This window comes from Methylophilus sp. (assembly GCF_035460085.1).
Taxonomy (GTDB): Bacteria; Pseudomonadota; Gammaproteobacteria; order Burkholderiales; family Methylophilaceae; genus Methylophilus.
Window position 1 is genome coordinate 1 of sequence record NZ_DATHWZ010000061.1, and the last position, 57,671, is coordinate 57,671.

Below are 57,671 nucleotides of genomic sequence, written 5' to 3' on the forward strand. Positions count from 1 at the left end.
TTTCAATCTGGGCGAAACAGCCCCATCCCCGATTCTTGGAATATATGGTATCTCCGAGTTTAAGGCACCTGTTAAAGGGTGCCTTTTCTTTTTATCTCGTAGCAAATCTCCCAGAGCCTCCAGATTGCATAGCAACTTGCAAACTTAATATTTTCTAAACTCACCCCTCTTAACATCCATCCATAGCCTAAACCTTAAAAGACTAGTTCAAATTGTCCTACGTTGTTTAACGTATTAATAAACAACAGCTTAGGTGCGAGCATAGTGCCATGAACGAGCACAATTAATACGCTTGGCAGATGGTCAACCTATGCAGTTAAAACAAGCATATAACCCGCCATACGCCCACGACTATCCATTCAAAATCGGCAGGGATTTTGAATAAAGTTTTTATGTATTTTTAACTCAGTGGAGTCTTTCAAAATGGCGGAACATACTTGCAGTCCCGGTTGTAATCATGGCGTCACCCCGGAAAACGAGGGGTTGATCAAAGAAGAATTTCATGAGGCCAGGCGATCATTCCTGAAAGATGCATTTGCTGTCGGCGGCAGTACCGCAGCCCTGGGCGCATTGGGAATTACGATGTCTCAAAGTGCATTTGCGCAAAGCCCCAAGGTAGGTGCTGGCGCCGGTCGGGCCAGTCATTACTATGTGCCAGCCAACGATAAAACCGTGCATTGGGGATTTTTCAGCAAATCACTCAAACCGTTGATCGAAGTTGAATCCGGCGACTATGTCACGCTGGAAACCCTCACCCATCACGCCAATGATGACGCCGAACGTATGGTGCGCGGTGATCCTGGTGCTGAAAGTGTGTTTTACTGGGACAGCAAGCGCAAGGGCGTTGACCGTCGTGGGATTGGCGCCATGAATGCCAAGGTGGGCGCCGGTGGTGGTTTGGGCGTGCATATCTGCACGGGGCCTGTTGCCATCAAGGGCGCTGAGCCAGGCGATATACTGGAAGTGCGGATTGTAGATGTCACACCAAGAGCCAGCGCTAATCCATTATACAAAGGGAAGGCATTTGGCAGTAATGCGGCCGCCTGGTGGGGCTTTCACTATGGCGACACGGTTGAAGAGCCGAAAAAACGCGAAGTCATCACGATTTATGAAGTCGATGCGACCGGCGAAAGAAACTACGCCAGTGCAGTTTATAACTTCCGCTGGACACCGCAAACAGACCCTTTTGGCGTGGTACACCCAATCATTGATTACCCAGGCGTACCGGTGGACCACAAGACCATCCAGGAAAACCACAATGTCCTGAAAAATGTGCGGGTGCCTATCCGCCCACACTTTGGCACCATGGGCGTCGCCCCTGCCGAAGCGGATATGGTGAACTCTATTCCGCCTAGCTACACCGGCGGCAATATAGACAACTGGCGCATTGGTAAAGGGGCTACCTTGTATTACCCCGTCTCGGTAAGCGGAGGCTTGTTCTCGGTAGGTGATCCGCATGCTTCGCAAGGAGATTCAGAACTGTGTGGTACCGCCATCGAATGCTCACTCACAGGCACCTTCCAGCTGATTCTGCACAAGAAAGCCAGCTTGCCCGGCACACCGCTGGAGAGCCTGAAATATCCATTGCTGGAAACGCAGGATGAATGGTTGTTGCATGGCTTCAGCTACCCTAACTACCTGGCTGACCTGGGTGCAGATGCGCAAAACAGTATTTTTGCGAAGTCCTCAGTGGATTTAGCCTTGCGTGATGCCTATCGCAAGATGCGCGATTTCCTGATGAGCACGCAAGGATTAAGCGAAGATGAGGCTATTTCACTGATGTCGATTGCAGTCGATTTTGGCATCACCCAAGTGGTAGACGGCAACTGGGGTGTGCATGCGTTAGTGAAAAAAAGTATTTTCCCCCCACGCAAAACCTGATTGAAGGACTGGTCAATCACGGGAGCAGAATATCAGCCCGGTTACTTGACCAGGAAACACAAAGAGGTCGATTGTTTTGCAAATAGCTTAACCATCGACCTCTTTGTTAATCAGCATTAATGCTAGCTGTCTTGTTTTAATGCACGGATTTCAGGCAGGTTTCGCCACCATCCATACACATCCATGCCACAACCAAACACATAGCGGTTCGGCACAGTCAGGCCAACCACATCTGCCTGCAGTGGTTTGGCAATGCCATTGTCTTTGTCAGTCAGCACAACCGTCAGCACTTGTTTGGCACCGGCCTGTTGGCAGTGACGCACGACTTCAGCCAAAGTGATGCCTTCATCCAGGATATCGTCCAGCACCACGACGGTTTGCCCGCTCAGGTCGAACTCTGGGGCCTTGGCCCACACAATCTCACTGCCAGACGTGCCATGGTATCGATTCGCCTGCAGGTAATCCAGACGCACGGGTAGTTGCAACCTTTGCATTAACTGCCCGGCAAGGTAAAGTCCGCCGCGCATCACGCACAAGAGCAGCACTGATTGCCCGGCCAATTTCTCATGCAATGTTTGCGCTATGTGATCGAGCGCCTGTGTGACGTCAGCTTCAGTAAAAATGACGTCAGAATGCGTGAGCCAATAGTCTGGCGGCTGGGTAGTCGGGTCTTGCATTGACTTAATGCTGGATTAAAAATCCAGTGTTTTCAGGTATTCCCTGAAGCTGCCGGAAATCTCATCGTGCTGTAATGCCAGTTCAACGTTAGCCTGCATAAAGCCAAGTTTGCTGCCGCAGTCATAGCGTTTGCCTTTGTAGCGGTAGGCTTTCACTTTTTCGAACTCCATCAAAGCCGAGATACCATCAGTCAGCTGGATCTCGCCACCCTTTCCTGGTTTTACCTTTTCCAGGCATTCAAAAATACGTGGGGTTAATACATAACGCCCCACCACTGCCAGATTGGAAGGCGCTTCTTCCGGTTTCGGTTTTTCAACCATGCCTTTCACTAACAGCAGATCATCGGTTTCTGCTACTGCATCTACCACGCCGTAGCTACTGGTTTCTTCTGGGGCCACGGTTTCAATACCGAGGATTGAACACTGGTGTTGCTCATAAACATCGACCATTTGTTTGGTGATGGAAACATCACCACACAACAAGTCGTCAGCTAGCAACACGGTAAAAGGCTCATTGCCGACGACCGGTTTGGCACATAGCACCGCATGGCCCAGACCCAAGGCTTGTGACTGGCGTATAAAGACGCAGCTGACGCCTTTAGGCAGAATACTGTGCACGATATCCAGCAATTTCTGTTTACCCGCTGCTTCCAGCTCGGCTTCAAGCTCATAGGCTTTATCAAAGTGGTCGGCAATCGAACGTTTGTTACGCCCGGTAATAAAAATGAGCTCAGTGGCACCAGCAGCAATCGCTTCTTCAGCCGCATATTGAATCAATGGTTTATCAACCACAGGCAGCATTTCCTTCGGGCTGGCTTTGGTGGCCGGTAAAAACCGGGTGCCTAACCCGGCAACAGGAAATACTGCTTTTGTAATTTTTTTCATGGTCGTATCCTAACAATTTCTAGTTTTAAATAATCGAAAAAGAGTTGCAAATGAAGCAAAAAAATAATCTGACATCCAAGCGGTGCAATTGATTTCAATTTCAGAATGATTTCAATTTGAGAGGTTTCCATCTAAGAGACCTCAATTTTAACAAAAGAACCAGCCCTGCCAATAATGCGGTAACCGCGTTGGCAATAATCACCGGCCAATCGCGTATCAATATTCCATAAACCAGCCACAAAACCACACCCAGCGTGAAAATCGTATACATAGGCAACGATATCCCGCTTAAATCACGCGTACGCCAGGATTTGATGACCTGCGGCACAAATGCTACCGTAGTGCATACGGCGGCGATCGAACCAATACAAGTGTTAAGCACACTCACTTCAAATCCTCTACTTCGGCACCAAATGCCTGTACCTTGAGTTTCTTCAGCTGGTCACGGAACTGGGCTGCTTTCTCGAATTCCAGATTTTTGGCCGCGTCATGCATGGCTTTCTCTACACGCTTAAGTTCTTTAGTCAGCGTTTTCTCACTCATATTCTCGTAGCTGGCCTGCTCTTGCGCGGCTTTACGTTCCCGGTGTGCCTCATCTTTATCGTACACGCCTTCAATAAGGTCTTTAATGCGTTTGGTGACACCTTTAGGAATGATGCCATGCTTTTTATTGAAAGCTTCTTGAATCGTCCGCCGCCGATCAGATTCATCCATCGCCAGTTTCATACTACGCGTAATTTTGTTGGCGTAAAAAATTACCTTACCATTCAAGTTACGAGCTGCACGGCCTGCGGTCTGTATCAGCGAGCGTTCTGAGCGCAGAAAACCTTCCTTGTCCGCATCCAGCACCGCTACCAGCGATACCTCAGGGATATCCAGGCCTTCACGCAACAGGTTGATACCCACCAGCACATCAAACTCTCCGAGACGCAAATCGCGGATAATTTCCACGCGTTCCACCGTTTCAATATCACTATGCAGGTAGCGCACTTTAACGCCATGCTCAGACAGGTAATCAGTCAGGTCTTCTGCCATGCGTTTGGTCAGCGTGGTAGTGAGCACACGTTCGCCTATGGCCACGCGTTCCCTGATCTCGCCCAGTAAATCATCGACTTGCGTATCCGCCGGTTTGACAATGATCTTCGGGTCAATCAGGCCGGTGGGGCGTGCGATCATTTCCACCACTTGCTGCTGGTGATTTTTTTCATAATCGGCCGGGGTGGCTGAAACAAACACGCACTGCCGCATGATGCGTTCAAACTCTTCAAACTTGAGCGGACGGTTATCCATCGCCGAAGGCAAGCGCCAGCCGTAATCCACCAGGTTTGCCTTGCGTGAGCGGTCACCCAGGTACATGCCGCCGATTTGCGGCACCGTCACATGGCTTTCGTCTATGATCATCAACGCATGTTCCGGCAGGTAATCAATCAATGTGGGTGGAGGATCGCCAGGTTTGCGGCCGGTCAGATGGCGGCTGTAGTTTTCAATGCCTTTGCAGAAGCCGATCTCATTCAGCATTTCCAGGTCAAACCGGGTGCGCTGCTCGATCCGCTGCGCTTCTACCAGTTTATTTTCTCCCAGGTAGACCTTTACCCTGTCCCGTAATTCAGCTTTAATGGTTTCCATCGCACGCACCGTCGCTTCCCGCGCCGTCACATAATGGCTGGATGGGAAAATACGGAAATTATGGATTTTATTGAATACCTGGCCGGTCAGTGGATCAAACAGCTGGATGCTGTCGATTTCGTCATCAAACATGCTGATGCGCACCGCAGTTTCACTGTTCTCGGACGGGAACACATCCACAATGTCACCGCGCACACGGAAATTACCGCGTCCAAAGTCAAAATCGTTGCGATCGTATTGCATCGCAATCAAGTGCGCCACAATGTCTTTTTGCTCGATTTTGAGGCCCTGGTGCACATGCAACACCATGCCATGGTACTCGCCCGGGTCGCCGATACCGTAAATCGCCGACACCGTGGCAACGATCACCGCATCTTCACGCTCGAGCAACGCCTTGGTTGCTGCCAGGCGTAATTGTTCGATGTGTTCGTTAATACTGGAGTCTTTTTCAATAAACAGGTCGCGTGACGGCACATACGCTTCCGGCTGGTAATAGTCGTAGTAGCTGACAAAATACTCCACCGCATTATTTGGGAAGAATTCCTTGAATTCGCTGTAGAGCTGGGCAGCCAGGGTTTTGTTTGGTGCCATCACGATGGCAGGTCTACCAGTGCGCGCAATGACGTTGGCCATGGTATAAGTTTTACCGGAGCCGGTCACGCCGAGCAGGGTCTGGAACTTCAACCCGTCTTCAATGCCTTTAGTCAGTTTTTCTATGGCCTGAGGCTGATCCCCGGCCGGTGGAAACGGCTGATGCAACTCAAACTTGCTACCTGGAAAGGTGACGATCACGAAAACAATCTGATGAAATAAATAATAGTGTCATTTTAACCTTTTTTAGTTCACCAGGCGCGTGATTTACATTTTGCAGTGCCAGGAAAAAACAGAACTTTACGGCTGAAACAAGGTCTTGTTCACGATGCCTGAAAAACCCATTGGAGAATCGCTTGAAGCTTTTGTTAACGGTATTTATCGCCCTACTCTCCACAACTGCTCAGGCTTATAACCAGCAGGCACTCATGGATGCCTATTTCGGCGTGGTCATGATCCGTGGCTACAATGAAGATGGTGGCATGGCCTATGGATCGGGCGTGGTAGTCGCTGACCATACTGTGGTCACCAATTGCCACGTGCTCCGGGCCACCAAACAACCCTGGGTTTCCCGGGGAGAAGACACTTACCCGATCACCACAGTGCGCGCCGATGTCTGGCATGACCTGTGCCTGGTCACCGCGCCAAGCCTGCCTTTAAAACCCGTGGTACGCGGCAATAGTTATGCATTGATGCGTGGGCAGGAGATCAGCGCCATTGGCCACTCCAACGGTGTACCCGCTCCCATTACCTCCATCGGTGAGATCCAGGGGCTTTATTCGACTCCTTCCGGCAATATGATACGCAGCAGCGCTAAATTCCTGATGGGTGCCAGCGGTAGCGGCTTATTTGATATGGATGGCAAACTGGTGGGCATCAACACTTTCAAAACAGCGGGTTATGGCCGCAGCATCCATTTTGCATTGCCAGTGGAATGGCTGGAAACCCTGGAAAAAATGCCCGCCAGCACCGAGTTTCCCGTGCGTGGCAAAGCGTTATGGGAAGAAGACGAAGATAAAAAGCCTTATTACATGCAGGCAGCGGTGCCCGAATCACGCCAGGATTGGGCAAATATGGAGAAAATCAGTGCGCAATGGACCCAACATGAAACCAGCAATGCCGATGCCTGGTTCAGTCTTGGTCTGGCTGAGCAATCATTGAAACAGTTCGATGCTGCCGCAACCGCCTACCAGAAAGCAGTCAGTCTGGATGGTCAGTTTGTCGAGGCCTGGTTCAGGCGCGGTGAAGTGGCCCAGCAATTGGGTGATAGCAAAACGGTGAAAGATATTGAATCAGAACTGCAGAAAATCGACCCATTGCTGGTGTCGGTTTACCAGAATTACCTTAGCTGCGAGAAAAACTGCCAGAAACAGTGAATCACAACTGCTACTAGCGATTTAATTAACCTAAAAATCCGTTCAAAAACTTGACATACTGCCTTCCAGGCCAAGTCGTTTTTGCGTAAAATGTTGCGTTTTTCATTTTTTTGCAGGCACCGCATGCCTGCTTGTGCACATACCGATCAACAAGGAAGCCATTTTGAGCAAACCTGCCGCCAACGTGCTGTCTGCACGTGTTTTATCCATCAAAGAATCCCCTACTTTGGCGATCACTGCCAAAGCCGCCAGGTATAAATCTGAAGGCCGTCCTATCATTGGCCTGGCCGCAGGCGAGCCGGATTTTGATACGCCGCAGCATATCAAAGATGCAGCCAAAGCAGCGATTGATGCAGGCTACACAAAATACACGCCCGTCAGCGGCATCCCGACGCTGAAAAAAGCCATCGTCAACAAATTTAAAAACGAAAACGGTTTTGAGTATGCGGTGAATGAAGTGATTGTCGGTGTTGGCGGCAAACAAACGATCTTCAACCTATGCCTGGCAGTGCTGAACCCTGGTGATGAAGTCGTGATTCCAGCCCCTTACTGGGTGAGCTATGCTGATATCGCCATGGTGGCCGAAGCCAAACCGGTGATCCTCGAATGCGGCATTGAACAAGGCTTTAAATTATTGCCGGCACAACTGGAAGCAGCCATTAACAGCAACACCAAACTGGTGATGTTCAACTCGCCTTCCAACCCGACCGGCGCAGTCTACTCATTAGAAGAACTAAAGGCGTTGGGCGAAGTGTTGCTCAAGCACCCGCATGTGCTGGTTGCTACGGATGACATGTACGAACATGTCAACCTGACCGGCGAGAAATTCCATAACATCCTGAATGCAGCGCCAGGCCTGAAAGACCGTTGTATCGTATTGAACGGTGTTTCCAAAGCTTATTCCATGACTGGCTGGCGTATCGGTTATGCGGCTGGCCCGGCTTATATTATTAAAGCAATGGAAATCCTGCAAAGCCAGTCCACCAGCAACCCGACTTCGATTTCCCAGTATGCAGCAGAAGCCGCCCTGAGTGGTTCACAGGACTGTATCAAGCCGATGGTCGCTGCCTTTAAAGAGCGCCACAAATATGTGGTTGACCGCTTCAACGCCATGTCTGGCTTAAGCTGCCTGATGGCCGGTGGTGCTTTCTATGCATTCCCTGATGCGCGTCAGGCAATCACCAACTTGCATCAAGCTGGCAAAATCAAAGAAACGACCGATATGGCACTGGCTGAGTATTTGCTGGAAGAACACAACGTCGCCGTGGTGCCTGGCTCTGCTTTCGGCGCCGAAGGTTACTTCCGCATCTCGTTTGCCACCAGCATGGAAAACCTGCGCGAAGCATTGGATAGAATCGAGAAAGCATTGCAGGTTTAATATTGATAAGCCGCACTAAATAAAAAAGCGCCTGACGGCGCTTTTTTATTATCCACTCTCATCTTAATCGTTCAGGTTAATCGCTCAGGAAGTCTTTTAGCGGGCTGCCGGGCAAGCCAATATCGCCAGCGCTTTGCGTCATCAAATCAGCAAGCTCGGTGATAGGCAACACGGTAGAAGCTGCAATCACCTGCGTTTCCCCCGTGATCAATACATCGTGGATATTCAATGCATCATCACGTTGCAATGTTGATTCGGTAATGGAATTGTGCGCGATGGAGACAAACGCTGTGCCCTCTTCCTGCAGCATGGATGCCAGTGGTGGCGATAGCTCAATCGCATCATTCAACTGCAATGCAGCCAGTACATGCTGGATCACCGCCGGGTTGACGGCATGCTCACTGATATCCACCACATCCGAGGTCGCTGATAAGGCTTCAGTCAGCTTGATGGCCTGTTGCTCGGCAAATTGCACCTGCTCACCATTCGCCGCCTGCATCTCAACCTGTGTGCCGGCCAACGTGACTAACTGGTCACCTTCATGCAAGGTATCGCCCGCTTTCAGTAAACGATGCTGACCATGCTGATCAACAACTTCTGCCACACCGGTCAGACCGGTCACTTTTCCCAATACAGTACGCATAGTAATCTCCCGTTGCCGTCATTATAAACGACCTTGGCCTAATAAAAAATTGACCCGTTCGGGTAACAAAACATCCATTCATCCACGCAAGCCCCTTGACTTTTATCACCGCCTGACGGGCAAAACAGGCATTTAAACTACACATCGAAAAATATAGAGAAATTCGCAAAAAGTGGTTGACCAAGGGGCACGGTCTCAGTAATATAGCGCCTTCAAACGACGTACCGATTCCTCAATAGCTCAGTCGGTAGAGCGCCGGACTGTTAATCCGTAGGTCCCTGGTTCGAGCCCAGGTTGAGGAGCCAAATAAATAAGGCCTTGCAGAGATGCAAGGCCTTTTGCTTTGTTCCGCAATATATCAATAATTCCGCAAAGAGCTCTTCATAAGATAGAATCTAAAAATTAACTAGCTTTTTTCTCCCTGTTGCACAATAAACAGAAAACGAACCTCGGGGTTGACTTATATGTCAATATCAGATGAAATAACAAATAGAGTTAGTGAACAAAGATTATTTAAACTTGCTCCACTGATGCCCCCAAGCTTTGGCTCTATTCTGAGACAAGTCTATGTTTCTGAAGAAATTAACAATATATTGACAGGCCCATGGGAAGATCCATTGTGGGGGGAGAGATGTGGTTATCTACATGCAGATTTAGATCGATTCATTAATGGAGAGATAATCGCTGTCGCTGAAAGACCATTCCGAAAAGGAGCAACTGCCTATATAAAACAATTATATAAGCGCTCTGAAGAGGTATGGGAAATTAGAAGTAGGGACCCAAAGCCAGGCATTAGAGTATTTGGTAGATTCGCTGAAAAGGATACTTTTGTTGCACTTACTTTGTGGAATAGAACTGATTTAGGAGGTCCAGAATCACGAGCTTGGAGAGATGCAATTGTAGGATGTAAAACCGAATGGAGAAACCTATTTCCCGCTCATGAACCAATCACGGATGAAAATATCAATGACTATCCCAATTACTACCTCACTAATACCTACCTCGTCTGACATTCAACAGGAAGCTGAATGCTCTCCCATGATGCTCGCTTATTTTCGTGGACGCCTGAGTAATAAGATTCATGCCTTAGTACTTTCCGAATTTGCAAGGCAGGAAAAATTAGGGAAAATCTCAAAAGCTTCTTTATCGAGAAGAGTCGGGAAAAAACCTGAACAAATTACTAGATGGTTAGGTTCGTCAGGAAATTGGACGATTGAAACATTAAGCGACCTTTTGCTTGGCATGGGACTTGAACCGTCTATTTCATTAAAAGTCATACATGAACAACAACCTGCCCACTCTAAAGCAGAGTATAAGATATATGAGAAAACTGTTTACTCTATCTCTTCGGACGTCTCAGCAGATAGTCTTTTAAGTATAGACATGAATATAAAAGACGTCGTTTTTAATTCAAATATTAATCAAAAACATGCGTTCGAAATCTCAGATAAAAAGATACTCGGGAAAAAAACGGATAACTTTTTCTTTGTTTCTACCACTGCCGAACACGAACATGGAGATCAAAAATGACGAAAGCAAAAAAATCACCATCTTCTGAAGATGGTATTGATTTAAGCAATATTGAAACTTTATTCGTGGATAAAATTGTAAATATTGGAATTGGATTTAATGTTTCAAGATTAACTTTAACTCAAGAAGTTGCTGACGATAAAGAAATTGCTTTTGCAAATTTAATAATTCCGACGACAAGATTATTTGAATTCATTAAATTCATGTCTGAACATATTTTAGAAAATGAAGAATTAAAAAAAGGTCTTATTACCTCAATTGATGAATTCAAGAAAGAGTTAACTGAATCGGAGAAATAAGAACTCTGTTCCGCAAAAGAAATGACAATCTAGGAAAACCGCGGCTTTAAACAGTACATAAATAAGAGTCTTGCGGAACAGGAATAGCCCGCAAACCCTTACAGAACCTATATTTCACAGATGGACTGTTAATCCGTAGGTCCCTGGTTCGAGCCCAGGTTGAGGAGCCAAATAAAAGAAGCCTTGTAGAGATACAAGGCTTTTTGCTTTTCAAGTTTTCAACTTTCGGAACACGCCTACTGCGGCAGTTTTTCTGATGCCAGCATCTCGCAGGCAATCACACCTACATCCCGCACGGCTTGTTCTATGGTTAAAGTCCATAAATGGCTGAAGTTAAGCCGAATATAATGCGTCAGTTCTTTTCTGAGTGAGAAGATGGTACCCGGTGCCACGGTGATGCCGTTGTCGATGGTGGCGCGATAGAGTGCCAGCGCGTCGAGCGCTTCCGGCAGTTTGACCCAGATCACATACCCTCCTTTCGGCACTGAAAGCGTTGTGCCTGCCGGAAAGCTCTGCTCTATCACGTTGCGCATCAATACATAATTTGAACGCAGGGTGTGGCGTAACTGCTTGAGATGCTGCTCAAAGCTGTCGCGCTGCATGAACTTGGCGATTGCGATCTGTGGCGCGGAGGTCAGGGAAAGGCTGTTGAGGAACATCAGCTGTTCCACTTGCTGTCGGTAACGGCCGGCAGCGGTCCAGCCTACGCGATAGCCGGGCGCCAGCGATTTGGAGAATGACGCGCAATGCAGCACCATGCCGTGACGATCAAAGGCCTTGGCTGGCAAAGGCGCCTGCTCGCTGAAATACAGTTCACCATACACATCATCCTCAATCAGCGGAATCTGCGCCTCTGCCAGAAACTCCACCAAGGCTTGCTTTTTGGCATCTGGCATCACAAAACCCAGCGGGTTCTGGAAGTTGCTGGTGAGGATAACTGCGGCGATGCGCACATTATCGGTGGCAGCGCGCAACGCATCCAGTTCAATACCGGATTCAGGGTCAGTGCGGATTTCTGCCACGCGCATGCCCAGCCGCTCCACAGTATGGGCCAGCGCATAGTAACCCGGAGATTCAAGCGCAATGGTATCCCCTGCTTTGGCCACCGCTTGCAGGCACAGGGTGATGGCTTCGGTAGCCCCATGCGTGATCACAATGTCATCCGGGGAGACATCCATGCCATTGGCAAGGTAGCGCCTGGCAATCTGCTGGCGTAGCATCTCGTTGCCTGGCGGCAGGTCACTTAGCACGCCCCACTCACCCTGGTCATCAGTCAGGGCTTTTTCATACTGGTGAATTTTCTTGAGGGGAAACAGTTGCGGATCAGGGAATGGCGAGCCTAAAGGCACCGTTCCGAATTCGCGTATGGATTTGAGCGTAGTGAGGACCAGTTTGCTGGCATCGACTTCGGATAAGTTGATATCTTTTGCCAGCGGGGAGGTTTGTTTCTGCTGCAGGCGTTTGCGAGGGGTGACGTAGTAGCCTGACTGCGGATGGCTACTGATGACCCCTTCCTGTTCCAGTAACAGATAACCGCGTAGCACGGTGCTGATACTGAGACTATATTTCTGGCTGGCCTGGCGCACCGAAGGGACTCTGTCTCCCGGTCGCAAAACGCCTTCATCGATCATTGCGCGTATGCGTGCGGCAAACGAGACATAAAGCTTCATGGTGGCAAGGCTGGAGGGACGCTGATGCCAGCCATTATACGTCAGCGATACATGGTGCGGCTGACCTGGCCGACCAGTTGCTGAAATTTAGGCGGATTGCAAAGCCAGGGTGATTTCTTCGCCTGCAGGGGTCAGGGCTGCGACCAGGCGCTCTTTTTGGGTCACGACATCAACCAGTTGCTGCTCGCTTAATGCTGTCATCAGGCGTTGTAGCGTACTCATGCGTAATTCAAGCCGTTTGCAAATGACTGCCAGTGAGACTTGCGTGCGGCCTTGTGCATGCTCTGCATGCAGTAAAGCCAGGATGCCCAGCATACGCACTGCACTGGCATCTAACGGTGAAGGGTCGATCCGGTCAGGATGATCAACACTGATGCCATCCTGCACTGAGACATCATATTGGTCGTGATCAAGCAGCATTGGCCACCTCAGATGCTTTTTCTATGATCACCGGAATAGATTTTGACGTCGGTGTACGCGAATCATCAGCCACACTTTCCAGCGGCACCAGGTTATTGGTCTCCGGGTAATAGCCACTCAGGCAACCTTGCGGAATGTCGTATGAAACGACCATGAAGTTATCTGCGCGGCGGGTGATGCCATCCTGCCAGACACTGACCAGGTTGATCCAATCCCCTGCCTTGAGGCCAAGTCGCTCAATATCACCAGGGTTCATGAAAATGACGCGACGCTGGCCGAAGACGCCACGGTAACGGTCATCCATGCCATAGATAGTGGTGTTGTACTGGTCATGTGAACGGGTGGTCATCAACACAAACAACTGGTCACCATATTGCTCGCGTGCCTGGTGGATAGGTGAGTTTTCCGGAATGGCCTGCACCGTGAATTCAGCCCTGCCAGAAGCCGTATTCCAGATGCGCTGGCTGGAAGGCACCGGCATGCGGAAACCACCTGGTGTTTTAATGCGTTCGTTGTAATCCCTGAAGGCTACCGGCATCGTCTGTTCGATGATGTCACGGATCTTGCTGTAGTCTTTTATATATTCCAGCCATGGCATTTTGCTGTTTTTCAACGTGGCATGTGCCAGACGGGCGACAATGGCAGGCTCGGATAGCAGTTGTGGTGAAGCTGGCTTGTTCATACCGTAGGAGATATGCACCATGCTCATGGAATCTTCAACAGTGACGCCCTGCGGACCGGTTTCCTGAGTATCGATCTCTGTTCGTCCCAGGCATGGAAGTATCAGCGCTTCTTTACCATGCACCAGGTGGCTGCGGTTCAGCTTGGTGGTCACATGTGCGGTCAGTTCGCAATTGCGCATGCCTTCCCAGGTGCGATCGGTATCGGGTGTGGAAATCGAAAAATTACCGCCCAGGCCGAAGAAGAATTTCACCTTGCCGTCTATCATCGCTTCAATTGAGGCGACTGCATCATAACCTGGCGTTTTCGGTACATTCAGATCAAATACACGATCCAGGCTTTGCAGGAATTCCAGCGGCATTTTTTCGTAAATGCCAACAGTACGGTTACCTTGCACATTGCTGTGGCCGCGCACCGGACACAGGCCAGCGCCTTCCTTACCCACATTACCGCGCAGCAACATTAAATTCACTAACGTCTTAATCGTCGCCACACCATGTTTGTGCTGGGTGATACCCATGCCCCAGGTGGAAATTACACGGTCACCGGTGGCATAGATACGCGCGATTTCTTCGATCTGTGCTAATGACACACCGGATTCTTCAACAATCACGTCCCAGCTTTCCTGGCGCGCGTCAGCGGCAATCGCTTCAAAATTATTGGTGTGCTGGGCGATGAAATCCACATCTACCACGCGCTCTGTACCTTTGACTATCGCTACATCATCCCACTGGATGACAAACTTGATCATGCCCTTGATCAGCGCCAGGTCCCCCCCCAGTTTCGGCTGGATAAACAGGCTACTGATCTGGCTGCCTTTGAAAGACAGCATATCGAACGGGCTTTGCGGGTCGGCAAAACGCTCAAGGCCACGCTCTTTTAATGGGTTAATAGCGACAATCCGCGCACCACGTTTGGCGGCTTCACGCAGTTCACCCAACATACGCGGATGATTGGTAGCCGGGTTCTGGCCAAAGATCAGCAAGGTGTCGGCATGCTCAAAATCCTGCAGGGTCACGGAGCCTTTACCAACACCGACGGTGAGCGGCAAAGCAATACTGGTGGATTCATGGCAAAGATTAGAACAATCCGGGAAGTTATTAGTACCGAATTCACGTACGAACAGCTGGTATAGAAAAGCGGCTTCATTGCTGGCACGTCCAGAGGTATAAAATACCGCTTCATCCGGGTCTGCCAGGGCATTCAAATGCTCAGCCATCAAGGCAAAAGCATCATCCCATAACACAACTTCGTATTTATCTGTGACCGGGTTGTAGCGCATCGGGTGGGTTAAACGGCCTTCATTTTCAAGGTCGAAATCGCTCCACTGCATTAACTCGGTCACCGTGTGTTTGGCAAAAAACTCGGGGTGAACCCGTTTGTTGGTGGCCTCAGCAGCTACCGCTTTCACACCGTTTTCGCAGAACTCAAAAGTCGAGGTATGTTCTTTATCCGGCCAGGCACAACCAGGACAATCAAAGCCATCCGGCTGGTTTTGCGCCAGCAGGGTCAGTACGCCTTTCACAGGAATCTTCTGCAAGGCGAGTTGCGCGGCTACTTGCTTGAGTGCTCCCCAACCTGCGGCAGGGTGATGGTATGGCTTGATTGTGGCTTTTGGTTGAGACATAGTTCCTGCTGTTCGGCAAATTTTTCTGGTGAAAAACCTTAATAACGGCTAAATCTGGGATGGATGTAGTGGGTGATAACCAGAAATCGCAAACGGATGAATGATGAATCCCATCCTAAGCCAGCTAATGCAAGGAAAACAGATACAGAAATGCTAAATTTTTAGAGCACAGTTATCTATTACCCAGCCTTAAAAGCTTTAAGCAGCAAACTTTTAGTATGCATGCAACTATCACCAATCAAATCTGCTCAATGTAATAACCTTGGGCACTCTGATAATATTCATGAAGCATGATTTAGCCTGCCCTGTGGATAGCCGTTAGCATCAAACGCGTTATAAAGGATAAGAATGTCTGATTTGGCATTAACGTTAGCAAGAATCCAGTTTGGGTTCACCATCTCGTTCCATATCATCTTCCCGGCAATCACCATCGGCCTGGCAAGCTATCTCGCGGTGATTGAAGCCAGCTGGTTAAAAACCAAAAATACTGTGTATCTCGACCTGTACCACTTCTGGGTCAAAATATTTTCGTTGTGTTTCGGCATGGGCGTGGTGTCCGGCCTGGTGATGGCCTACCAATTCGGCACCAACTGGGCTGGTTTTTCCTCTGTGGCTGGCAGCGTCACCGGGCCACTGCTTGCTTATGAAGTATTGACCGCTTTTTTTCTTGAGGCTGGTTTTTTAGGCGTGATGCTGTTCGGCTGGAACAAAGTCGGGCCCGGCCTGCACTTCACGTCTACGGTAATGGTAGCGATTGGCACCCTGGTTTCAGCGACCTGGATATTAGCCTCCAACAGCTGGATGCATACCCCGCAAGGCTTTGAGCTGGTCGCTGGTAAAGTGATCCCGGTGGACTGGTTCAAGATTATTTTCAATCCGTCTTTCCCCTACCGCCTGGTGCATATGGTGGTCGGCGCCTATTTGGCAACCGCGTTATTCGTCGTGTCTGCGGGTGCGTGGCAATTACTGCAAGGCAAAAACAATCCTGGCGTGCGCAAGATGATGTCTATGGGCTTATGGCTGATATTATTGCTCGCGCCTATGCAGGCCGTGATCGGTGACCTGCATGGCCTGAATACCCTCAAGCACCAACCCGCCAAAATCGCTGCAATTGAAGGCCACTGGGAAAATCCGCCAGGTCAGGCAACGCCATTGGTCTTATTTGGCTGGCCGGATATGGCACAAGAAAAAACGCATTTTGCGGTTGAAATCCCTGTGCTGGGCAGCTTGATCTTACGCCATTCACTGACTGAGCAAATTCCGGCACTGAAAGACTTTCCGGCTCAGGATAGACCCAATGCCACCATTGTATTCTGGACCTTCCGCCTGATGGTAGGCCTGGGGATGCTGATGATTTTGCTGGCAGTGACTTCGTTATGGTTGCGTGTCAAAAACCGGTTGTACCAGAGCACCCAATTCCAGAAATTCGCCATTGCTATGGGACCAGCCGGAGTGATTGCCATATTAGCGGGCTGGTACACCACCGAAATAGGCCGCCAGCCATGGGTAGTCTATGGCGTGTTACGCACCGCAGATGCGGTAACGCCACATACGACCAGCGAAGTCGCACTCACCCTGAGCTTATTCGTGGTGATCTATCTGGCGCTATTCGGCATGGGCACCATATATGTGTTGCGACTGATTAATATCGGCCCGAAAACCGGAGAAGCATTGCAAGGCGATGCTATCTCTATCAACCCGACCGATGTGGATGAGTTTGCAGTTGCGCCAGAATTTCACCCGGATAACAAAGTGCCAGCAGCGCCTGGCCCTACTGATAAAAAGGATCAATAAATGATGGACTTATCACTGGATTTATCATTGGTATGGGCCATCATCATTTTATTCGGCATCATGATGTACATCATCATGGATGGCTTTGATCTGGGCATCGGTATCCTCTACCCGTTTTTTCAGGAAAAGCATGACCGCGACCTGATGATGAATACCGTGGCGCCGGTATGGGATGGCAACGAAACCTGGCTGGTACTGGGTGGCGCCGGGTTGCTGGCAGCCTTCCCCCTCGCCTACTCGGTGATTTTGAGCGCGCTTTCGCTGCCATTGCTCTTCATGCTGATGGCGCTGATTTTCCGCGGGGTGGCGTTTGAATTCAGGTTCAGGGCGACCGATGAAGAACGGCATTTCTGGGACAAAGCCTTTTTGTGTGGCTCAATTGCAGCGACCTTCTTCCAGGGCATGACGCTAGGGGCCTATCTGCAAGGGATTAAAGTCGTCAACGATGCTTATGCCGGTGGGCCATTAGACTGGATATCGCCCTTTTCAATCTTCACCGGCCTGAGTTTGCTGGTGACTTACGCATTGTTGGGCTGTACCTGGCTGATCATGAAAACATCTGGTGACTTACAGAAAACCTGCTACACACTGTCACGCCAGATCTCATTATTGCTGTTTGCGACGATTGTCATTATCAGTATCTGGACACCATTGATGGATCACGGCATTGCCGAGAGATGGTTCACCATGCCCAACTTATTACTATTATCGCCGGTGCCATTACTGGTGGTATTCTTCTTTTACCGGTTACAGAAATCACTGCAAGAGAAATCTGAAACCACGCCATTCATTTATACGCTTTGCCTGATCCTGCTTGGCTATGCCGGGCTGGGGATCAGCATCTGGCCCAACATCATTCCACCGCACATATCGATCCATGCAGCGGCCTCACCGCCGCAAAGCCAGATGTTCGCCCTGGTAGGTGCGCTGGTCATTATCCCTATCATCCTGATCTACACCGGCTGGGCTTATTACGTTTTCCGTGGCAAAGTGAATCCGGATGATGCTTATCATTGATGAAGGCAGGTAAATGACCGGCACAAAACAGAAAAACAGTTTTGGTAAAAGATTAGGCTGGCTATTGCTGATCTGGCTTGCCAGTATTGCAGCCCTCACGGTCATCAGCCTGATCATCAAACTGCTGATGAAAGCTGCAGGCTTTTATAGTTGACCTACTCGTAAAAGAATTGAAGTCGGCCGTGCAGAGAATTTTTTTGATGTTCTACGGTCAATCCCTAAAGATTAATATTCACGCATAACAATATGGAATATGCTTGCGCATTCAAATCCAACGCGTTTACCATGCCTTTAAACCCATACCTGACTTAACCCAAGCTAAATGACTGCCCAGCAAAAAATCAAATGGCGGCGACTACGTGCGTGTAGTGCATGCGATCTGGTGAGCGCCATTCCGGTGTTACGGCCGGGTGAGGACGCCAGTTGCCCACGCTGTGGTCATGTGCTGGCAAGAAGGCATTTGCACCCCGTGCAGCGCAGTATCGCATTGGCGACCACCGCCTTACTCAGCCTGCTGATCGCTGTCGCCTTCCCGTTTATCAGCATGGATACCAATGGCCTGGATAGCCAGATTGCGTTGCCCGAAACAGCCGCCACACTGGTGAGTGTCAACCAGCCACTGGTCGCGTTCATCGTCAGTTGCACTGCGATCATACTGCCGGGGTTATACCTGGTCGGCGTGATACTGATGCAGGCTAATCTGTTGCGCAGAGTGCCGCGCGCATACAGCGATGTGATTGCACGCCTGTTCTCGCGCCTGCATCCATGGATGATGGCAGATGTATTTATCATTGCCGCGCTGGTCAGCCTGGTCAAACTGACGGACATAGGTGAAGTACAGCTGGGGGCTTCATTCTGGGCATACTGTGTGTTCGCTTTGCTGTTGCTGATGACCACCCGCTCGGTAGATATTGACTTGCTCTGGTTCAAGCTGGCAGGAGAGCCACCACCGGATACCGATATCCAGTGCGGTATCAATGCTGCCGAGCAACATGTCACAGGTTGCAAAACCTGCGGCCTGATCAATACCCTGCCTTCGGACACTCGCAGAAGTAGCAAAAGCGCGGCCAGCGATATTAATTACGTCTGCCAGCGTTGCGGTAGCAATTTATACGTACGCAAGCCGAATAGCGAGCAGCTCACGTGGGCATTACTGATGACGGCTGCCATTCTCTATATACCGGCCAATGCCTATCCGATGATGATCACGACTTCACTGGGCCAGAGTCATGCATCCACCATCATAGGTGGCATGATAGAGTTGTGGCAGCACGGCTCAGAACCGGTGGCAGTCATTATTTTCGTAGCCAGCGTGCTGGTGCCTATCATCAAAATGCTGATACTGGCGCTGCTGCTCTGGCTGACACGCCGCCCCGGCCCGTTGAACGCACAGCAAAAAACCGCGCTTTACCGTATCACCGAATTGATAGGCCGCTGGTCTATGGTTGATGTGTTTGTCGTGGCCATCATGGTGGCACTGATACAATCAGGCAACCTGATGTCGGTGTTACCTGGCCCTGCGGCACTCGCCTTTTGCGCGGTAGTGATTACCACCATGCTGGCAGCCATGGCATTCGACCCCCGCCTGTTATGGGATATCCAAGGAAAAAAACAATATGACAGAGTCATCCAATAATCAGCCACCACAGCATCAGCCAGACGAAAATCCGCCAGCGGATAATCCGGCAGGCAACGACCACCCGCTGGCAAAAGTGGGCAATCAGGTCAGCATCTCGCCGATCTGGATCGTGCCCTTCGTCGCCCTGCTGATCGGCTTGTGGCTGATGTATGACAATTACACCAAGGTCGGCAAACAGATCACGCTCTCCATGACCAATGCCGAAGGGATCGAAGCCGGTAAAACCAAGATCAAGGTGCATAGCGTCGATATCGGCCAGATCGAGCAGGTCACTCTGTCGGATGACCTTACCCATATCGAAGTCACCGCGCGCATCACACCAAAAGCACAACCCATGCTCGTGAAAGATACGCAGTTGTGGGTAGTCAAACCACGTATCGGACTGGAAGGCATCAGTGGCCTGAACACCGTGATTTCCGGTTCTTACATTCAACTGCAACCTGGCAAAAGCCTGGAAGAAACTGACCAGTTCACTGTACTCGACCAACCCCCTATTTCACTGAATGGCGCCAAGGGTGTACATGTGAACCTGGAGGGAAAAGTCGGCAATGCCTTGCGTGTAGGCGACCCGGTGACTTACCAGGGTTTGCGCGTTGGCCGTGTCGTCAGCGCGAACTTTGACCCCAAGCAGCGCAAAATGCAGCACGAACTGTTTATCGAGCACCCTTACGATGTCTTAGTCACCAAGAATTCGCGTTTCTGGACAGCCGTTGGCATAGACGTGAAACTGGATGCACAAGGCTTCAGGGCCAATATCCCTACAGTGGAGTCCCTGATTGCCGGCGGTGTCAGTTTTGGTCATCCGGATGATATCCCGATGGGGCAGCCGGTGCGCTCTGAAACCACGTTTGAGTTATTTGCCAATGAAGAAGCCGCGCGCCAGCAAACCTATGACCAGTACATTGAATATGTGCTGCTGGTGGATGACACCGTGCGCGGCCTGACCAAAGGTGCACCTGTAGAGTTCCGCGGCTTGCGTATTGGTACCGTGATGAGTGTGCCATGGAAATTCAACTCGCCGGAACGTAAAAAAGATTTCCGTTATGCGATTCCAGTACTGATCCACCTCGAACCAGGACGGTTGGCTGACAACGGCCAGGCCAACCTGGAGGAATGGAAAACCCGCATCGGTCATATGTTACAGCGCGGGCTGCATGCCACTTTAAAATCCGGCAACCTGCTCACCGGGTCGGTGTATGTGGATCTGAATATGGATCAAAAAACATACAAACCGTATAAGCGCGAGCGCTTTGAAGGCTTGTCGGTATTACCTACCAGTGCTACCAGCCTGGCGCAGATCGAACAGAAACTGTCTGACCTGCTGGATAAGCTCAATCACCTGAAGGTTGAACCCGTGCTTTCCGGCCTGGATAAAAACCTGCAACAATCCGAAGTCACGATGAAGGAGATTCGCGCGCTGAGTGTGCAAGTCAACCAGTTTATCAGCCAGCCTGAATTGCAGCAGATGCCTGCCAACCTGAATAAAACCATGCAGGAATTACAGGCGACGCTAAAAGGCTTGTCACCAGACTCGCCTGCTTACCAGGAACTGACGACCACCTTGCAACGCCTGGACAAAGCCCTGCGTGATATCCAGCCATTGGCGCGTACCCTGAATGAAGAACCCAGTGCCGTGCTGTTTGGCCGTAAACCTGGCAATGACCCTATACCGCAGGCACCGGCAAATCAGCAAGTGCCTCCGGCATCGGCCAACCCGTAAGAAAGACTGCACACATGATGACGACAAACCATTTACGCACCGGCCTGATGTTAATCCTGGCATGCAGCCTGTCCGCATGCTTAAAATCCAATCCGCCAGTGAAAAGCGAACGTTACAGCCTGCCTGAAGTGCCCACCTCAGCGGGTGCGACACAAGATAAATCGGCTTCGAAAACAGTGGTACTCAACAAGATCCAGCTGGCTGATTACCTGGATAGTGACAGGATAGTGGTACAACTGGACGATATCACCCTACATCCGGCACGCGATCATTTATGGGTGGATAACCTGTCGCAAGAGTTACGCCGCGGCCTGCGCAGCCGGCTCTCCAGCCGCCTGGCGGATACCGCGGTGGTTGACCCGCTGCCTGGTGCGCCGTTAAAAACCACCAGCCTGCAGCTCACCATAGACCAGTTCCACGGACAAATGCAGGGCTATGCGGTGCTCAGTGGCCAGTGGCAACTGCTCTCAGCTGACCTCACGCCGTTACAACACCAGTCATTCAAATTCAGCACACCCTTGCGCGAAAGTGGGTACCCTGCCCTGGTGCGTGCATTGGGAAGCAACCTTGACTTGCTGAGCGAGCAGATTGCTGCGCAAATCCAGCGCATGCCATAAGGGTCAAATATTTGGACGTAGCATAACTCGGCTAACAATCGCTGAACTAACAATCGCTGATGAACTAAAAGTCGTTACCTATCTCGCAATCCGCATCCATCCCTGGGGATATTTTCTGCATTCGCCCATGAGCAGTAAAGCACTCCCGGAAGGGGTTTCCATGCCAAGCTAGTGGCAACACCCTCTATTTGCTATGATGACTTTTCCATTCACAATAAAAAAGTCAGGAGCAGGTAATGGGTTTATTCTCTTTTATCAAAGAAGCCGGTGAAAAACTGTTTGGGGCGGGAGAAGCCAAAGCAGCACAGGAAACAGCCGCCAACACGCCAACCCCGGTCAATGTCGATGCCGCCAACGCCGCAGCCGCCAAGGCCATCCAGAATTACATTTCAAAAAATAATCTGCCAACTGAAGGCTACGACATCAAATTTGACGGGGCTAGCGGCACAGTGATTGTGCAAGGCAATGTAGATACACAGGAAATCAAGGAAAAAATTCTGCTATGTTGCGGCAACGTATCTGGCGTTGAAGCTGTTCAGGACCAATTATATGTACCAAGCAAAGAGCCGGAAGCCAGGTTTTACACCGTCGTCAAAGGCGATACATTATCCAGGATCGCCAAAGAAATGTATGGCAACGCCAATGCCTACATGAAAATCTTCGAAGCCAATCGGCCTATGCTTAGCAACCCTGACAAAATTTATCCTGGCCAGGCATTACGCATCCCGGAATAAATCATGGTTTGCGTGATTGCTGTGAGCAACCATTGCCAACTGTAGATAAATTAAATTAGGAGCACTTACTATGTATTCTTTTTCCAGATCTTCACTTGTTCGTTTATTGATCATCGCCGGTTTGAGCAGCGCTTTGCTGGTCGCTTGTGGTGAAAAAGAACCCAAGGTCGAAGAAGCGCTTGAATCGGCAAAAACGCATACCGAGCAGGCAGCGAGTGAAGCCAAAGAAGCTGCAATAGATGCTGTCCAGGCCGCGAAAGAAGCAGCAGCGGCTGCCAAAGCGCAGATTAAAGAAACCACCGAAGCGACTGAAAAAGCGGTATCGGATGACTAAGCCTGATCGGATGTAAGCACACCAACAACCCGCATTTCCATGCGGGTTTTTATTGCCTCTCACGCAACTTTCGTTAGTAAACCTTTGCTTTTCTTAATCAACTGGCCCAGCTATACCCCAGGAATTTTTCATGTACACTGCCCCGTGATTTGCAGCGTTTACTGGAAAATTTAAATTGCCACGTTATCGGTTTTGGACGCTAATAACACTTTGGATCAGCTTGATTCCACTGGGATTCAGCCTGATACCTTCAGGGTTTAGCATGATGCCGCCGGTGGCATCAACGGCACCGGCATTGCTGGGCACAACCTGCATCAGCCAGCAAGGCATGCTGATCGCCAGCATTCCATTGCAAGGTGGTAAGTTTGTCTGCCAGAGCGTGTTAAAAATCACGCGCGCCAACCAGTATGTGATCGACTTCAAAAACACGTCGACCATTGCCCGTTTCCAGCACGAAATCTTCGAGGAAACCCTTCCCGAAAGCAAAGCCATTGAAAAGCCGGCCCTGCTGGCATTGATGAAAGGCGGCTTAAGCAGCCCCGAGCGCAACCCTTTCCTGTTGAGGCATGGCCGCATCATCAGCCTCAATCCCGGCACCTACCGCCTCATTACCTGGTTACAATCCCCTTATTACCTGGCGCAACCTGCGCTGTTTATTTCCGACCTGGCCAATTATCAGCAGCAAACCAATATCAGCGCGGCGATCAGCCTGTTATTGCTGGGTATTTTGTTGGGATTATTTATCTATTACGCCACCATAGGCATACTGCCCGGGCACTTCACCGAACGCCTTTATGCTACTTTCCTGTTTGGCAACCTGGTATTCCATGCGGCGGCCCTGGGGGCTTTTAACCAGTTTTTTGACTGGCACTGGTTTTATCTCACCGGCCTGCCATTGCTGATCGCCAACCTGGCTTATGTGAATTTCGTTTGCCACCTGCTCGGCATCAACCAGTATCACCGGCCACGTCTTTACCGGTTTTCGCTGATCATCAACAGCCTGCTGATTGCGCTGATCATACTGGGGATGATTTTCCCGAACTGGATGCTGGACATGTCACGTATTGGCATCGTACTGTTTATTGGTTTTGGCCTGGCGTGTGGCTTACGCCTGAGTTTACAGCGCCAGATCGTCGCGCAACTTTACCTGCTCGCCACCGTAGGCTTTGGCCTGCTCGCCATCCTGGCCATCCCCACAGAAAAAACCTCTCAACAAACCTTCACCACCGAGCAATTCGGGCTGTTTGCCGTCACCCTGCACACCATATTGCTGTCCTTGCTGGTGGCTTACAAAATCAGCCGCCTGCATCATGAAAAAGAGCAAATGCTGGTCGAGCTGCAAAATACCCGTTCATTGGCGCTGACCGACAGGCTGACCGGCATCCCTAACCGGCACGCGCTGGAAAACAAGCTGTTGCAGTTGCCCCGGCATGGCTGCCTGATGTTTTTAGATATGGATAACCTGAAACAGGTGAACGACCATTTCGGCCATGAAACAGGCGACCAATTGCTCACGCTTTTCAGCCAGATTTTGGCGAATAAACTCAGTGAGCATGGCCAGCTTTATCGTTTGGGGGGTGATGAATTCGCCATCCTCTGTCATGAGGATGATGTGGAATGGTGCCAGCACCAGCTTGAATACACCCACCTGCAATTGCATAAAGAAGGATTTGCCGGTGTAGGCGCCAGCCTCGGCGTCGTATTTGCACATGAGGCGAGCAACACAGAGGCACTGTTACGCATCGCCGACAAACGCATGTATGAAAACAAGCGCACGCGCAAAAACCGTAAGGAAATGCTGCAAGTGCTGCGTCCCTGACCCCTGCGAACAACCCTCGATTTCAAGCAGGAAAAATTCCTGGCCATGGCAACCACTTTAAATTTAGTCTATTTAAAAACAGACGCCGGCACGCCGAATGATTTACACTTAAAGTGTTTGGTCATCAGGCGCACCACAGCAAAGCCTGAGTGACCCCCTGATTAACATCCTGATAACCTTGCACTAAATAGCAGACAGTGCCGCCAGTGCCTGCAACACGCCTGCAACAGTAGTAGAAGAAAGAAATCATGCCGTTACTCACCACATTGCTTGTGCTGATTGTGTGCGCCCGCCTGTTAGGGCAAGTGTTCAGCCGATTCAACCAGCCCGCCATCATCGGTCAAATGCTAGCCGGCGTCATTCTCGGCCCCAGTCTGTTAAACCTCATCACGCCTACCCCGGCCCTGTCAGGCATTTCCGAGCTGGCCGTGTTCCTGATCGTGTTGTCAGCTGGCCTGGAAATGAACTTCAAGGAAGTCATCGACTCCATGCGCGGCAAAGGCGCAGTGATTGCCATACTCGGATTCATCCTGCCACTGATAGGCGGCATCCTAGTCGGCGTCAGCTTTGGGCTGGATGTCAGCCGCACCATTTTTCTCGGCTTGTGCGTGTCGATCACCGCGCTGCCGGTCACGGTGAGTATCCTGCAAAGCTTCAAACTACTGGATTCCGATATCGCACGCTACTCGGTCGCCACCGCCATATTTAACGACATCGCGGCTTTACTGGTATTGGGCGTGATCCTCAACCTGCCGGAACAGAAATCCTACCAGGCTGTCAGCTTTGCGATCTTCAGTGCCGGCTGGAAATTAATCGTGCTGATCCTGCTGATCGTCACGGCCAGCCTCATCATCAAAAAAGTCGTTGATACCGGCGTCAACCTGCATATATGGTCAGAAAAGCTGGTCGCTTTCATCGGTAACGAAGCCCTGTTTGGCATCCTGCTGTTATTTGTGCTGGTATTCGGTTCGGTGAGTGCCGCGCTCGGTTTCCATTTTGTGATCGGTGCTTTCTTTGGCGCGCTGTTAATAGACCGTAACTTCTTCCTGCCTTCCCGCTACAAAGAATTAGAGTTAACGCTGGGCTCTATCACCGGCGGCTTTCTGGCACCGGTATTCTTTGCCTACCTCGGGCTGGAATTCAAGGTACAGATCATCGAATCATTCTGGTTTGTCGCGGTGGTATTGTTCGTATCCATCGCAACCAAGATATTGGCCGGATGGCTGGGTGGGCGTTTGATCGGCCTGCCCAAGAACGATGCACTGGGCATAGGCTTTATCCTCAATGGCCGCGGCGTGATGGAACTGGTGATCGCCAGCATCGCCTATGAACGCGGTTTTATCGGCCAGGAACTGTTCTCAGTACTGATATTGATGGGCGTGATCACCACTATGATCACGCCGTTAATGTTCAGGAAATGGATCATGCCACAACTGTCAGCCAGGGCCAGTGCTACCTCTTTACCTGGTCAGCAATAAAACTGCGTGTCAGTGATCAGTTTCATTAACCCATCCTGACACTAGAAAATTCTTTTCTGGTGCAAAAAAACAGGAAAGATTCATACATAATAGCGTCTTCGGAGTCGCTAGTGCATAAGGCTGAGTTTTGTTGCTTTCCCGACTTGTTCATTATTGCTTGTTGCTGTTTACCAGCCTGCTCCTCGCAAGCCCGGCATTTGCACGCCCGGCACTTAGCGAAACCAAGTGCGTGGATGCGCATGGGCAGGCAGTAGAAAACATTCCGCTATATGGCGGAAAATTTTCATGCCGCACCACCCTCACGATCACAGAAGCTGACAGCTATGTGATTGACTTTAAAAACACCACCGTCATCGCCGATTTCAGCCATCACCTCCAAGCAGCCGATGGCAAAACCTATGATGCGCGCGGTGGCTTGAACAGCCAGGAAAATAACCCTTACCTGTTACGCCACGGCCGCGAGTTTGACCTGAAGCCAGGCACTTACCAGCTGACCACCCAGCTAGACTCCCCTTATTACCTGGCGCAACCTGAATTATTTGTCGCCAGCGAGCCGGATTACCTCAACGAAGTGCTGAAAAGCTCGGCGGGTGCCATCCTGATGCTGGGTGTGCTGATGGGTATTTTCGTGTATTACATCTCCATCGGGCTCGCACCGGGCCATCATACCGAGCGCATGTATGCCTTGTTCATCCTCGGCAACCTGATCTTTCAGGGCACTGCCCTGGGCGCATTCGCACAACTGGCAAACACACACTGGTTCTACCTCAGCAGCGCCCCTATACTGCTTTCCAACATGGCTTATGTCAGCTTTGTCTGCCACTTGCTGGGGATCAACCGCACGCAAACGCCCAAGCTGCATAAACTTTCATTACTGGTGTATATGATTTTGCTAGGGCTATTGATCAATGGGCTGGCCAACCCTAACTGGATGCTGGAAATGGCACGCACCGGCGTGGCCATTTTCCTGAGCTTTGGCTTTATTTGCGGCAGCTACTTCAGCTGGCGTAAAGACCGCACTGCACAATTCTATTTGATCGCCATCACCGTCTTTGGCGTACTGGGTGGCATGTCCATCAGCCTGCAAAAAGTCAGCACCAATATCTGGACCATAGAGCAAATGGGCCTGATCGCCGTGACTGTCGAAGCGATTTTATTAGCCCTGGTGCTGGCCTACCAGATCAATCGCCTGCACAAAGACAGAGACCGCATGCTGGTTGAATTGCAGAATACGCGCTCCCTCGCCATGACTGACAGGTTAACCAATATCCCCAACCGTCATGCGCTGGAAAGCAAAATGGTGAATTTCCCGGAAGATGGCTGCCTGATATTTCTTGATATGGATAACCTGAAACACTTCAACGACCATTTTGGCCATGACGTAGGCGATAACCTGTTGAAAAACTTCAGCCTGTTCCTCAACCAGCGCCTGGCGAGCGATGCCCAGCTATACCGTCTGGGCGGTGACGAGTTCGCCATCCTGTGCCAGGAAGATCAAGTCGAATGGTGCCAGCACCAGGTTGAAGTCACCAACAAGCAACTGCAAAACAGTGGTTTTATCGGTGCAGGCGCCAGCCAGGGCGTCGTGTTCGCACGTGAAGCCAGCACGCCTTCCGAGCTCATGCGCATCGCCGACAAACGCATGTATATCAACAAACGCTCGCGCAAAGACCGCAAGGAAATGTTGCAGGTGTTACAAGGCTAATCTGAACACCCCTCATGTGAGGGGTTGTTTATTTTTGATGAAAAAGGCAATTTATAGCCTCACCGCAGTTTAATTAATCACAAGCATCAGACGTAAGGAAATATCAAAATCTAAAAACATAAATCGAGAGGAGCAAGTGATGTCAAAGCAGCAAAAAGGTTCTACATTCTCCAAAGCATTGCGTTATTCATTATTAACAACCGTTCTTGGCTTAATCTCTAATGCAGAGGCCGCTGCTTACAATGTCTATGGCAAAGTGAATTTCTCAGCACAAGGCTCTGAAATTGCCAACCCAACCGGTCAGTCGATTGTCGCGGCGCTGGTTAATCAATATGCGTCTTTTTCAGCTACTGTCGATACAAGCGTTCTTGATAGTGACTCCTCAAACGATGTTTTTCTACTGAATACCGCAGTCACTTCAACAGCGAGCATAGGAGCGTTTAACTTTGGCACTGATAGCAACTCATGCTTCAGCGTGCAATTTGATTGCAAAGTGGAATCCAAAATCAATTTCCCTACTGAAAGCTTTACTTTCGACAATCAATTTATTACCAGCCAGATGATGACCGCAGATGCATTAGGTGCAAATAGTAGACTGAATTTTTACTACTCCACCGTTGGCTACGATCTGTTCGACACCGCACAATTGATTGACCCGTTTGCAGGCACCCTAAGCGTTGGTTTCTCGGTTTTCTACCGCCACGACAACCAATTTCAACGTATCAATTTTGATCTCTCCAATATCACAGCCACACCAGTCCCGGAGCCAGCCACCAGCGCAATGTTTGGTGCATCGCTGCTAATGCTAGGGTTTCTCACGCAACAACGCAAAAAACCCACAATTTAATCCAGTGGAAGAATATAAAAGCCTACCAAACCGGAGGCTTTTTGCTTTGAGCAAATTATCTGGCTTTGTAGCAAAGGTTTCATAATCTTAAAACCATGCCTGAGTTATAATGCCGCCACCTTTGGGGAGTAGCCTGCTTCATCTAATGTGAAGTGCCTGTGTCAACATAATCGACTTACGTCGTGGTGCAGGCGGCCGTTTTCGGTTGGCGAGACTAATGGATATCAGCGCGATAGTAAGTCGGGCGTGCTGGTGTCTATTGATTTCGTCCCGACTAGAAAACTCACTATGACCCTTACCACCATCGCGCTGATCGCGCTTGCCATGTCCACCGACGCGTTTGCCGCTGCCATCAGCAAAGGCGCCACGCTTAAAAAGCCCAAACTGTCAGAAGCATTACGCACCGGATTGATTTTTGGTGTCATCGAAGCCATCACGCCACTCATCGGCTGGGCCATCGCCACCTTCACCATCAAAAACTTCGCTGCCAACTACATCACCGATTGGGATCACTGGATCGCCTTCACCCTCCTGCTCGCCCTTGGCCTGCACATGATTTACGCAGGCTTTCAACCAGCAGAACCTGAAGAAGAAAAACCAACCAGTCATTCCTTCTACATACTCGCCATCACCGCATTCGCCACCAGCATTGATGCCATGGCCGTTGGCGTTAGCCTGGCGTTTATGGATGTGAATATACTCATCACCGCCGCAGCCATTGGTTTTGCCACATTTACCATGGTGACAATTGGGGTGATGCTTGGGCGGGTGTTGGGGTTAATGTTTGGGAAACGTTCGGAGATTGTGGGTGGAGTGGTGCTGATTGCGATTGGCTCTTATATTCTTTATGAGCATCTTTTTTCTTTATGACTATACTTGAGATATCTTGATTTTTATTGCACTAAACATGCGCTGTTTGTTATTGGTCAGGGTTGCCCTATGAATTATTATCTTAGCTAAAACACTGGAAAAGAAAAAATGGAAGCATTACAAACTATAGATACTTATTTATCCATTTCGTTAAAAGTAATCCTTAGGCTATTTTATAAATTAAGCATAATACTTTTAGGTATTTTCGGATTTGTATTGTCTATTAACGATATCTTTGAGTATGGAAATATTCTCGCTGATTTATCAAATATAGAAATAATTTTCCTTTTGGTTCTTTTAGGGCTTTTTGAACGACATTACAAGTATTGCAAACTTCTCAGAACAGGATTCTGGAGAATGTTGGCATCACCTTTTCTTTCACTTGGAATCTTATTTCTATTTTATATTTTCATAATTGGATTTGGCTCAATAATCTCCGAATGTAATGTTTCATTTCAGCATTGCAGTGTCTCAAAGGTTGAGAAAACTTCAATAGACCTATTTCTGCAACCAAACTTAATTCAATCCTCAAACTTTATTTTAATGTTAATTTCGATCTACTTATCAACCCCTTTATTAATAAAAAAGCAGCAAGTTAAAGTCGATCTTTAGGTGATTAAAATCAAAAACTATCTTAGCTCGTTAAATAGGTTTTATTGCCTTCATTAGCTAGTGATACATCGAATAAGAAAAATCAAAATGAAAAGTCATAATCCGTATATAACCTTATTAATAATTACTTTTGTTCTAACAGCATTCATTAATCAAACTGCAACTGCGAAAGATCTATCAAAAATAGATTATTTTGTTAAAAGTTGTGGTGAGCTTGTCACCATCTACGAAAACAAAAATAAAGAACGCTTCTTATCCTTTCATACAACATCAAAATCCGAAGCTTTCAGAGCAGGTTATTGTAGAGGGGTGATTGAGCAGTATGTGCAACAAAATCATCATAGCTGTCGTACTGACTGGTTCGAAATAGCTAGTTACATTTCCAAGCAAGCATCGCTGGCTCACAAACAGCATGGCATTGACTCACTATTAGAAATTGGCTGCAATGAATAAAAGAACTAACTTTGAGAAAATAACTGTTTCTCAAGCTATTGAAAAACTCTTTTCAATAAAACTTGCTGACTATCCAAAATTTAAAGATGAAATCCACTCACTTCTACGGATTAAAAATTTTATAGAACAAGACAAAAAACTTATTGTGCAACGTGAAACAGTTCACCTATACACTGATCAGTTAATTAAATTTCATAATGCAATCATTCTTCAAGCTTTTTTCAAACCAAAAATTATCATCTCTATCTTTAATGATGCACAAAGCCGTGAAGATGCAAGCAATGCGATTGAGTTGCTGATTTTTGATCGTCATTCTATTCTGGGTGTTGGCTTGCTCTCGCCTGAAATAACGAGGCTACTTCAAACGCTAAGAGTCGACTTAGATCTTACCAAGGAGAAGCTACCAAATCCCTTCGTTCAGTTACCACAGCTCTCACTGAGTGGCGTAACTAACATCATGAAAGAATTGCTTGCCCAAAGTGCCATGTTAACGCTGGATGAGTCTATGGTTGCTTACTACCTTGATGGAGATTTAGAGAAAGCCTTTGAGCTCGCTAAAGCTTGTACAGCTAACAACAACCTAGTTAACAAATACAAACAGAGAATCATCAGCGATTATGAAAATGCTGTTGAATTTGAAAAAACTTTGGATTTCTTCAAATAAAAGCTTTTTAGTGTAAAGCACTAACTGAAACTGCTCCTTGACGTAAACAAAATAGGAGCAAACATGAAATCCATTCAAGAATTACTAAGCTTTACAAAGCATCAGCTACCAATCTGTCACCAACAACTCGCACTTGAAATCGATGGCAAACTCAGAGCGGGCACGCCATATCAACAACTTAAAGGGGTAAAGATTCGTCGCAATAGCTCCTTAGTCCGCTTCAAGCTCGGCCGTAGTTTTCGTATCATTTATAAACTTAACAGCCACCAAGCAGAGCCTTTAACAATCATAACCCGTCAGCATTTTGATAAAGAAATTCATCGAAGATAAGTTTACTTTTCTAATCTAAAGGAATTTCATATGCAAATGACTCAACTACCTATCGAAAACTCTGTAAGATCTATATCCACTGTTTTTTCAAAGTGGTTAGCAAGCCAAAGCCTAGCTCCATCTGTGGCTAAATTAGATTTTAAGCATTTAAAACATAAATATACCCAATCAGTCGACGCAGAAATGACAGAGTCGGAATGGGATTTTGATGAACTTGAATATCGCCGCTTCTTAACCTTGAAAGTACTTTATCCAAATGCTGTCCTTGTACCAAATAAAGCAGTAGATACTATATGGCATGCCCACATACTTGATACCCGTGCATACCGTCAAGACTGCGACCAAGTATTTGGTCACTTTATTGATCATTACCCATATTTTGGTATCTATGGTGAAGAAGACTATCAAAATCTTAAAAATGCGTTTTTAGAAACGGTTACGTTATATGAGATTCATTTTGGTGAATATCCCAATAAGTCTTCCTCAAATGCTATGCGCTGCGGTGATGATCATGCATGCCATGTTCCTAGTTCTTGTGCATGCCGTGTAGAAGGAGCATGTAAATAAAGTTTCTTAAGTGAATATTTAATGGACCCCTAAACTGTTACTTACAGTTTAGGATTAGGCTTTTAACTCAATTGTGATGAGCCTCACTTTTGATTAATCACTGCAACTCCATATAAGTCGAAACACTTAGCATCACCAACAACCATCCGCGTTAAAATACCTCCACACTCGTTTTATTAAAATTCATATGGATAAACGTATCCCCGTCACGCTGCTCACTGGTTTCTTAGGTAGCGGCAAAACCACCCTGCTCAACAAGCTGCTGCATAACCCGGCGATGAAAGACACCGCTGTGATCATCAATGAGCTCGGCGAAGCAGGTTTGGACCAGATTTTTGCCAATAGCCAGATTTCGCAAACCATTGAGAGCGAGCATATTGCCGATAACACGGTGTTGTTGAGTTCTGGCTGTTTGTGCTGTTCGCTCAAAAACGAGCTGGCTGACACCATGCGCGATCTGTTTTTCAAGCGCAGTTTGCAGGCGGTGCCGGAATTTAACCGTCTGGTGATTGAAACCACGGGTATGGCTGACCCTGGCCCGATTTTAGCCAACCTGATGAATGAGCCGGTGATTGAATCGGTTTACCGCTTGGATGCCGTGGTGGTGACGATTGATGCGGCTTATGGTTTGCAGCAGATTGAAACGCAGAAAGAAGCACTGAAACAGGCGGCGGTGGCGGATGTGTTGCTGATCACCAAATCAGATACCGCGACGCCTGAACAGATTAATGCATTGCAATCCAAACTAAGCGCGATTAACCCAAATGCGACGCAGCAGTTTGTGTCGCATGGTGAAATTGACCCGATGCAGATTATTGACGTGGGGCTGTTTGATTTTGCCAATAAGCAGGCCAACCCGCAGCGCTGGTTGAAAGCGCCATCCAGTGGGTTCAGCGCCGCGAAAAAAGGTACGATTCCGCAAGCGCCTGCGCATGACGATGTGCATACCTTTACCGTCTATCTGCCCAAGCCGATGGCATGGGCAGACTTCAAGGGCGTGATTCTCAAGCTGTGCCAGGTGCATGGTGAGCAGTTGTTACGTTTAAAAGGGATTCTGCACGTAGAAGACGCGCCAGCACCTTTGGCGATACACGCGGTACACTTTACGCCCTACCCGCCCACGTTGCTGGAAGGCTGGGATGAAGATGAGCCGATTAGCCGCATTGTGATTATTGGTAAGGGCATCGATGAACAAGCAGTTCGCGATATGCTCACCCAGTTCTAAAAATAAATACTGCGCGGGCGAATTGTTGCGTTGCGCGGTACTCAAAATCCTCATGTACTAAATGTACATTCCGGTTTCTGTGTTCCGGGCGCCTTGCACTTCATCCCGCTCGAATATTTATTTGAGGTTTGTGTAAGCAATAAAATTTGAATCAAACAATGGAGTTTTTATGGGTCGTTATTTAGAAAGATTAATTGAAAGCTGGATTTTCCAAAGCCGCTGGTTGATGGCACCGATGTACCTAGGTTTGGTCGGTGGTTTGTTTATTTTACTGGTGAAATTTGGCCAGGAGTTCTTCCACATTGTTTCGCACCTGGCTTCGTTCTCGGAGCAGGAAACCGTACTTTCACTGCTGGCGCTGGTGGATATCACCCTGGTCGGCAACTTGCTGATCATGGTGATTTTCAGTGGTTATGAAAACTTTGTTTCGCGCATTGATACGGCGAATAGCGAAGACAGACCAGAGTGGATGGGTAAAGTCGATTACTCCGGCCTGAAGATCAAACTGATTGGTTCGATTGTGGCGATTTCTGCCATCGACCTGCTAAAAGCCTTTGTGCACCAAAGCTCAGGCACAGCCAGTTTTACCACCGAACAAATGGCCTGGCTGGTTGGCATTCACCTGACCTTTATCATCACCGGCGTGTTATTTGCCTGGATGGATAAAATTGCCGGTCACAGTCATGCCAAAGGTAAGTCAGATCATTAATTAATTTGTCGGCACTGAAGTTATACTGATTAAACAGCAAAGACTGTACACGTAAGTATTCGTAAGAAATATTTCAAAAAATTAATCAGATAACCTTGGGATAACCACAATGACAAAAAAACTTGTTTTATTAGCTTTAATTAGCATGCTGCTTTCAAGCTGTGTAGTTTTGCGTGACCGTGATCACTGCCCGCCGGGCCAGGCGAAAAAGGGTAATTGCTAAATGACTTAATTGAATACAAAAAGCCTCACTTTCGTGAGGCTTTTTTGTTTTGCTGGGTTGTTAATCAAGCAGTTTTTTTGCGACGTGCGATTAAACCAGCGATACCGAGACCCACCATCATCAAACTCAGGCTTTCTGGCTCAGGCACTGCCGTTGCAACAGCTGTCACTGCTGTGTATTGCAGGCTGAGGAAGCCGTTGAAAGGCAACTGCCAGCCTTGGCCCGGGATCGTGCTGTTATAAGCATTGCCAAGGCCAAAACCGGATGCGTCTGCTGCCGTTTGGGTGCGTGATAGCTGGATACCCGTTACGCTAGCGTCACTGCTGGTCAGGTAAGCAATGTACTTGGTATCGGCATTCAGGCTCAGTCCCAGGTTTTCAAATGACAGCGTGGTATATCCACCTGCTGCATTGTAGGTATCCACCGCGTTGAATGTGGTAGTCAGCAAATTGCCACCAACGGTATTTACAGACTGGTTCTGAGCGTTGGTGTCCGGGTTCCATTGCGCTACGTTCAGCTGGAAAGAAGCTGAAGTATTGCCGACTGCGTAGAAGCTGAAAGATGACAGCAGGCTGCTGGAAGTCAATGAAAACACCTGGCCGACCATAGGTGAATCACCGCTTGGGTTGGCGGCATTGCCAAACGAGGCAAATGGCAACCCGGTGTTCGCGCCAGCTGGCACGTTGGTGTAAACCGCGGCTGAAGCGCTACCGGCGAAAGCCAGCAACAGGCCGGCAACTACTTTCATTTTTAATGCTGATGAGGTCATGATTTTTCCTAGAGGGTGGCGATGGCAATTGGTTAGAACAGTGCTCTAACGCAGCCAAAGTACTCTGGCAATATTTCAGCTATTTGAAAAAGTATGAACCACCCTAGTCCGAAAAATGGAAGCTATCTATACAGCATATGGATGCAAAGCATGCGTGTAAATGTTTATAAATACACTATTTGCAAAATCTAGGGTACGTTATGCAGGCCGGTCAAAAGTTTAGTCAGCAGTGTATCTAGCTGTCTTTGTTCAGCTTGGCTTAACGCAGCCAATGCCTGCTGTTCATTCGCCACATGCAACGGCAATATCTTGTCAATCAGCGCCAACCCCGCGGGAGTCAGCTTCACCAGGATACTGCGCCTATCTTCGGGTGCACGGCCACGCTCAATCAAGCCTTTATTCTCTAACCGATCCAGCCGGCTGGTCATGGCGCCTGATGACAGCATCAGGCTTTCATAAAGCGCTGTGGGGGTGAGTGCGTAAGGCTCGCCCGAGCGACGAAGGGTCGCTATCACATCAAACTCTCCCTGATGAAGTTCGAACTGGCTGGCTAGTGGATACAACCAATCGCGCTCAATCAAGCTGGTCGCTTCCAGCAACCTGCCGACCAAAGCCATGATTTTTGAGTCGATATCCGGGCGCTCTTTTTCCCATTGGTCACTAGCCAGCTTTGCGCGATCATTCATGGTTATCTCTTTGTGAAGTTATCTTACACACTAATAATACCATTGTTAATTGCTTACTCTGCGTATATTATTCTCCATAAAGAATCTTTATGTAGAGATATATACTAATGAATAGAAATCGTTGTTTGCATGTGTTGACGATCATTGCCATCGTCGGCATCGCCCTCAATCTTCGCCCTGTCATTGCTGCTATCGGGCCATTGCTTGACATGATTGAGGTTGAGACCGGGCTTTCCCACACCCAATCAAGTTTACTGACGACACTGCCCGTGTTTGTGATGGGCTTGTGTGCATTATTTGCACGACAGATCGCTGGCTTATTCACTGAACGTAGCGGCGTGATACTCGGCATAACCTTGATTTTTGTTGCCTGTGGTACCCGCTTTGTAGCGACAAGTGGCTTGAGTTTATTATCTAGTGCGGTTTTGGCTGGCGTGGGTATCGCTCTCGCGCAAACCCTGCTACCTGCTTTTATCAAGCGCAACTACCCGAATGAAGCCGGACGCGTATTCGCACTGTATACAACCGGGATTATGGCGGGTGCGGCTATCGCGGCCTCTTCGTCAGCTATGTTTGCAGAGCGATCAGGATGGCCTTTCGCGCTCTCAATCTGGGCAATACCTGGTTTACTGGCTTTAATGCTTTGGTTATGGGCTACCAAAAGCGAAGTGAGTTTAAAAGCAAAGCCCTCCATTCAAACAAAGCGGCAGAACTTCTGGAGAAATCGCAGAGCCTGGGAGTTAATGCTCTTTTTTGGCGTGGGCACTGCGGCCTACACGCTTGTATTGGCCTGGCTGCCACCGTACTACACCAACCTGGGTTGGCAGCCATCGGCAGCGGGCTTTTTATTAGGCGGGCTGACACTGGCTGAAGTGATTGCCGGGCTGGCAGTTTCGGCATGGATAGGGCATTTTAACGATAGGCGCCAGCCTCTTTTTGCTGCGCTATTCCTGCTGATTGCCGGCCTGGCATGCCTGATTCTTGCACCACTGAAACTGGCTTTGCTCGCCAGCCTGTTATTAGGGTTTGGTATCGGCGCATTATTCCCATTGTCACTGATCCTGACGCTGGACCATATCCACGACCCGACTGAGGCAGGCATGTTGACCGCGTTTGTTCAAGGGGGTGGCTATATCATCGCCAGCTTGATGCCATTGCTGGCCGGGGTGATGCGAGACCAGTTTGCTGACCTGACCCAGGCTTGGGTAGCCATGATCATAGGCGCGATACTACTATTGATACTATGCTTACGGTTTTCACCATCGTCATATAAAAACATACATTCATAACTCTTTTTATGACCAACTATGCTGCATTTGGAGGCAGATTAGGTGGCAACAATAAGGATGGATTACGCATCCAATGAATTTAAATCTGCGCTAAGAGTCAGTAATGATTCATGCGATGAAACAGGATTGGAATAATGGAAGAAAAAGTATTTTTCAATTTTGATGGCGTCACTGTCAGCAATAGCAGGTTTATAGTGCGTAGCCAGACCTATGCCATGCAGAGTGTGACTTCAGTAAAGCCAGGGATCGTTGAGCCAAAACGCGGGGTGGCGATCCTGTTGATGTTTATTGGCTTTTTGCTGTTGGTCGGGGAAATGCTGGCGTTGTATACCGCAGGCGTATTGATGATCGCAGGCGTTGTTGCGATTATTATTGGCTTGATTGCCTGGGTCCTGGAAAAACCAAAGTATTCAGTGATTTTGAATACTTCAGCCGGAGAGCACCACGCACTGATCAGTGAGAAAAAGCAGGATATTGAACATGTGCTGCAAGCGCTGAACCAGGCGATTGTCAGCAGAGGCTAGTATTAAACCCTGGTGTCAGGATCAATATTTGGCGGGTACAAACATTTCTTTAGGTACTGGCCCGCGTATGTAATCGGCGTGATGCACGCGTTTTGGCAATACCACTGGCGGATGCTCCACGCTGCCGTATTCGATCTGGCTGAGTAAATGGCTGATACAGTTGAGGCGTGCTTTCTTTTTATCCACCGCTTCAATCACCCACCACGGTGCTTCAGGAATATGTGTGCGCTCAAGCATCACCTCTTTCGCTTTAGTATATTGCTCCCACAGGCGACGTGATTCCAGGTCCATCGGGCTCAGTTTCCATTGTTTTAACGGGTCGTGAATACGCGTCATAAAGCGTAAATGCTGTTCGTCGTCAGTGATCGAAAACCAGTACTTGATCAGGATGATGCCGGAACGGACCAGCATCTTTTCAAACTCAGGCACCGAGCGGAAAAACTCTTCGTACTCGTCGTCGTTGCAGAAACCCATGACTTTTTCTACACCGGCGCGGTTATACCAGCTGCGGTCAAACAATACGATTTCACCGCCGGCTGGCAGGTGTGAGATATAGCGCTGGAAATACCATTGCGTACGCTCACGTTCGCTGGGTGCAGGCAATGCGGCAACCCGGCACACGCGCGGGTTCAGGCGCTGGGTGAGGCGCTTGATCACCCCACCCTTGCCTGCGGCGTCACGGCCTTCAAACAGCACCACGACTTTCAGTTTGTTTTGCACCACCCAGTCTTGCAGCTTGACCAACTCGCCCTGAAGCCGAAATAGCTCTTTAAAATAAGTCTGGCGTTCGGACACCGAAGTTTGCGATTTTTCTGTCTGTAAGCAATAGATTTCGGAGGCATCTGCAAACTCATTCAGGATCTGGTCCATACGTTCATCATCCAGTTCCATTTCGAGCGCTTCATCAAAGCTATCCATCATTTCATTATTGAATCGCTCATCAGCATTGGGGATTTCGTCAGAGATGGTCATGTGGTTTCCGCAGAGTTTAATTAATCACTTAAAAATGCTAGATTTTTTATATGACATTTTGATGACTATTTAATTTTCACCTAATGTTAAAAGCCCAGCCTTTGTCATCAAACTGTCATCTGCAAAAACAATACTGCTGATATCTCGATAAAAATCAGGCGAATATTGATGGATACTTCAGCGGCTAGCCCTTCGTCGCGCTTTCAGAGCGTGTCACCCTCCAGGCCAACCCTGGATAGAAAACCCAGTGCAATGACCACGGTTATTTTCATAGGCCTGATGGTGACAGGTTTGATTTACACCGGTTTCAGCCTGATGAGCGATGTGAACGACACCGGCGCACCCACCACTACCTGGTTACCGTTTCTATTGCTAGGCCTGGCGCTAGTCATCGCGCTGGGATTTGAATTCGTCAATGGTTTCCATGACACTGCGAATGCGGTAGCCACAGTGATTTACACCCACTCGCTGCCGGCCAATTTCGCGGTGGTCTGGTCAGGGTTGTTCAATTTTCTCGGTGTATTGGTTTCCAGCGGCGCGGTGGCTTTCGGCATTATCTCGCTGTTACCGGTCGAACTGATTCTACAGGTGGGCACAGGTGCAGGTTTTGCCATGGTGTTTGCCTTGCTGATCGCCGCGATCATATGGAACCTGGGCACCTGGTTGCTAGGATTGCCTGCTTCTTCATCCCACACATTGATTGGCTCAATTATCGGTGTGGGTGTTGCCAATGCGCTGATGCATGGCCGCGATGGCACCAGCGGCGTCGATTGGGCACAGGCAACGAAGATCGGTTATTCATTACTGCTTTCCCCTATCATCGGTTTTTTCTTTGCGGCGCTGTTATTGCTGGCACTCAAAGCTTTTGTCAAAAGCAAAGAGCTGTACCAGGAACCTAAAGGCAATAAACCACCCCCATTGTGGATTCGCGGCTTGCTGATTCTGACCTGTACCGGCGTGTCATTTGCGCACGGTTCTAATGATGGCCAGAAAGGCATGGGCTTAATCATGCTGATCCTGGTGGGTACGGTGCCTATGGCGTATGCCCTGAACCGCGCGATGCCGGTCGACCAGATGACCCAGTTTGTGGCAGTCGCCCATGTCACCCAGCAATCACTGCTTAACAATACCCCTGTCACACCGCCTGCCAGCAATGATGCTGCCCGTCACACACTCACTGAATATGTACGTACCAAGACGGTGACACCAGAGGTGATTCCCGCATTGGCAGCGATGACCGGCAGCATTGGTGACCAGGTAAAATCGCATGGCACGTTTGCAGCAGTGCCAGCGGAACAGGTCGGTAACGTGCGAAATGATATGTACCTGGCTTCTGAAGCCATACGCTTTCTGGATAAAGACCAGAGCGTTAAATTTAATAGCGACACCAAAGCCAATGTCACCGCGTTTAAAAAAGAGATTGATAGCGCAACGAAATTTATCCCTTTATGGGTAAAAGTGGCAGTGGCGATCGCACTGGGGCTGGGCACCATGGTCGGCTGGAAGCGGATTGTCGTCACCGTCGGTGAAAAAATCGGCAAAACCCATTTAACCTACGGCCAGGGTGCCTCAGCTGAGTTGGTCGCCATGACCATGATCGGGGCGGCCGATATGTATGGATTACCGGTATCGACTACGCATGTGTTGTCATCCGGTGTGGCGGGCACCATGGCGGCGAATAAATCGGGCCTGCAGATGTCGACTATCCGTAACCTGCTGATGGCCTGGGTACTGACCTTGCCAATGGCGATGCTGTTGTCTGGCAGCTTATACTGGCTGTTCACACAGTTGTTTTAAAGCTGCTCACACAGAAATAAAAAAGACTCAATGGTGTTTAGCACCCTGAGTCTTTTTTATTGGCAGGCATGGGCTTGCATTACAAGCGCCTGTTAAATAATCAATCGGCTGTCAACCGATCAAGTCATCAAGCAAGATATTTGTCAGTTGAAATCACCGACCCGTAACCAAACGCAAACGCAGCCATGGCCGCTGCATGCACTTGCGCTGCTGGCACAGTCACACCGTCAAATTCCACGTCCAGCGTGGTACAGGCATCGTGCAATATGGTGGTGACGTAGCCCATATCTACCGCCGCGCGCACCACGGCATCGATACACATATGGCTCATCGCACCGACGACGATGACTTCTTCCACGCCCTGCGCATCCAACTGTTGTTTCAGGTCAGTCTCACGGAACGCATTGATATGATTTTTGACGATCACAGGTTCGTCACCCGCCGGCGCTACGGATGGCTGGATATTCACCCCATCGGTACCGGGAACAAATACCGGGGCTTCCCCGTTGGCAAATTCATGACGAATATGAAACACCGGGATCCCATTTTCACGTGCATGGGCAATCACCTTGGCTGCATTGCCAGCAGCAGCTTCAATTGCGTGTAAGGGCAGCTTGCCGGTTGGCAGGTATTCGTTTTGCAAATCGACAACAATCAGACCACTTTTTTTCATGCTGCTCTCCTGATGCGGGTTTTAAGTGTAGCGCAATGTCAGCTGTCGCATTTGAGGCTGAGAAATAAAGACCTGTCGCCTTAGTATTCTTCAACCGATATGCTCAGCCTATTGTATTCGCTGGTGTTTTCAGAAGCATGACACTCTAGAACTTTAGAATCGTTTTCCTTGAATTTAATCTTCTCGATAGCATTGATATTCTTTTCAAATTCCGGATTTAAGTCCCCGCATTTTTTCGCCTTGCTGTTCACAAACTGCAGATATTCTTTTTTGTGAGCTTCGGCACTGGCAGAACCATTATTCAGCAAGTTGGTATACGCCCTTCTCAACCGGAGTTCAGACACACTCCATAGACTGAATGTGATCTGGTTAGTCGACACATGGCTGAGTGGTCGCAGATCTTCTACAGGCGCAGGTTCAGGTTTTGGAGGTGTGGGCACTTCGGCAGCTGGCTGTACTGGTGGCGTGACTTGCGCCTGCTCGATAGGCGCCGCAGGCGTTTCGACCAAGGCAGGGGTGACAGTAGGCGCGATCCGGGGTGGTTTTGCCGGGCTTTCAGACTCCTCCTCCACTTCAGGCAATGCAATCTGCTGCTCTGCTTTGGTCAAAGAATCGGCTACATCGCTTAACGGTTCAACCAATTGCGGTGGCTCGGGCTTATTCCAGCTGATAATCACCAGGACTAATACGACCACCCCGATCAGGTAGAACAATACCGTGGCGACGAAGTTGAATTTCTCATTCGTGGTGTCGTGGCTACCGCAATTCGGGCAGTTCGACGATACCTCTTCGTCTTTTGGGTACCATATAAATCCACACTCGTTGCAGACCTTGTGAAGTCGAAGAATAATGCTCATCAGATCTCTCTTATTTTTTATTGAAATTGAGTTGTTTGAGGTTAAAGCCTAACGGGTCGAATAGCATCATTTATTTCTACATCGGCTCGTTATTTTAGGGTTTGGCATTGCAGTTTAGTTCATCCCGCATGCAAACGAGTCTTTTTGATTCGCACTACTCCCGCTCCAGCAGGATAGTGATCAACAGTGCAGTGTCGGCGACCGCTTTGATGGTATGGGCTGACCCGGCACTTAAATACATCAGGCCATGCGCTTGCAAGGTCCGTTTATCCCCTTCCAGATCCAGCTCGACTTCCCCTTCTATGCACTGGATGGTCATCGCACCGGCGGCGGTATGCTCCGGTGTGGTCTTACCTGCCCTCAATATAAACCTGAATACTTCAATGTGGCTTTCACGGATCAGGGTCTCTGAAGTGGCTGCCTCAAAATTAGCGCCATAGGGGGAAATATCTATCACTTCTCCGGGGGAAAAATGTTGAATACTCATAAACGTAAGCCTTTATTCTGGTAAGGATGTGGTTTGATTTTAGCGCGATTGGTGTGGCTTTCCAAACGGGCAAAGACTATCCGGCTAGCCATGGAAAAACTGGAATCACAACACGCAAGACCCCTGAAACATCTGAATCGGCCTAATGCTGGGCTTGATCACCACAAGCGTATCCATTATCAGCATGTGAATCTGGCCGGCGCCTGTAAACCAGTATATTTCTTAAAATTTCCATCTATTTAAATTTATATAAATTATATTTAATAAAACGCAGAATAAAGCCCCTAAAAGCCCTTTAGTCAGCGAAATGGAAGATAAAGCCATGCTTTTTCCACTAATCCTCGGTAGACAATTCAGTATCTAATGATCGGGTATAAAACCAATCATGGTTAAACCTAATTCGCATTGAGGGCAATACTGATGAGTATCGATTTTCTGAATAAACTGACTGGCAAAACAGCTAAACAAGACGCGGCCAAACAGCGCGATGATAATGGCCAGATCCAGGCCATTCACCAAGTGATGGGCGTGATCGAGTTTGACCTGCAAGGCAATATCCTGGCAGTCAATGACAACTTTGCCGCAGTGACTGGTTACAGTAAACAGGAGATCGTCGGTCAGCACCACAGCATGTTTGTAGACACCAGTTACAGGAAAAGCCCGGAATACAAACAGTTCTGGGAAAATCTGGGCCGTGGCCAGGCGGATAACGGGCAATTCAGGAGATTGGGCAAGGCTGGCAAGGAAATCTGGCTGGAAGCCAGCTATGTGCCGGTAGCCGATGAAACAGGCAAACCATTCAAGGTGATCAAGTATGCTTTTGATATCACAGCTGAAAAACAGCGTGATGCCGAATCACAAGGCCAAATCGCCGCCATCAACAAAATCATGGGCGTGATCGAGTTTGACCTGAAAGGCAATATCCTGGCGGTCAATGATAATTTTGCCGCCGTCACCGGCTACATCAGGGAAGAAATCGTCGGCCAGCACCATAGCCTGTTTGTCGATTCAGCTTACAAATCCAGCCAGGAATATAAAGGGTTCTGGCAGGAATTGGGCGATGGCAAAGCCAACGAAGGCCAGTTCAAACGCATAGGAAAAGGCGGGCGGGAAATCTGGCTGCAAGCGAGCTACAACCCGATTTTTGATGCTGCTGGCAAGGCTTTCAAGATCGTGAAATATGCCACCGACATCACAAACGCACAATTGAAAAGTGCTGATTCCGCTGGCCAGATCAGCGCTATTGGCAAAGTGATGGGCGTGATCACCTTTGACCTGAAAGGCAATATCACTGACGTGAACGACAACTTTGCTGCCGTCACCGGTTATAGCAAACAGGAAATCATTGGCCAGCACCACAGCATGTTTGTAGAAGCCGCTTACAAAAACAGCACCGAATACAAGCAATTCTGGCAAAAACTGGGCAGCGGTAACGTCGATGAAGGCCAGTACAAGCGCATAGGAAAAGGTGGCAAGGAAATCTGGCTGCAAGCCAGTTACAACCCGATTTTTGATGCTGCTGGCAAGCCATTCAAGGTGGTGAAATATGCTACCGACATCACTGCCGATAAACTCAAAAATGCAGACTTTTCAGGCCAGATTGATGCGATAGGCAAAGTCATGGGCGTGATCACCTTTGATTTATCCGGCAAGATCACTGATGTCAATGACAACTTTGCCGCCGTGACTGGCTACAGTAAACAGGAGATCGTCGGCCAGCACCACAGCATGTTCGTCGATACCGCTTACAAAAACAGCCCGGAATACAGACAGTTCTGGGAAAACCTCGGCAACGGCAAAGCTGATGAAGGCCAATATAGACGGTTAGGTAAAGGCGGCAGGGAAGTCTGGTTGCAAGCCAGCTACAACCCGATTCTAAATTCCGATGGCAAGCCATTCAAAGTGGTGAAATATGCAACCGATATCACCACTAAAGTTGCGGAAGCCAATGCCATGAAACAGGCTGTGCATGAAACCGCTGAAATAGTGGCAGCGACCAAGAGCGGTGACCTGACCCAAAGGATAGTGACCGATAACAAGCAAGGCGAGATCAAGACGCTGTGTGAAGGTGTGAATACCATCGTCGATGAAATGACAGAAATCTTGTCATCCATCAAGGTCGCAGGTGAGGCGATCAACGCAGCTGCCAACGAAATTTCTCATGGGAATAATGATTTATCACAACGTACCGAAGAACAGGCGAGTTCTCTGGAAGAAACCGCCACCAGCATGGAAGAAATTGCTGCGAATGTGAAAAATAATGCTGAAAACGCCCAGCAGGCAAATAATATGACCGACAAAGCCAGCAGTATTGCAGCCAAAGGCGGTGAAGTATTCGGCAAGGTAGTGTCTACCATGTCAGAAATCACTGAGAGCTCTTCACGCATTGAAGAAATCATTAGTGTGATCGACAGTATTGCTTTCCAGACCAATATCCTGGCGTTGAACGCGGCAGTCGAAGCCGCACGTGCCGGGGAACAGGGCCGCGGATTCGCTGTGGTAGCCAGTGAAGTACGTAACCTGGCACAACGATCAGCCAGTGCTGCCAAAGAGATCAAGTTACTGATTAATGACTCCACAAGCAAAGTCGCTGCAGGCTCCTTATATGTTGAACAGGCCAGCGGTACGATGGAAGACCTGGTCAGCGTCATTGCACGCTTCTCACAACTGATCAGCGAAATCACTGCCGCTTCGTTAGAACAAAGCAACGGCATTGACCAGATCAATATCGCGGTGAACCAGATGGACGAAGTCACCCAGCAAAATGCTGCCCTGGTAGAAGAAGCGTCAGCAGCAGCCATGTCATTGGTCAACCAGGCAGAAAAGTTACAGGAAACCGTCAGCCATTACCAGTTACTGAACACCACCAGCAATACATCGTTTGCTAAAGCATCCAAACCGCAGACCAGGACGCCGGTGCATGCAAAAACTCGCAGGACCGGCACTGATCACCGTAGCTGGGATGCATTTTAAAGTGCCAGTGACCGACATGGCAGCCTGCTAAAAGCACACTGTTCACCTGAAACCCGCCTACCGGCGGGTTTTTTATTCATTTGAACTTCCCATCAGGTATGTGCTTGCCTTAATGCGCATACCCTGCTCCGCCACCTACGTGTATGCCGCTTATCCGGCAAGAATATTGCTGTTATTTTTAATGATGATTGAGAAAATAGGAATCGATTTTCCGTTTTTAATAGGCATTTGCATCATATATATTTATGACAATTAAATGACGTATAAATACCTTTCTTTTCCGAGCGTTAACTGCATGGCGATTATATTAATATAAATTAAATTATTTTTATTTTATCTTAATGACCAACAAGGGGATTTGGTATGCTCGGTATTTTTAACAGTATTACGAGTTCGGCCAGCAATGAACAATTACGGAAGCAGATGGACCTCAGTGGCCAGATCAATGCTATCCACAAAGTCATGGGTGTGATCGAATTTGATCTGCTGGGAAATATCCTGGCGGTCAATGACGGCTTTGCCGCAGCGACCGGTTACAGCCCGCAAGAAATCGTTGGCCACCATCACAGCATGTTCGTCACCCCTGATTACAAGAGCAGCAGTGAATACAAACAGTTCTGGGAAAGACTGGCCCAGGGCGAAGCGCGTGACGGTCAATTTAAACGCATAGGCAAAAATGGCAGGGAGATCTGGCTGCAAGCGAGTTACAACCCTATTTTCGATACAGATGGTCAACCATTCAAGGTGGTGAAATATGCCACTGATATCACCCGCGAAAAAATAGAGCATGCCGACTTTTCAGGCCAGATTGCAGCGATTGGCAAAGTCATGGGCGTGATCGAGTTTGACCTGAAAGGCAATATCCTTTCAGCTAATGACAACTTCGCAGCGGTCACAGGTTATAGCGTCCAGGAAATTATCGGCAATCACCACAGCATGTTTGTAGCACCGGAATATAAGGACAGTACTGAATACAGGCGATTCTGGGAAAACCTGGCTTCGGGGGAACCGAATAACGGCCAGTACAAACGTTTTGGCAAAAACAACCGCGAAATCTGGCTACAAGCCAGTTATAACCCGATTTACGACACGGATGGCAGGCCATTCAAAGTGGTGAAATATGCCACCGATATCACCCGCGACAAACTCAAACATGCTGACTTCTCGGGCCAGATTGCGGCCATCGGCAAAGTCATGGGCGTGATCGAATTCGATCTCAAAGGCAACATCCTTTCCGTCAATGACAATTTCGCAGCGGTCACTGGCTACAGTGCCCTGGAAATCGTAGGCAATCATCACAGCATGTTTGTCACGCCTGAATTCAGGAACAGTGCAGAATACAAGCAGCTGTGGCAGGAACTGGCCCAGGGCGTCGCCAATGATGGCCAATATAAACGGTTAGGCAAAGGTGGTCGCGAACTATGGCTGCAAGCCAGTTACAACCCGATTTTTGATATGGATGGCAAACCGTTCAAGGTAGTGAAATACGCCACCGACATCACGCGGGAAAAACTGCAATATGCGGATTTTTCCGGCCAGATAGCGGCCATCAGTAAGGTGATGGGCGTGATTGAATTCGACCTCAAAGGCAATATCCTGGCGGTGAATGATAACTTCGCTGCAGTGACCGGTTACAGCGCTCAGGAAATGATCGGCAATCACCACAGCATGTTTGTGGATGGTGCTTACAAATCCAGCCAGGAATACCGGCAGTTCTGGGAAAACCTGGGCCGTGGCCAACCGGATAGTGGCCAATATCAGCGCGTGGGCAAACGCGGTAAGGAAATCTGGCTGCAAGCGACATACAACCCGATCTTTGATATGGATGGCAAACCGTTCAAGGTAGTGAAATATGCGACGGACATCTCTGCCAAAGTTAAAGAAACACATGCCATGAAACAGGCGGTGGATGATGTGGTGCGCTATACCCAGACCGGTGATTTGACGCACAGGATACCCACTACTGATAAATCCGGCGAAATCAAGCAGTTATGTGAAGGTATCAATATCATCATCGATGCCATGACCGGTATTCTGTCCATTGTGAAAACCTCTGGTGAAACGATCAATTTGTCTGCCTCTGAAATTTCAATGGGTAACAATGATCTATCACAACGTACTGAAGAACAGGCCAGTTCACTGGAAGAAACCGCAGCCAGCCTGGAAGAGATCGCAGCGACCGTCAGACATAATGCCGCCAATGCCAAACAGGCCAATCTGATGACCAGCAAAGCCAGTGAAGTGGCGAACAAAGGCGGCGAGGTATTTGCCAAAGTAGTGCAAACCATGTCAGAAATCACTGAAAGCTCTTCACGCATTGAAGAGATTATCACCGTGATTGACAGCATTGCTTTCCAGACCAATATCCTGGCATTGAACGCAGCCGTTGAAGCGGCGCGCGCCGGGGAACAAGGCCGGGGTTTCGCCGTGGTTGCGAATGAAGTACGCAATCTTGCACAACGCTCAGCCACCGCTGCGAAAGAAATCAAACAGTTGATATCGGATTCGACCAACATCGTCGCCAGTGGCTCACAGTATGTCGACCAGGCCAGCGGCACCATGGAAGAAATGTTGCAATCGATCAAAAATGTATCAGACATTATTTCCGAGATCACCGACGCCTCCGCCGAGCAAACCACAGGGCTGGACCAGATCAACTCGGCGATGAGCCAGATTGATGAAGTGACCCAGCAAAATGCTGCACTGGTGGAAGAAGCGGCTGCCACCGCCATGTCGCTGGTTGAGCAAGCGGTGAAACTGAATGAAACCGTGGACCGATATAAACTACCTGAGACCAGCACTGCACATCCAGGCAAACCGGTCAGCAGGCCGGCAAACTACAAGATCGCAGTCGCCGCATAGTAAAAGCCGCATTAGCCCCAGCTTGAATAGACTGCCTATATTCAGTGCTGACAACAGTAAGTTTCTTTTGGTACCTTGCATGGCTCCTGCAAGGTACCTTTTTTTTCCGGTGACGACTTCTGACTAATATTTAAATGGATGCATTTATATCTGCACCGGGCTATATCTGCACCCGGCTGCCTAGTTCAATCACGCTATTGGCCGGAATATTAAAATACTCCACTGCACTACTGGCATTACGTGACATCACCGAAAACAGTTGGTCACGCCAGCGCGGCATACCGCCACCGACATCCGGCACGATGATATCGCGGCTCAAAAAGTAAGAGTTACTGAACGGATCCAGAGACTCGCCATCCAGCGTCAGGCCCAGCAAAGCCTGTGGCACATCGGCATGCTGCATAAAGCCATAGCGCAGCTCCACCTGCCAGAAACCTTCCGCCAGCTTTTGCACATGGATACGCGATTGCGTATTCAGCAGTGGTACATCTTCAAACACGACATTCACCAACAGGTTACGTTGATGCAACACCTGGTTATGCTTGAGGTTATGCAGCAGCGCCTGCGGTACAGTTTCCAGATTGGAAACCATATACACCGCCGTTCTGGGCACACGCGGATGTTTGCTTTGTGCAATGCTGTCTATCAATGCGGAAAGCTTGGGGTCAGTCTGTTTCATGCCGGTTAACAAAAGGTGGCGGCCTTTTTTCCAGGTAGTCATGAATACAATCAGCAGGACACTCAAGGCAATCGGGAACCAGCCACCCTGCATGAACTTCATGGAAGCCGAGCCGAACAATACGCCATCCACCAAGGCCAGTAACCCTACCAATGGCCATGCCAGCCAGGCCGGGAACTGCCAGCGGTGACGCATGACGAAGAAGATCAATATAGTGGTGATCAGCATGGTGCCGGTGACGGCAATCCCATAGGCGGATGCCAATGCTGATGAGCTCTGGAATGCCAGGCAGACCATGATCACCGTGACCAGCAATGCCCAATTCACCGCAGGTATATAAATCTGCCCCGACTCACTGGCAGACGTATGGATAATGCGCATACGCGGTAAAAACCCCAATTGAATCGCCTGGCGGGTCATGGAAAAAGCACCGGAGATCACCGCTTGTGACGCAATAATGGTCGCCAGTGTTGCCAGTACCACCGCCGGGATCAGCAGCGGTTGCGGGAAAGAAAGATAAAACGGATTGCTGACGGCTTCAGGATGTTGCAACAGCAACGCGCCTTGCCCCAGGTAGTTCAATGTCAGACAGGGAAACACCAGGCCCAGCCACGCCATCTGGATCGCCGGCCTGCCAAAGTGTCCCATATCGGCATACAGTGCTTCAGCGCCAGTCACTGCCAGCAAAATAGCGCCTATCGCGATAAACATGGCACCGCCGCGCGATTGAAGAAAATGCCAGGCATATTGTGGCTGTAAGGCCTGCAACACTTCAGGCACTTGTGAAATCTGCCACACGCCTATGCTTGCCAATGCCACAAACCAGACAATCACAATCGGGCCGAAAAACCGCCCGACTGCATGTGTACCATGCCGCTGAAACCAGAATAGCCCGATTAAAATTGCTATCGACACGGGCAGTACCTGCGCTGCCAGTGTTGGTGACACTACCTGCAAGCCCTCCACTGCCGACAGTACGGAAATGGCCGGCGTCAGCACACTATCGCCGTAAAACAGCGCCGCGCCAAGTACACCCAGCAATAGCAGGCCACCGGCGCGTTTATCCTGCGGCTTCAAAGTTGAGAGTGCCAGCGATAATAACGCCATGACGCCGCCCTCGCCTTTGTTGTGCGCGCGCAAGACCAGCAATACATATTTAAACGTCACGACAAAGGTCAGCAGCCAGAATATTGCCGAGACTGCGCCAAGGATATTGGTCTGGTTAAGCGGTACGCCGGTACTTTCACTGAAAATCACCTGCATGGTGTACAGCGGGCTGGTGCCGATATCGCCATACACCACGCCAATGGCACCGAGTGCCAATGCCGCCAGTCCGCTTTTCTTGATTGATAAATTGTCCATCGCATCCTCTTGTTAGTGATTGATGGCATCAATATGCGCTTGGGCGCATATCAATCACATAAACAAAAAAATTTGATTTGAACGGGTTTACATGAGAGACGTAGACGAGAATTCAAATCCCTGCCAGCGAGATGCTGGTCAATCTTGTGATGATTATATATAGATTATGTTTATAATCTATATTGACCAACTAAAGTAAACTGCACTAGAATATAGATTACATTCATAATCTATGAATGCTATTCCATGAAAAGGACCAAACTATGTATCTTAAACACCTGACCTCGGGTTTACTCTTTCTCACCTCGGCTATCACCATGCAGGCATATGCTTTTGATAAGCAACCGGTGCTGAATCTTGAAACAGCGCAAAAAATCGCTGCAGGTTGCCAGGCCAAGGCAGCTAAGGAAGGCTGGAAAATGAGTGTGACTATTGTCGATGCCGGTGCCAACCCTATCTATTTTGAACGAATGAATGGTGCCTATATTGCTTCAGCAGAGCTTTCAAGGCTTAAAGCCATCAATTCAGCATCCATGCAATTACCTACCAGCATGCTGGAGCATTTTTCATTCGGTAAGGATAAAAAAGGTGGGCCAGCGCCTGGCCTGGCGAATTTGCCAGGATTTGTAACATTAGCCGGTGGTATTCCATTAAAGGCTGGTGAAGACTTTTTGGGAGCGGTCGGTGTGAGTGGTGGCATGCCTGATCAGGATGCTGCCTGTGCACAAGCAGGCATTGATTCAGCTAAATCATTATTGAAATAATCAATAAAGGCTGGGTGTAGTTACATGCGATCACGCCAGCCTGTATTTGTTATTTTTGAGTTATCCGGATTTGAGTCTTTGAGATTCCGGCGAGTATAGGTCAAACTATCAGCTACTACCTGGCCGGATCCCTGCCTGTACAGCTGAGGTTGAAAATGGTGAACTTAAATCCATGCAAGTGCGAACTTGCTGAAACGAACGCACGGCTGATTTGGATTCAAATGGAAGTATGTCGAAATAACACGAAGGATATGCAATGAGAGTGAGCAGAGCTAAATCAGTCGAGAACAAAGAGCTGGTGCTTGAAACAGCTACCAGGCTGTTTAAGACACATGGTTTCGACGGCATAGGTGTCGCTGATTTGATGAAAGAAGCCGGCTTGACTGTAGGCGGGTTCTACAAAAACTTTGCTTCGAAAGAAGATCTGGTGGCTCAGGTTTGCCAACGCGCAGGTGATCAATCGCTTAACCGCTGGGAAGCCCACATTTCTAACCCGGAAGTGACCGAACCACTGCATCGAATCGCCAATGCATACCTTTCGACCCAAAACAGGGATCAGCTGGCCACGACTTGCCTGTTCTCTACATTAGCGGCTGAAGTTCCCAGGCACGATGATGCGGTAAAAAAGGTATTTGAAGCAGGCGTTGAATCTACCATTCAACTGTTGTCCAAGATCATGCCAGGAGAAACTGCAGAGGTAAAGAGAGTGAATGCCATTGCCACCTTCACGCAGTGGCTGGGGGCATTGATACTGGCCAGGGCAGCAGGCACGGGGGCGTTATCGCAGGAGATACTGGATGTGGCAAAAGCACGGTTGCCTGAAGTTAAAAGTGAACCTGATGTGAATAGTTCACGTGAAGTGAAATGAAGTGAAAAGTACTCCTTAATATCACTATCTACTTAAACTATCCCGCAGAAAATCCGGCCTGCTGACAGGACATCATGCAAGCCGATAACCAATCCCCAACTCGGTAAGCAGATAATGTGGTGTGGCAGGATTGGTTTCCAGTTTAGCGCGTAAGCGACCAATATGGATACGCAAGTAATGCGTGTCGTCTATGTATTCTGGCCCCCATACCTGCGTCAGCAACTGGCTATGCGTAAAAATAGTACCTGGCTTGCTGGCTAGCTGCATCAGCAAGGCATGCTCTATGGGGCTCAGATGCAGTTGCACACCATCCTTGGTGACAATACCACTGGCGCGGTTAATCAACAGCCCTTGATAGTGATATGCGTGATCACGCATTTGCATCATGGCCGTGCGTCGTAAAGCTACCTGGATACGCGCCAGTAATTCCGGCAGGCCAAACGGTTTCATCAGATAATCATCTGCGCCCATGGTCAGGCAATTCACCTTATCAGTCTCGTCCTGGCGTGCAGACAATACTAGAATCGGTACATCTGAATACGCCCGTAATGTTGAGATAAACTGCTCGCCTCCGCCATCCGGTAATCCCAAGTCCAGAATGACCATCACAAAATCACTGGCTTGCCGGGCTTGCGCAAGGTCACGTGCATGCAATACCCGGTAGCCATGGGCGGATAACGCTGGCACCAGGAACTGGTAAACCCCGGCATCATCTTCCACCAGCAATAGGGTAGGCTGTTTATCGCTCATGATGCAATTAACTCACTAGCGCGTACAAACGGGAACAATAGCTGTACACAAGTTTGCTGATCAGGCACTGAACTGATCTCCAGTTTTCCCTGGTGTAATTGCATCACCGTATTCACGATAGAAAGACCGAGGCCGAAACCGCGTGTGCCGGTAGGTCGCTGTGTATGTGGTGCAAACGCAGAAATGGCAAATCCTTCAGCGAAGCCTGGCCCTTCATTCAGCACTGAAATCTGTAACCAATCCTGATTAATCGAAAGTGTCACTTCAATCGCAGATTCTGCGCTGCGCCAGCAAATAGCATTGTCGATCAGGTTAGCCAGCGCATGTGCCACCAGCACCGCATCCATCCTGACCAGCACTTCCTCATCGCTGACATTCACCTGCAAAGCCTCTGGTGGTGAACGACGCTGGTATCGGCTGACCACATGCTGGATCACATCCTGGGGCGACTGCCAGTCGAGTTGCAGGCTGCTGGCCCCCGCATCGAGTTTCACCAGGGTCAGGATATTCTCAGTGGCCTGACTCAGGTAGGTAGTCTCAGCCTGTATGCTTTGCAATAACTGCTGAGACTGCCCTGCTGTCAGCGGGATTTTCCGGTCAGTCAGCACATTCGCTGCGCCAAGGATCACTGTCAATGGCGTGCGCATATCATGCGACAACGCAGTAAGCAGCGTTTTCTTGAAATTGGCCTCACTGGCACTCAACTCTGCTTGTGCGAGAGCCATTTGCTGGCTAAGTTTGGTATAAGCCTGGGCAATTTGATGCGTCAGTAGTTGCAGAAAATGTAAATCAGGCAGGGTAACTGCCGCATCCAGCACCAACACTTCGCGTTGCGGAAACCCGAATGGCAATAGGCAATAGCCCAGCGTAGGCCAGTCATTGGTCCCAGCCCCCACCGGCCGGTTGAAATCCAGCGCCCATTCAACACTGGTCGCCTGCACCAGTGGTGATGATTGATTTTGCCTGGCATCGACATTTTCCACTGCAGTGGATGTGCCATCCGGCCCTGCCAGCCAGATTAATGCACCAGGCTCGGTCTGGCGAACCACACGTGCACGTATGGGAAACACTTCGGCTATATGCTGACAAGCCGCCTGCAGCAATGCCTCTGTACTCGATTGTGCGGCGAGTAATTCAGCCAGGGATTGGAAAAAACGGGATTGTTGCGCGGCGTGTCGGGATTGCAGCATTTGCTGCTTCAGCTGCTGCATCAAACTACTGACCGTCAGGGCTACAATCGCGAATACCAGCAAGATCACCCAGGATTGCTTGCTACCCACGCTCAAACTGTAGCGAGGCTCGATAAAACAGTAATTGATCAGGAGGAACGCCGTAATGGCCGTCAGCAGTGCTGCCGAAAAACGCAGGAGATAAGCCGCCCACAATACCCCCAGCAGGTACAGCATAGTGATGACGGTAACGCCCAGCCCGGAAAAATAAGCCAGGCCCAGCCAGGTCACCCCTGCCAGCCAACTCACCAGTATCAGCAACGAAATCCGTCCTGGAACCGGTGATAACGCCAGTGCCAACCCCTTATGCCACATGTTGACTTTCTGCAATCGGGTATCGGCAGATGAATATGTCATGGCTGTATATTAAACATTAATGCCCGTATAAATCCTGGCTCTTATAATTTGGGCCAAAGAATTCTTTCATCAGGAAATCTTCCAGTCCCGCGCTGTCGGCAGGCCGTGCGGACAAGGTCACCGTACGACCCAGGCGGTTGGAAATCCAGTCAAAATCCCCGTTGTAATGCTCGCGGATAATCCCAATCATGCGACGTATCATCACCAGGCGGATATCTTCGCCACTGCCTGCTTCCACCTGGTAAAACTGGGTATTGGCCGAGGTGTAATCATTAACCCACCCTTTAAAGCTGAAGCTGGCATTATAAGGATCCATACGCTTGATCATAAACAAACCATTGGTACCAAACTTGAGGTTGTTCATGATATTTTTGGTGCGGCGCTCATCTTCCGAAGGGCCGCGTTCAGCGGCAGCAGCGGCATCATTGATCTCTTTGGCAGCGATTTCTTCCGAAAAACGATCGGTCTGCTTGCGCTTGATCATGCTGGAAAAGTCCTCCACCGGTGGCGGGGGCTGTTGCGGGGTTGGCTGAGGTTTTGGCTGCAGCTTGGGTTCAGGCAGTTTGAATGCGCTGTTAGGATTCTGCGACTGGATAATCTTCTTCGGCAGCTTGGGTACTTCTTTAGGTTGTGGCTTGGGTTTTGGCTGCGGTTTGGGTGGTTCCGGCGGCATTTCCGGAGGCGGCTCTACCGGTTTCGGCTGGCTTTTAACAGGTAATCCGAGATCCAGCACAACATTGATGGGCTCCTGCGAAGGCTCTTTCATGGGTTTCAGCAGGTCCAGCAAAAATCCCCAGAATAAAATCGCGTGAAAAATCAGCGATAGCAAAAAACCCCACATCAACCTGGCGGGGATGCGCAACACACGGTCCCGCTGCTTTGGTTTCAGCCAGTTGGGTGTGCTAAAGGGTTCGAATGGGGAAGGCTTTTGCATGAACAGGATTAATCACAGAAGTTGCTGATGTCACGCATTAAGATTGTATTTCTTGCCAAATTTTTTCTAGTCGTTTGATTGAGACAGGATAAGGGGTTCTTAATTCCTGCGCAAATAATGATACACGTAACTCCTGCAACTGCCACGCAAAGTCTTGTAACCCACTTGTTACAGACAGGTTGGCTTTGCGCAGTTGCTCAACCTTCTGCTGCCAGCGCTGCTCGATTTGTGCGACCGCCTGCGCATGCTTGCCATCGCGCTCTATGCTGGTCGGATATTTGTCTATGCGCATGCGTATCGCTTTTAAATAACGTGGAATATGCGGTAAGTGCTCCCACGGCGTGCGGCTGAAGCATCCATGATAGACCAGCGTATTCAGCTGTTGTTCACATTCACGTTTGATTTTCTGTGTGACAGGCGTCATTTTTTGCAATTGTGCGGTTAATGCCTGGTACTCAGTGGCAATCAGTTGCACTTGCCTGGTGAGGGCTTCAGCCACCGCTGGCAATCGCGTGCGGGCGCGTGTTTTAAGCTGCATGAACTCGGCATTGGTGTGCGGCAAATCATCTTCGGCAATAAACGCTCGGTCAGCAATTGCTTGCAGCATGTCTTCCCGTAACTGGTCCGGATTCATCACCGCGCGTAGCAATAAGGCATACTGGTTAAAGCCTGGAAGGCTTTTTTCGAGGTGCTTCATCTGTTCCTTCAGCTCGAAGCGCATCAAGCGGCACACACCTTTGCGGTGCGCGCCGGCCGCCATATCCGCGGTATCAAACAGTTTAACCGACACACTGCCCTGGTTATCTTCAATCGCAGGGTAACCGGTCAACTGGCGGCCATCTTTAGTGAAGGTCAGCGTTCCCGGCAAATCACCAAAGTCCCATTGCTTGAGATCAGTCTTTTCAATATCCGGCGAGCCGCTACGGAAAGTAAGTTGTGCCGCAGAACCCAGTTGTTTCTTAAGGGAATTCCAGTCACGACCCATGCCAAGCTCGCGGCCTTTTTCATCTACCACGCGGAAATTCATCAGGTGATGCGCATCCAGCCCAGACAGGTCAAACTCTTCGGATTTCAGCTTGAGGGCTGTTTTTTGCTGGATAAATTGTGACAATACCGGCAGCAAGGCACCTTCATTCTGGTGTGCCTGTAAAAAACCGGTGACGAAATCCGGCACCGGCACGCAGACACGGCGCAAAGTCTTGGGCAAGGCTTTAATCAATGCCGTTATCTTGTCACGTATCATGCCGGGCACCAGCCATTCGGTAACGGTGGCATCGAGCTGGTTGAGCAGCGCCAGTGGGATGGTCGCCGTTACGCCATCCAGCACATGGCCAGGTTCAAAACGATATTTCAATGGCACGGTTTCACCATCAATGACCAACTGCTCGGGGAACTGTACTTCGGTAATCGCATTCGCGCCGTGGCGCATCAGCGACTCACGGGTCAGGTACAACACTTTCGGGTTGATCTTTTCCGCGTCCTGCCGCCATTTTTCAAATGAGATACCATTGAAGACTCGATACTGCTCACTGATCTCCGGCACTACCTTGTCGTAGAACGCAAACAACTGATGCTCATTGATCAGTACATCCTGGCGGCGTGCCTTGTGCTCCAGCGCTTCCACTTCAGAAATCAATCGGCGGTTGGCTTCCTGGAACGACGCCTTGGTATCAAACTCCATATTGGCCAGCGCTTCACGGATAAAAATCTCGCGCGACTGCTCAGGGTCCACCGGCCCATAATGCACACGTCGTTTCGGCACGATGGTCAGGCCATACAGGCTGACGCGTTCCCATGCCACCACTTGCGCGGTCTTACGGTCCCAGCGCGGGTCACTGTAATGGCTTTGCGTTAAATCGCGCGCGCCGCCCTCATGCGCGACCGGCTCTATCCAGTCCGGGTCTATTTTTGCAACGATACGCGCATACAGTTTGGTCGTATCCACCAGTTCAGCGGCTATCACCCACTTAGGACGGCTCTTTTTCAATGCCGAACCGGGTGCAATGGTAAAGCGGATGCCACGCGCACCGGCATAGGTTTCGCCGTCGCCATCCTTGAATCCGATATTACCCAGCAAACCGGACAGCAAGGCCCTGTGCACCTGTTCATAGCTGGCTTCCTTATCGCCAAGCTTGAAGTCCATTTCCTCTACCATTTCACGCAGTTGCGCATGCAGCTCGCGCCATTCTTTCAAGCGC

At 49.3% G+C, this 57,671-nt stretch carries 51 protein-coding genes, 1 tRNA gene and 1 riboswitch (1 of these 53 running past the window's edge); of the genes, 33 read left to right on the forward strand and 19 right to left on the reverse strand.

The genetic code is table 11. The features are described from left to right. Window positions 1–423 precede the first annotated feature (423 nt). A complete protein-coding gene (locus VK958_RS08490; RefSeq protein ID WP_325240691.1) occupies window positions 424–1,881 on the forward strand; it encodes an acetamidase/formamidase family protein in 1,458 nt (485 codons plus the stop codon). Between the two features lie 122 nt (window positions 1,882–2,003). On the opposite strand, the gene VK958_RS08495 is transcribed toward VK958_RS08490, so the two are convergent. The 4 genes from VK958_RS08495 to uvrB form a co-directional block, all read right to left on the reverse strand. Beyond that, window positions 2,004–2,558: a hypoxanthine-guanine phosphoribosyltransferase gene (locus VK958_RS08495; protein WP_325240693.1), complete on the reverse strand. Its 555-nt coding sequence runs from the start codon at window positions 2,556–2,558 to the stop codon at window positions 2,004–2,006. A gap of 15 nt (window positions 2,559–2,573) precedes the next feature. Beyond that, window positions 2,574–3,443 carry a UTP--glucose-1-phosphate uridylyltransferase GalU gene (gene galU, locus VK958_RS08500; RefSeq protein ID WP_325240695.1) on the reverse strand — a complete coding sequence of 290 codons (870 nt, stop codon included), beginning with the start codon at window positions 3,441–3,443 and terminating at the stop codon, window positions 2,574–2,576. A gap of 100 nt (window positions 3,444–3,543) precedes the next feature. Then, window positions 3,544–3,831 (reverse strand): SemiSWEET transporter, encoded by a 288-nt coding sequence (locus tag VK958_RS08505; protein WP_325240697.1) that lies wholly within the window; start codon window positions 3,829–3,831, stop codon window positions 3,544–3,546. Further along, a complete protein-coding gene (gene uvrB / locus VK958_RS08510) occupies window positions 3,828–5,861 on the reverse strand; it encodes an excinuclease ABC subunit UvrB (protein ID WP_325240699.1) in 2,034 nt (677 codons plus the stop codon). Before uvrB ends, VK958_RS08505 begins: the two co-directional genes overlap by 4 nt. 155 nt (window positions 5,862–6,016) lie before the next feature. Here uvrB and VK958_RS08515 point away from each other — a divergent pair, with 155 nt between their 5' ends. Both VK958_RS08515 and VK958_RS08520 read left to right on the forward strand, forming a co-directional pair. Then, window positions 6,017–7,036 (forward strand): trypsin-like peptidase domain-containing protein, encoded by a 1,020-nt coding sequence (locus tag VK958_RS08515; protein ID WP_414683872.1) that lies wholly within the window; start codon window positions 6,017–6,019, stop codon window positions 7,034–7,036. 163 nt (window positions 7,037–7,199) lie between these two features. Then, complete coding sequence (locus VK958_RS08520; protein WP_325240701.1) at window positions 7,200–8,414, forward strand: pyridoxal phosphate-dependent aminotransferase; 1,215 nt, start codon at window positions 7,200–7,202, stop codon at window positions 8,412–8,414. A gap of 76 nt (window positions 8,415–8,490) precedes the next feature. Here VK958_RS08520 and VK958_RS08525 read toward each other — a convergent pair whose 3' ends face one another. After that, complete coding sequence (locus VK958_RS08525) at window positions 8,491–9,057, reverse strand: hypothetical protein (RefSeq protein ID WP_325240703.1); 567 nt, start codon at window positions 9,055–9,057, stop codon at window positions 8,491–8,493. Between the two features lie 229 nt (window positions 9,058–9,286). Here VK958_RS08525 and VK958_RS08530 point away from each other — a divergent pair. From VK958_RS08530 to VK958_RS08545, 4 genes are all read left to right on the forward strand, one after another. Next, window positions 9,287–9,362: transfer RNA gene (locus VK958_RS08530), tRNA-Asn, on the forward strand. Between the two features lie 159 nt (window positions 9,363–9,521). After that, entirely contained in the window at window positions 9,522–10,067 is a 546-nt protein-coding gene (locus VK958_RS08535; protein WP_325240705.1) for a hypothetical protein, read from the forward strand. A gap of 28 nt (window positions 10,068–10,095) precedes the next feature. Then, window positions 10,096–10,587, forward strand: coding sequence for a hypothetical protein (locus VK958_RS08540; protein ID WP_325240707.1), 492 nt, complete (start codon window positions 10,096–10,098; stop codon window positions 10,585–10,587). Further along, window positions 10,584–10,886 (forward strand): hypothetical protein, encoded by a 303-nt coding sequence (locus VK958_RS08545; protein ID WP_325240709.1) that lies wholly within the window; start codon window positions 10,584–10,586, stop codon window positions 10,884–10,886. The genes VK958_RS08540 and VK958_RS08545 overlap by 4 nt, the downstream gene beginning before the upstream one ends. Before the next feature lie 236 nt (window positions 10,887–11,122). On the opposite strand, the gene VK958_RS08550 is transcribed toward VK958_RS08545, so the two are convergent. From VK958_RS08550 to VK958_RS08560, 3 genes are all read right to left on the reverse strand, one after another. Then, window positions 11,123–12,556: an aminotransferase-like domain-containing protein gene (locus tag VK958_RS08550; protein ID WP_325240711.1), complete on the reverse strand. Its 1,434-nt coding sequence runs from the start codon at window positions 12,554–12,556 to the stop codon at window positions 11,123–11,125. An 87-nt stretch (window positions 12,557–12,643) separates the two neighbouring features. Then, the gene (locus tag VK958_RS08555; protein WP_325240713.1) at window positions 12,644–12,976 is read right to left on the reverse strand and encodes a hypothetical protein; all 333 of its coding nucleotides are present in this window, start codon (window positions 12,974–12,976) and stop codon (window positions 12,644–12,646) included. After that, entirely contained in the window at window positions 12,966–15,284 is a 2,319-nt protein-coding gene (locus VK958_RS08560) for an FdhF/YdeP family oxidoreductase (RefSeq protein ID WP_325240715.1), read from the reverse strand. The genes VK958_RS08555 and VK958_RS08560 overlap by 11 nt, the downstream gene beginning before the upstream one ends. A 348-nt stretch (window positions 15,285–15,632) precedes the next feature. On the opposite strand from VK958_RS08560, the gene VK958_RS08565 reads away from it, so the two are divergent. The 19 genes from VK958_RS08565 to VK958_RS08655 all read left to right on the forward strand — a co-directional run bounded on the left by VK958_RS08565 (window position 15,633) and on the right by VK958_RS08655 (window position 34,418). Then, complete coding sequence (locus VK958_RS08565) at window positions 15,633–17,078, forward strand: cytochrome ubiquinol oxidase subunit I (protein WP_325240717.1); 1,446 nt, start codon at window positions 15,633–15,635, stop codon at window positions 17,076–17,078. After that, window positions 17,079–18,095 carry a cytochrome d ubiquinol oxidase subunit II gene (gene cydB / locus VK958_RS08570; RefSeq protein WP_325240718.1) on the forward strand — a complete coding sequence of 339 codons (1,017 nt, stop codon included), beginning with the start codon at window positions 17,079–17,081 and terminating at the stop codon, window positions 18,093–18,095. It abuts the gene before it with no gap. Between the two features lie 13 nt (window positions 18,096–18,108). Further along, window positions 18,109–18,249 carry a DUF2474 domain-containing protein gene (locus tag VK958_RS08575; RefSeq protein ID WP_325240720.1) on the forward strand — a complete coding sequence of 47 codons (141 nt, stop codon included), beginning with the start codon at window positions 18,109–18,111 and terminating at the stop codon, window positions 18,247–18,249. A gap of 168 nt (window positions 18,250–18,417) precedes the next feature. After that, entirely contained in the window at window positions 18,418–19,731 is a 1,314-nt protein-coding gene (locus VK958_RS08580) for a paraquat-inducible protein A (RefSeq protein ID WP_325240722.1), read from the forward strand. Continuing rightward, window positions 19,712–21,454 carry an intermembrane transport protein PqiB gene (pqiB, locus tag VK958_RS08585; protein ID WP_325240724.1) on the forward strand — a complete coding sequence of 581 codons (1,743 nt, stop codon included), beginning with the start codon at window positions 19,712–19,714 and terminating at the stop codon, window positions 21,452–21,454. Before VK958_RS08580 ends, pqiB begins: the two co-directional genes overlap by 20 nt. A gap of 14 nt (window positions 21,455–21,468) precedes the next feature. After that, entirely contained in the window at window positions 21,469–22,071 is a 603-nt protein-coding gene (locus tag VK958_RS08590) for a PqiC family protein (protein WP_325240726.1), read from the forward strand. A gap of 236 nt (window positions 22,072–22,307) precedes the next feature. Then, complete coding sequence (lysM, locus tag VK958_RS08595; protein ID WP_325240728.1) at window positions 22,308–22,805, forward strand: peptidoglycan-binding protein LysM; 498 nt, start codon at window positions 22,308–22,310, stop codon at window positions 22,803–22,805. A 70-nt stretch (window positions 22,806–22,875) separates the two neighbouring features. Next, window positions 22,876–23,139 (forward strand): hypothetical protein, encoded by a 264-nt coding sequence (locus tag VK958_RS08600; protein WP_325240730.1) that lies wholly within the window; start codon window positions 22,876–22,878, stop codon window positions 23,137–23,139. A gap of 262 nt (window positions 23,140–23,401) precedes the next feature. After that, window positions 23,402–24,958: a GGDEF domain-containing protein gene (locus VK958_RS08605; RefSeq protein ID WP_325240732.1), complete on the forward strand. Its 1,557-nt coding sequence runs from the start codon at window positions 23,402–23,404 to the stop codon at window positions 24,956–24,958. A 248-nt stretch (window positions 24,959–25,206) separates the two neighbouring features. Further along, window positions 25,207–26,436 carry a cation:proton antiporter gene (locus VK958_RS08610; RefSeq protein WP_325240734.1) on the forward strand — a complete coding sequence of 410 codons (1,230 nt, stop codon included), beginning with the start codon at window positions 25,207–25,209 and terminating at the stop codon, window positions 26,434–26,436. 127 nt (window positions 26,437–26,563) lie between these two features. Then, complete coding sequence (locus VK958_RS08615) at window positions 26,564–28,141, forward strand: GGDEF domain-containing protein (RefSeq protein WP_325240736.1); 1,578 nt, start codon at window positions 26,564–26,566, stop codon at window positions 28,139–28,141. Window positions 28,142–28,280: 139 nt separating this feature from the next. Then, the gene (locus VK958_RS08620) at window positions 28,281–28,988 is read left to right on the forward strand and encodes a PEP-CTERM sorting domain-containing protein (protein WP_325240738.1); all 708 of its coding nucleotides are present in this window, start codon (window positions 28,281–28,283) and stop codon (window positions 28,986–28,988) included. A 115-nt stretch (window positions 28,989–29,103) separates the two neighbouring features. Continuing rightward, a riboswitch (yybP-ykoY riboswitch) is annotated at window positions 29,104–29,267 on the forward strand. Beyond that, window positions 29,241–29,858 (forward strand): manganese efflux pump MntP, encoded by a 618-nt coding sequence (mntP, locus tag VK958_RS08625; protein ID WP_325240741.1) that lies wholly within the window; start codon window positions 29,241–29,243, stop codon window positions 29,856–29,858. (Overlaps the previous riboswitch by 27 nt.) A gap of 699 nt (window positions 29,859–30,557) precedes the next feature. Beyond that, on the forward strand, window positions 30,558–30,923 hold the full coding sequence (locus VK958_RS08630; protein WP_325240743.1) for a hypothetical protein: 366 nt from the start codon (window positions 30,558–30,560) through the stop codon (window positions 30,921–30,923). Then, window positions 30,916–31,587 (forward strand): hypothetical protein, encoded by a 672-nt coding sequence (locus tag VK958_RS08635; protein ID WP_325240745.1) that lies wholly within the window; start codon window positions 30,916–30,918, stop codon window positions 31,585–31,587. The genes VK958_RS08630 and VK958_RS08635 overlap by 8 nt, the downstream gene beginning before the upstream one ends. Window positions 31,588–31,650: 63 nt before the next feature. Further along, a complete protein-coding gene (locus VK958_RS08640) occupies window positions 31,651–31,917 on the forward strand; it encodes a ParE family toxin-like protein (protein WP_325240747.1) in 267 nt (88 codons plus the stop codon). A gap of 30 nt (window positions 31,918–31,947) precedes the next feature. Beyond that, window positions 31,948–32,484, forward strand: coding sequence for a glycine-rich domain-containing protein (locus VK958_RS08645; protein WP_325240749.1), 537 nt, complete (start codon window positions 31,948–31,950; stop codon window positions 32,482–32,484). Between the two features lie 187 nt (window positions 32,485–32,671). Further along, the gene (locus VK958_RS08650) at window positions 32,672–33,709 is read left to right on the forward strand and encodes a CobW family GTP-binding protein (RefSeq protein WP_325240751.1); all 1,038 of its coding nucleotides are present in this window, start codon (window positions 32,672–32,674) and stop codon (window positions 33,707–33,709) included. Window positions 33,710–33,878: 169 nt separating this feature from the next. Beyond that, window positions 33,879–34,418 (forward strand): TIGR00645 family protein, encoded by a 540-nt coding sequence (locus tag VK958_RS08655; protein ID WP_325240753.1) that lies wholly within the window; start codon window positions 33,879–33,881, stop codon window positions 34,416–34,418. A gap of 287 nt (window positions 34,419–34,705) precedes the next feature. On the opposite strand, the gene VK958_RS08660 is transcribed toward VK958_RS08655, so the two are convergent. Both VK958_RS08660 and VK958_RS08665 read right to left on the reverse strand, forming a co-directional pair. Then, window positions 34,706–35,410, reverse strand: coding sequence for a PEP-CTERM sorting domain-containing protein (locus VK958_RS08660; RefSeq protein WP_325240755.1), 705 nt, complete (start codon window positions 35,408–35,410; stop codon window positions 34,706–34,708). 188 nt (window positions 35,411–35,598) lie between these two features. After that, complete coding sequence (locus VK958_RS08665) at window positions 35,599–36,096, reverse strand: MarR family winged helix-turn-helix transcriptional regulator (RefSeq protein ID WP_325240757.1); 498 nt, start codon at window positions 36,094–36,096, stop codon at window positions 35,599–35,601. Between the two features lie 107 nt (window positions 36,097–36,203). On the opposite strand from VK958_RS08665, the gene VK958_RS08670 reads away from it, so the two are divergent. Both VK958_RS08670 and VK958_RS08675 read left to right on the forward strand, forming a co-directional pair. Then, window positions 36,204–37,385 (forward strand): MFS transporter, encoded by a 1,182-nt coding sequence (locus tag VK958_RS08670; RefSeq protein ID WP_325240759.1) that lies wholly within the window; start codon window positions 36,204–36,206, stop codon window positions 37,383–37,385. Window positions 37,386–37,519: 134 nt separating this feature from the next. Beyond that, window positions 37,520–37,909 (forward strand): DUF6232 family protein, encoded by a 390-nt coding sequence (locus VK958_RS08675; RefSeq protein ID WP_325240760.1) that lies wholly within the window; start codon window positions 37,520–37,522, stop codon window positions 37,907–37,909. A gap of 21 nt (window positions 37,910–37,930) precedes the next feature. Here VK958_RS08675 and ppk2 read toward each other — a convergent pair whose 3' ends face one another. Continuing rightward, window positions 37,931–38,881, reverse strand: a complete 951-nt coding sequence (gene ppk2, locus VK958_RS08680) for a polyphosphate kinase 2 (RefSeq protein WP_325240761.1) — start codon at window positions 38,879–38,881, stop codon at window positions 37,931–37,933. A 168-nt stretch (window positions 38,882–39,049) separates the two neighbouring features. Here ppk2 and VK958_RS08685 point away from each other — a divergent pair, with 168 nt between their 5' ends. Further along, window positions 39,050–40,678, forward strand: coding sequence for an inorganic phosphate transporter (locus VK958_RS08685; protein WP_325240763.1), 1,629 nt, complete (start codon window positions 39,050–39,052; stop codon window positions 40,676–40,678). 127 nt (window positions 40,679–40,805) lie between these two features. Here VK958_RS08685 and VK958_RS08690 read toward each other — a convergent pair whose 3' ends face one another. From VK958_RS08690 to VK958_RS08700, 3 genes are all read right to left on the reverse strand, one after another. Continuing rightward, window positions 40,806–41,351: a cysteine hydrolase family protein gene (locus VK958_RS08690; protein ID WP_325240765.1), complete on the reverse strand. Its 546-nt coding sequence runs from the start codon at window positions 41,349–41,351 to the stop codon at window positions 40,806–40,808. A gap of 80 nt (window positions 41,352–41,431) precedes the next feature. Beyond that, window positions 41,432–42,208, reverse strand: coding sequence for a hypothetical protein (locus VK958_RS08695; RefSeq protein WP_325240767.1), 777 nt, complete (start codon window positions 42,206–42,208; stop codon window positions 41,432–41,434). Window positions 42,209–42,362: 154 nt separating this feature from the next. Beyond that, window positions 42,363–42,695, reverse strand: coding sequence for a cupin domain-containing protein (locus tag VK958_RS08700; RefSeq protein ID WP_325240769.1), 333 nt, complete (start codon window positions 42,693–42,695; stop codon window positions 42,363–42,365). 420 nt (window positions 42,696–43,115) lie between these two features. Here VK958_RS08700 and VK958_RS08705 point away from each other — a divergent pair, with 420 nt between their 5' ends. Both VK958_RS08705 and VK958_RS08710 read left to right on the forward strand, forming a co-directional pair. Further along, window positions 43,116–45,668: a methyl-accepting chemotaxis protein gene (locus tag VK958_RS08705; protein WP_325240771.1), complete on the forward strand. Its 2,553-nt coding sequence runs from the start codon at window positions 43,116–43,118 to the stop codon at window positions 45,666–45,668. Window positions 45,669–46,031: 363 nt separating this feature from the next. Then, on the forward strand, window positions 46,032–48,530 hold the full coding sequence (locus VK958_RS08710) for a methyl-accepting chemotaxis protein (protein WP_325240773.1): 2,499 nt from the start codon (window positions 46,032–46,034) through the stop codon (window positions 48,528–48,530). Between the two features lie 160 nt (window positions 48,531–48,690). On the opposite strand, the gene VK958_RS08715 is transcribed toward VK958_RS08710, so the two are convergent. After that, entirely contained in the window at window positions 48,691–50,571 is a 1,881-nt protein-coding gene (locus VK958_RS08715) for a potassium transporter Kup (protein WP_325240775.1), read from the reverse strand. Window positions 50,572–50,834: 263 nt separating this feature from the next. On the opposite strand from VK958_RS08715, the gene VK958_RS08720 reads away from it, so the two are divergent. Continuing rightward, window positions 50,835–51,335: a GlcG/HbpS family heme-binding protein gene (locus tag VK958_RS08720; protein ID WP_325240777.1), complete on the forward strand. Its 501-nt coding sequence runs from the start codon at window positions 50,835–50,837 to the stop codon at window positions 51,333–51,335. Window positions 51,336–51,591: 256 nt separating this feature from the next. Next, window positions 51,592–52,203, forward strand: coding sequence for a TetR/AcrR family transcriptional regulator (locus tag VK958_RS08725; protein ID WP_325240779.1), 612 nt, complete (start codon window positions 51,592–51,594; stop codon window positions 52,201–52,203). A 72-nt stretch (window positions 52,204–52,275) separates the two neighbouring features. Here VK958_RS08725 and VK958_RS08730 read toward each other — a convergent pair whose 3' ends face one another. The 4 genes in view from VK958_RS08730 to hrpA are tightly spaced (at most 37 nt apart) and all read right to left on the reverse strand, a layout consistent with a single transcriptional unit that may run on beyond the window. Continuing rightward, entirely contained in the window at window positions 52,276–52,953 is a 678-nt protein-coding gene (locus tag VK958_RS08730) for a winged helix-turn-helix domain-containing protein (RefSeq protein WP_325240781.1), read from the reverse strand. After that, complete coding sequence (locus VK958_RS08735) at window positions 52,950–54,539, reverse strand: DUF4118 domain-containing protein (RefSeq protein ID WP_325240783.1); 1,590 nt, start codon at window positions 54,537–54,539, stop codon at window positions 52,950–52,952. Before VK958_RS08735 ends, VK958_RS08730 begins: the two co-directional genes overlap by 4 nt. A gap of 16 nt (window positions 54,540–54,555) precedes the next feature. Further along, the gene (locus VK958_RS08740; RefSeq protein WP_325240785.1) at window positions 54,556–55,473 is read right to left on the reverse strand and encodes a hypothetical protein; all 918 of its coding nucleotides are present in this window, start codon (window positions 55,471–55,473) and stop codon (window positions 54,556–54,558) included. A 37-nt stretch (window positions 55,474–55,510) separates the two neighbouring features. Further along, a protein-coding gene (gene hrpA / locus VK958_RS08745; RefSeq protein ID WP_325240789.1) for an ATP-dependent RNA helicase HrpA crosses the window boundary here: on the reverse strand, window positions 55,511–57,671 show its 3' portion. 1,835 nt of this gene lie beyond the right edge of the window; 2,161 of the gene's 3,996 nt are visible here — the last part of the coding sequence; its start codon lies beyond the right edge, outside the window — the gene reads right to left on this strand; its stop codon occupies window positions 55,511–55,513.

Coding starts and splice junctions, on each gene's coding strand:
- VK958_RS08655 (WP_325240753.1), top strand. CDS start 33,879: ATGGGTCGTTATTTAGAAAGATTAATTGAAAGCTGGATTTTCCAAAGC.
- VK958_RS08690 (WP_325240765.1), bottom strand. CDS start 41,351: ATGAAAAAAAGTGGTCTGATTGTTGTCGATTTGCAAAACGAATACCTG.
- VK958_RS08735 (WP_325240783.1), bottom strand. CDS start 54,539: ATGACATATTCATCTGCCGATACCCGATTGCAGAAAGTCAACATGTGG.
- VK958_RS08560 (WP_325240715.1), bottom strand. CDS start 15,284: ATGTCTCAACCAAAAGCCACAATCAAGCCATACCATCACCCTGCCGCA.
- VK958_RS08535 (WP_325240705.1), top strand. CDS start 9,522: ATGTCAATATCAGATGAAATAACAAATAGAGTTAGTGAACAAAGATTA.
- VK958_RS08540 (WP_325240707.1), top strand. CDS start 10,096: ATGATGCTCGCTTATTTTCGTGGACGCCTGAGTAATAAGATTCATGCC.
- ppk2 (WP_325240761.1), bottom strand. CDS start 38,881: ATGACCATCTCTGACGAAATCCCCAATGCTGATGAGCGATTCAATAAT.
- VK958_RS08705 (WP_325240771.1), top strand. CDS start 43,116: ATGAGTATCGATTTTCTGAATAAACTGACTGGCAAAACAGCTAAACAA.
- lysM (WP_325240728.1), top strand. CDS start 22,308: ATGGGTTTATTCTCTTTTATCAAAGAAGCCGGTGAAAAACTGTTTGGG.
- VK958_RS08555 (WP_325240713.1), bottom strand. CDS start 12,976: ATGCTGCTTGATCACGACCAATATGATGTCTCAGTGCAGGATGGCATC.
- VK958_RS08590 (WP_325240726.1), top strand. CDS start 21,469: ATGATGACGACAAACCATTTACGCACCGGCCTGATGTTAATCCTGGCA.
- cydB (WP_325240718.1), top strand. CDS start 17,079: ATGATGGACTTATCACTGGATTTATCATTGGTATGGGCCATCATCATT.
- VK958_RS08740 (WP_325240785.1), bottom strand. CDS start 55,473: ATGCAAAAGCCTTCCCCATTCGAACCCTTTAGCACACCCAACTGGCTG.
- VK958_RS08565 (WP_325240717.1), top strand. CDS start 15,633: ATGTCTGATTTGGCATTAACGTTAGCAAGAATCCAGTTTGGGTTCACC.
- VK958_RS08630 (WP_325240743.1), top strand. CDS start 30,558: ATGAAAAGTCATAATCCGTATATAACCTTATTAATAATTACTTTTGTT.
- VK958_RS08725 (WP_325240779.1), top strand. CDS start 51,592: ATGAGAGTGAGCAGAGCTAAATCAGTCGAGAACAAAGAGCTGGTGCTT.
- VK958_RS08600 (WP_325240730.1), top strand. CDS start 22,876: ATGTATTCTTTTTCCAGATCTTCACTTGTTCGTTTATTGATCATCGCC.
- VK958_RS08695 (WP_325240767.1), bottom strand. CDS start 42,208: ATGAGCATTATTCTTCGACTTCACAAGGTCTGCAACGAGTGTGGATTT.
- pqiB (WP_325240724.1), top strand. CDS start 19,712: ATGACAGAGTCATCCAATAATCAGCCACCACAGCATCAGCCAGACGAA.
- VK958_RS08715 (WP_325240775.1), bottom strand. CDS start 50,571: ATGGACAATTTATCAATCAAGAAAAGCGGACTGGCGGCATTGGCACTC.
- VK958_RS08720 (WP_325240777.1), top strand. CDS start 50,835: ATGTATCTTAAACACCTGACCTCGGGTTTACTCTTTCTCACCTCGGCT.
- VK958_RS08710 (WP_325240773.1), top strand. CDS start 46,032: ATGCTCGGTATTTTTAACAGTATTACGAGTTCGGCCAGCAATGAACAA.
- VK958_RS08495 (WP_325240693.1), bottom strand. CDS start 2,558: ATGCAAGACCCGACTACCCAGCCGCCAGACTATTGGCTCACGCATTCT.
- VK958_RS08645 (WP_325240749.1), top strand. CDS start 31,948: ATGCAAATGACTCAACTACCTATCGAAAACTCTGTAAGATCTATATCC.
- VK958_RS08580 (WP_325240722.1), top strand. CDS start 18,418: ATGACTGCCCAGCAAAAAATCAAATGGCGGCGACTACGTGCGTGTAGT.
- VK958_RS08545 (WP_325240709.1), top strand. CDS start 10,584: ATGACGAAAGCAAAAAAATCACCATCTTCTGAAGATGGTATTGATTTA.
- VK958_RS08610 (WP_325240734.1), top strand. CDS start 25,207: ATGCCGTTACTCACCACATTGCTTGTGCTGATTGTGTGCGCCCGCCTG.
- VK958_RS08635 (WP_325240745.1), top strand. CDS start 30,916: ATGAATAAAAGAACTAACTTTGAGAAAATAACTGTTTCTCAAGCTATT.
- VK958_RS08685 (WP_325240763.1), top strand. CDS start 39,050: ATGGATACTTCAGCGGCTAGCCCTTCGTCGCGCTTTCAGAGCGTGTCA.
- VK958_RS08650 (WP_325240751.1), top strand. CDS start 32,672: ATGGATAAACGTATCCCCGTCACGCTGCTCACTGGTTTCTTAGGTAGC.
- VK958_RS08675 (WP_325240760.1), top strand. CDS start 37,520: ATGGAAGAAAAAGTATTTTTCAATTTTGATGGCGTCACTGTCAGCAAT.
- VK958_RS08575 (WP_325240720.1), top strand. CDS start 18,109: ATGACCGGCACAAAACAGAAAAACAGTTTTGGTAAAAGATTAGGCTGG.
- galU (WP_325240695.1), bottom strand. CDS start 3,443: ATGAAAAAAATTACAAAAGCAGTATTTCCTGTTGCCGGGTTAGGCACC.
- VK958_RS08640 (WP_325240747.1), top strand. CDS start 31,651: ATGAAATCCATTCAAGAATTACTAAGCTTTACAAAGCATCAGCTACCA.
- VK958_RS08605 (WP_325240732.1), top strand. CDS start 23,402: ATGATGCCGCCGGTGGCATCAACGGCACCGGCATTGCTGGGCACAACC.
- VK958_RS08620 (WP_325240738.1), top strand. CDS start 28,281: ATGTCAAAGCAGCAAAAAGGTTCTACATTCTCCAAAGCATTGCGTTAT.
- VK958_RS08490 (WP_325240691.1), top strand. CDS start 424: ATGGCGGAACATACTTGCAGTCCCGGTTGTAATCATGGCGTCACCCCG.
- VK958_RS08700 (WP_325240769.1), bottom strand. CDS start 42,695: ATGAGTATTCAACATTTTTCCCCCGGAGAAGTGATAGATATTTCCCCC.
- VK958_RS08730 (WP_325240781.1), bottom strand. CDS start 52,953: ATGAGCGATAAACAGCCTACCCTATTGCTGGTGGAAGATGATGCCGGG.
- VK958_RS08550 (WP_325240711.1), bottom strand. CDS start 12,556: ATGAAGCTTTATGTCTCGTTTGCCGCACGCATACGCGCAATGATCGAT.
- VK958_RS08670 (WP_325240759.1), top strand. CDS start 36,204: ATGAATAGAAATCGTTGTTTGCATGTGTTGACGATCATTGCCATCGTC.
- VK958_RS08660 (WP_325240755.1), bottom strand. CDS start 35,410: ATGACCTCATCAGCATTAAAAATGAAAGTAGTTGCCGGCCTGTTGCTG.
- VK958_RS08665 (WP_325240757.1), bottom strand. CDS start 36,096: ATGAATGATCGCGCAAAGCTGGCTAGTGACCAATGGGAAAAAGAGCGC.
- VK958_RS08525 (WP_325240703.1), bottom strand. CDS start 9,057: ATGCGTACTGTATTGGGAAAAGTGACCGGTCTGACCGGTGTGGCAGAA.